The organism is Streptosporangium amethystogenes subsp. fukuiense (assembly GCF_042665875.1).
Lineage (GTDB): Bacteria > Actinomycetota > Actinomycetes > Streptosporangiales > Streptosporangiaceae > Streptosporangium > Streptosporangium fukuiense.
In genome coordinates this window covers 7,359,094-7,416,764 of record NZ_JBHTEE010000001.1, presented here as the reverse complement: position 1 = coordinate 7,416,764, position 57,671 = coordinate 7,359,094, and the positions used below count along the sequence as shown (strand labels likewise).

The 57,671-nt window shown below is 67.0% G+C and carries 44 protein-coding genes and 1 tRNA gene (2 of these 45 only partly in view); 22 read left to right on the top strand and 23 right to left on the bottom strand.

The annotated features are described in order from the left end of the window. On the top strand, nucleotides 1–1,437 hold the 3' portion of the coding sequence (locus ACFQVD_RS32890) for an ATP-binding protein (RefSeq protein ID WP_343966761.1). Its footprint begins 270 nt before the window's first position; 1,437 of the gene's 1,707 nt are visible here — the last part of the coding sequence; its start codon lies off the left edge, out of view; the stop codon is at nucleotides 1,435–1,437. A gap of 599 nt (nucleotides 1,438–2,036) precedes the next feature. On the opposite strand, the gene ACFQVD_RS32885 is transcribed toward ACFQVD_RS32890, so the two are convergent. Then, on the bottom strand, nucleotides 2,037–2,270 hold the full coding sequence (locus ACFQVD_RS32885; RefSeq protein ID WP_343966762.1) for a hypothetical protein: 234 nt from the start codon (nucleotides 2,268–2,270) through the stop codon (nucleotides 2,037–2,039). A gap of 207 nt (nucleotides 2,271–2,477) precedes the next feature. Here ACFQVD_RS32885 and ACFQVD_RS32880 point away from each other — a divergent pair, with 207 nt between their 5' ends. Both ACFQVD_RS32880 and ACFQVD_RS32875 read left to right on the top strand, forming a co-directional pair. Beyond that, the gene (locus tag ACFQVD_RS32880) at nucleotides 2,478–3,620 is read left to right on the top strand and encodes a helix-turn-helix domain-containing protein (RefSeq protein ID WP_343983838.1); all 1,143 of its coding nucleotides are present in this window, start codon (nucleotides 2,478–2,480) and stop codon (nucleotides 3,618–3,620) included. Between the two features lie 14 nt (nucleotides 3,621–3,634). Further along, nucleotides 3,635–4,528 carry a hypothetical protein gene (locus ACFQVD_RS32875; protein WP_343983841.1) on the top strand — a complete coding sequence of 298 codons (894 nt, stop codon included), beginning with the start codon at nucleotides 3,635–3,637 and terminating at the stop codon, nucleotides 4,526–4,528. A gap of 92 nt (nucleotides 4,529–4,620) precedes the next feature. Here ACFQVD_RS32875 and ACFQVD_RS32870 read toward each other — a convergent pair whose 3' ends face one another. Both ACFQVD_RS32870 and ACFQVD_RS32865 read right to left on the bottom strand, forming a co-directional pair. Continuing rightward, a complete protein-coding gene (locus ACFQVD_RS32870; protein ID WP_343983844.1) occupies nucleotides 4,621–4,941 on the bottom strand; it encodes a hypothetical protein in 321 nt (106 codons plus the stop codon). Further along, nucleotides 4,938–6,047 carry a hypothetical protein gene (locus ACFQVD_RS32865; protein WP_343983847.1) on the bottom strand — a complete coding sequence of 370 codons (1,110 nt, stop codon included), beginning with the start codon at nucleotides 6,045–6,047 and terminating at the stop codon, nucleotides 4,938–4,940. The genes ACFQVD_RS32870 and ACFQVD_RS32865 overlap by 4 nt, the downstream gene beginning before the upstream one ends. A 181-nt stretch (nucleotides 6,048–6,228) precedes the next feature. Between ACFQVD_RS32865 and ACFQVD_RS32860 the strand changes: the two genes are divergently transcribed. The 3 genes from ACFQVD_RS32860 to ACFQVD_RS32850 all read left to right on the top strand — a co-directional run bounded on the left by ACFQVD_RS32860 (nucleotide 6,229) and on the right by ACFQVD_RS32850 (nucleotide 7,681). After that, nucleotides 6,229–6,486 (top strand): GntR family transcriptional regulator, encoded by a 258-nt coding sequence (locus ACFQVD_RS32860; protein WP_343983850.1) that lies wholly within the window; start codon nucleotides 6,229–6,231, stop codon nucleotides 6,484–6,486. Nucleotides 6,487–6,645: 159 nt separating this feature from the next. Further along, nucleotides 6,646–7,491 carry a helix-turn-helix domain-containing protein gene (locus ACFQVD_RS32855; RefSeq protein WP_343983853.1) on the top strand — a complete coding sequence of 282 codons (846 nt, stop codon included), beginning with the start codon at nucleotides 6,646–6,648 and terminating at the stop codon, nucleotides 7,489–7,491. Continuing rightward, nucleotides 7,478–7,681 carry a DUF397 domain-containing protein gene (locus ACFQVD_RS32850; protein ID WP_343983857.1) on the top strand — a complete coding sequence of 68 codons (204 nt, stop codon included), beginning with the start codon at nucleotides 7,478–7,480 and terminating at the stop codon, nucleotides 7,679–7,681. Before ACFQVD_RS32855 ends, ACFQVD_RS32850 begins: the two co-directional genes overlap by 14 nt. Nucleotides 7,682–7,775: 94 nt before the next feature. Here ACFQVD_RS32850 and ACFQVD_RS32845 read toward each other — a convergent pair whose 3' ends face one another. Next, on the bottom strand, nucleotides 7,776–10,457 hold the full coding sequence (locus ACFQVD_RS32845; RefSeq protein WP_343983859.1) for a site-specific DNA-methyltransferase: 2,682 nt from the start codon (nucleotides 10,455–10,457) through the stop codon (nucleotides 7,776–7,778). Between the two features lie 2 nt (nucleotides 10,458–10,459). Next, nucleotides 10,460–13,564 (bottom strand): BPTD_3080 family restriction endonuclease, encoded by a 3,105-nt coding sequence (locus ACFQVD_RS32840; protein ID WP_364155418.1) that lies wholly within the window; start codon nucleotides 13,562–13,564, stop codon nucleotides 10,460–10,462. Nucleotides 13,565–14,394: 830 nt separating this feature from the next. Here ACFQVD_RS32840 and ACFQVD_RS32835 point away from each other — a divergent pair. From ACFQVD_RS32835 to ACFQVD_RS32825, 3 genes are read left to right on the top strand one after another with little or no spacing between them, the layout of a single operon-like run. Further along, complete coding sequence (locus tag ACFQVD_RS32835) at nucleotides 14,395–16,347, top strand: hypothetical protein (RefSeq protein ID WP_343979275.1); 1,953 nt, start codon at nucleotides 14,395–14,397, stop codon at nucleotides 16,345–16,347. Beyond that, nucleotides 16,344–16,940, top strand: a complete 597-nt coding sequence (locus ACFQVD_RS32830; protein ID WP_343979278.1) for a hypothetical protein — start codon at nucleotides 16,344–16,346, stop codon at nucleotides 16,938–16,940. Before ACFQVD_RS32835 ends, ACFQVD_RS32830 begins: the two co-directional genes overlap by 4 nt. A gap of 7 nt (nucleotides 16,941–16,947) precedes the next feature. After that, nucleotides 16,948–17,250 carry a hypothetical protein gene (locus ACFQVD_RS32825; protein WP_343979281.1) on the top strand — a complete coding sequence of 101 codons (303 nt, stop codon included), beginning with the start codon at nucleotides 16,948–16,950 and terminating at the stop codon, nucleotides 17,248–17,250. Nucleotides 17,251–17,347: 97 nt separating this feature from the next. Here the strand turns inward: ACFQVD_RS32825 and ACFQVD_RS32820 are convergent, their stop codons facing one another. Both ACFQVD_RS32820 and ACFQVD_RS32815 read right to left on the bottom strand, forming a co-directional pair. After that, on the bottom strand, nucleotides 17,348–17,506 hold the full coding sequence (locus ACFQVD_RS32820) for a DUF6461 domain-containing protein (protein ID WP_343979284.1): 159 nt from the start codon (nucleotides 17,504–17,506) through the stop codon (nucleotides 17,348–17,350). A 104-nt stretch (nucleotides 17,507–17,610) separates the two neighbouring features. Beyond that, a complete protein-coding gene (locus ACFQVD_RS32815) occupies nucleotides 17,611–18,030 on the bottom strand; it encodes a MerR family transcriptional regulator (protein ID WP_343979287.1) in 420 nt (139 codons plus the stop codon). A 47-nt stretch (nucleotides 18,031–18,077) separates the two neighbouring features. Between ACFQVD_RS32815 and ACFQVD_RS32810 the strand changes: the two genes are divergently transcribed. Next, nucleotides 18,078–18,875 (top strand): MBL fold metallo-hydrolase, encoded by a 798-nt coding sequence (locus ACFQVD_RS32810; RefSeq protein ID WP_343979289.1) that lies wholly within the window; start codon nucleotides 18,078–18,080, stop codon nucleotides 18,873–18,875. 635 nt (nucleotides 18,876–19,510) lie between these two features. Here ACFQVD_RS32810 and ACFQVD_RS32805 read toward each other — a convergent pair. Next, nucleotides 19,511–20,716, bottom strand: a complete 1,206-nt coding sequence (locus tag ACFQVD_RS32805) for an FAD-dependent monooxygenase (RefSeq protein ID WP_343979292.1) — start codon at nucleotides 20,714–20,716, stop codon at nucleotides 19,511–19,513. 141 nt (nucleotides 20,717–20,857) lie between these two features. Here ACFQVD_RS32805 and ACFQVD_RS32800 point away from each other — a divergent pair, with 141 nt between their 5' ends. The 3 genes from ACFQVD_RS32800 to ACFQVD_RS32790 all read left to right on the top strand — a co-directional run bounded on the left by ACFQVD_RS32800 (nucleotide 20,858) and on the right by ACFQVD_RS32790 (nucleotide 22,944). After that, nucleotides 20,858–21,787: a TetR/AcrR family transcriptional regulator C-terminal domain-containing protein gene (locus tag ACFQVD_RS32800; protein WP_343979295.1), complete on the top strand. Its 930-nt coding sequence runs from the start codon at nucleotides 20,858–20,860 to the stop codon at nucleotides 21,785–21,787. 126 nt (nucleotides 21,788–21,913) lie between these two features. Further along, the gene (locus ACFQVD_RS32795; protein WP_343979298.1) at nucleotides 21,914–22,657 is read left to right on the top strand and encodes a dienelactone hydrolase family protein; all 744 of its coding nucleotides are present in this window, start codon (nucleotides 21,914–21,916) and stop codon (nucleotides 22,655–22,657) included. 14 nt (nucleotides 22,658–22,671) lie between these two features. Then, nucleotides 22,672–22,944, top strand: a complete 273-nt coding sequence (locus ACFQVD_RS32790) for a DUF6295 family protein (RefSeq protein WP_030905835.1) — start codon at nucleotides 22,672–22,674, stop codon at nucleotides 22,942–22,944. Nucleotides 22,945–23,102: 158 nt separating this feature from the next. On the opposite strand, the gene ACFQVD_RS32785 is transcribed toward ACFQVD_RS32790, so the two are convergent. Continuing rightward, the gene (locus ACFQVD_RS32785; RefSeq protein ID WP_343979301.1) at nucleotides 23,103–23,561 is read right to left on the bottom strand and encodes an Lrp/AsnC family transcriptional regulator; all 459 of its coding nucleotides are present in this window, start codon (nucleotides 23,559–23,561) and stop codon (nucleotides 23,103–23,105) included. Nucleotides 23,562–23,709: 148 nt separating this feature from the next. On the opposite strand from ACFQVD_RS32785, the gene ACFQVD_RS32780 reads away from it, so the two are divergent. After that, on the top strand, nucleotides 23,710–26,058 hold the full coding sequence (locus tag ACFQVD_RS32780) for a transketolase-like TK C-terminal-containing protein (RefSeq protein WP_343979304.1): 2,349 nt from the start codon (nucleotides 23,710–23,712) through the stop codon (nucleotides 26,056–26,058). A 4-nt stretch (nucleotides 26,059–26,062) separates the two neighbouring features. Here the strand turns inward: ACFQVD_RS32780 and ACFQVD_RS32775 are convergent, their stop codons facing one another. Beyond that, nucleotides 26,063–27,019 carry a PLP-dependent cysteine synthase family protein gene (locus tag ACFQVD_RS32775; RefSeq protein WP_343979308.1) on the bottom strand — a complete coding sequence of 319 codons (957 nt, stop codon included), beginning with the start codon at nucleotides 27,017–27,019 and terminating at the stop codon, nucleotides 26,063–26,065. 74 nt (nucleotides 27,020–27,093) lie between these two features. Between ACFQVD_RS32775 and ACFQVD_RS32770 the strand changes: the two genes are divergently transcribed. Next, on the top strand, nucleotides 27,094–27,771 hold the full coding sequence (locus ACFQVD_RS32770; protein ID WP_343979311.1) for a winged helix-turn-helix transcriptional regulator: 678 nt from the start codon (nucleotides 27,094–27,096) through the stop codon (nucleotides 27,769–27,771). Nucleotides 27,772–27,921: 150 nt separating this feature from the next. Here the strand turns inward: ACFQVD_RS32770 and ACFQVD_RS32765 are convergent, their stop codons facing one another. Continuing rightward, the gene (locus ACFQVD_RS32765; RefSeq protein ID WP_343979314.1) at nucleotides 27,922–30,090 is read right to left on the bottom strand and encodes a transglycosylase domain-containing protein; all 2,169 of its coding nucleotides are present in this window, start codon (nucleotides 30,088–30,090) and stop codon (nucleotides 27,922–27,924) included. A gap of 541 nt (nucleotides 30,091–30,631) precedes the next feature. Here ACFQVD_RS32765 and ACFQVD_RS32760 point away from each other — a divergent pair. Continuing rightward, the gene (locus ACFQVD_RS32760; protein ID WP_343979317.1) at nucleotides 30,632–30,979 is read left to right on the top strand and encodes a hypothetical protein; all 348 of its coding nucleotides are present in this window, start codon (nucleotides 30,632–30,634) and stop codon (nucleotides 30,977–30,979) included. A 230-nt stretch (nucleotides 30,980–31,209) separates the two neighbouring features. On the opposite strand, the gene ACFQVD_RS32755 is transcribed toward ACFQVD_RS32760, so the two are convergent. Continuing rightward, complete coding sequence (locus tag ACFQVD_RS32755) at nucleotides 31,210–32,664, bottom strand: RICIN domain-containing protein (protein ID WP_343979320.1); 1,455 nt, start codon at nucleotides 32,662–32,664, stop codon at nucleotides 31,210–31,212. Nucleotides 32,665–33,211: 547 nt separating this feature from the next. Here ACFQVD_RS32755 and ACFQVD_RS32750 point away from each other — a divergent pair. Then, nucleotides 33,212–34,114 (top strand): hypothetical protein, encoded by a 903-nt coding sequence (locus tag ACFQVD_RS32750; RefSeq protein WP_343979323.1) that lies wholly within the window; start codon nucleotides 33,212–33,214, stop codon nucleotides 34,112–34,114. 225 nt (nucleotides 34,115–34,339) lie between these two features. On the opposite strand, the gene ACFQVD_RS32745 is transcribed toward ACFQVD_RS32750, so the two are convergent. Together ACFQVD_RS32745 and ACFQVD_RS32740 are read right to left on the bottom strand one after the other, a co-directional pair. Then, nucleotides 34,340–35,944: a serine/threonine protein kinase gene (locus ACFQVD_RS32745; protein WP_343979325.1), complete on the bottom strand. Its 1,605-nt coding sequence runs from the start codon at nucleotides 35,942–35,944 to the stop codon at nucleotides 34,340–34,342. Between the two features lie 859 nt (nucleotides 35,945–36,803). Then, nucleotides 36,804–37,145 (bottom strand): hypothetical protein, encoded by a 342-nt coding sequence (locus ACFQVD_RS32740; protein WP_343979328.1) that lies wholly within the window; start codon nucleotides 37,143–37,145, stop codon nucleotides 36,804–36,806. 1,397 nt (nucleotides 37,146–38,542) lie between these two features. Between ACFQVD_RS32740 and ACFQVD_RS32735 the strand changes: the two genes are divergently transcribed. The 5 genes from ACFQVD_RS32735 (at nucleotide 38,543) to ACFQVD_RS32715 (ending at nucleotide 45,480) form a co-directional block, all read left to right on the top strand. After that, nucleotides 38,543–39,307: a maleylpyruvate isomerase family mycothiol-dependent enzyme gene (locus ACFQVD_RS32735; protein ID WP_343979332.1), complete on the top strand. Its 765-nt coding sequence runs from the start codon at nucleotides 38,543–38,545 to the stop codon at nucleotides 39,305–39,307. A 405-nt stretch (nucleotides 39,308–39,712) separates the two neighbouring features. Continuing rightward, the gene (gene istA / locus ACFQVD_RS32730; RefSeq protein ID WP_364159272.1) at nucleotides 39,713–41,242 is read left to right on the top strand and encodes an IS21 family transposase; all 1,530 of its coding nucleotides are present in this window, start codon (nucleotides 39,713–39,715) and stop codon (nucleotides 41,240–41,242) included. Continuing rightward, entirely contained in the window at nucleotides 41,239–42,018 is a 780-nt protein-coding gene (gene istB / locus ACFQVD_RS32725; protein ID WP_364159275.1) for an IS21-like element helper ATPase IstB, read from the top strand. The genes istA and istB overlap by 4 nt, the downstream gene beginning before the upstream one ends. 331 nt (nucleotides 42,019–42,349) lie before the next feature. Beyond that, nucleotides 42,350–42,853 carry a hypothetical protein gene (locus ACFQVD_RS32720; protein WP_343971392.1) on the top strand — a complete coding sequence of 168 codons (504 nt, stop codon included), beginning with the start codon at nucleotides 42,350–42,352 and terminating at the stop codon, nucleotides 42,851–42,853. 80 nt (nucleotides 42,854–42,933) lie between these two features. Next, nucleotides 42,934–45,480 (top strand): tetratricopeptide repeat protein, encoded by a 2,547-nt coding sequence (locus ACFQVD_RS32715; RefSeq protein ID WP_386368744.1) that lies wholly within the window; start codon nucleotides 42,934–42,936, stop codon nucleotides 45,478–45,480. Between the two features lie 175 nt (nucleotides 45,481–45,655). On the opposite strand, the gene ACFQVD_RS32710 is transcribed toward ACFQVD_RS32715, so the two are convergent. From ACFQVD_RS32710 to topA, 9 genes are all read right to left on the bottom strand, one after another. Continuing rightward, nucleotides 45,656–45,732 (bottom strand) — tRNA-Thr (locus ACFQVD_RS32710). A gap of 64 nt (nucleotides 45,733–45,796) precedes the next feature. Then, nucleotides 45,797–47,293 carry an alpha/beta hydrolase gene (locus tag ACFQVD_RS32705; RefSeq protein ID WP_343971398.1) on the bottom strand — a complete coding sequence of 499 codons (1,497 nt, stop codon included), beginning with the start codon at nucleotides 47,291–47,293 and terminating at the stop codon, nucleotides 45,797–45,799. Nucleotides 47,294–47,419: 126 nt separating this feature from the next. Next, a complete protein-coding gene (locus ACFQVD_RS32700; RefSeq protein ID WP_386272949.1) occupies nucleotides 47,420–48,277 on the bottom strand; it encodes a PSP1 domain-containing protein in 858 nt (285 codons plus the stop codon). A gap of 212 nt (nucleotides 48,278–48,489) precedes the next feature. Then, nucleotides 48,490–49,644 carry a glycosyltransferase family 4 protein gene (locus tag ACFQVD_RS32695; protein WP_343971402.1) on the bottom strand — a complete coding sequence of 385 codons (1,155 nt, stop codon included), beginning with the start codon at nucleotides 49,642–49,644 and terminating at the stop codon, nucleotides 48,490–48,492. Next, on the bottom strand, nucleotides 49,641–50,393 hold the full coding sequence (locus ACFQVD_RS32690; RefSeq protein WP_343971405.1) for a hypothetical protein: 753 nt from the start codon (nucleotides 50,391–50,393) through the stop codon (nucleotides 49,641–49,643). The genes ACFQVD_RS32695 and ACFQVD_RS32690 overlap by 4 nt, the downstream gene beginning before the upstream one ends. Before the next feature lie 483 nt (nucleotides 50,394–50,876). After that, nucleotides 50,877–52,058, bottom strand: a complete 1,182-nt coding sequence (locus ACFQVD_RS32685; protein WP_343971408.1) for a DNA polymerase III subunit delta' — start codon at nucleotides 52,056–52,058, stop codon at nucleotides 50,877–50,879. An 81-nt stretch (nucleotides 52,059–52,139) separates the two neighbouring features. Continuing rightward, complete coding sequence (gene tmk, locus ACFQVD_RS32680) at nucleotides 52,140–54,203, bottom strand: dTMP kinase (protein ID WP_343971411.1); 2,064 nt, start codon at nucleotides 54,201–54,203, stop codon at nucleotides 52,140–52,142. 179 nt (nucleotides 54,204–54,382) lie between these two features. Further along, on the bottom strand, nucleotides 54,383–55,789 hold the full coding sequence (locus ACFQVD_RS32675; protein ID WP_343971414.1) for a metallophosphoesterase: 1,407 nt from the start codon (nucleotides 55,787–55,789) through the stop codon (nucleotides 54,383–54,385). 132 nt (nucleotides 55,790–55,921) lie between these two features. After that, nucleotides 55,922–57,671: the 3' portion of a type I DNA topoisomerase gene (topA, locus tag ACFQVD_RS32670; RefSeq protein WP_343971417.1), read on the bottom strand. 902 nt of this gene lie beyond the right edge of the window; 1,750 of the gene's 2,652 nt are visible here — the last part of the coding sequence; its start codon lies off the right edge, out of view; it ends in the stop codon at nucleotides 55,922–55,924.

Here is a 57,671-nt window from a genome sequence, read left to right as displayed (position 1 = left end):
GACCGGACAAGGCCCCACATCACGCCTTTCGTTCATGAAAAAATTGTGGACAACGCCCGGTTGATCCTGGTGACCGTTCCTCCGGGGGTACTTCCGCACAGCAACGCGGCGGGTCTCGCCACCCGTCGCCTGGGTAAGGAATGCCTGCCGTTCCCGCCCGATCAGCAGCGCGAGGTCATGATCGCTCGTGGTCAGGTGGACTGGTCCGCGGACATCTCCAGCGCTGACCTGACCGACCTCAGTGCGGTGGAGATCGGCAGGCTCCGTCAGTTGCTGACGTCCAGCGGCAGGGATCACCTCGCCGCCCTCAGCGACCGCGCCCTGCTGGAGGCCCTGCGGTTGGTCACCCCCGATGGAGGTGTCACCAACGCGGCGGTGCTCGTCCTCGCCGAGGAACACGTGCTCCAACAGATCGTGCCGAGTTACGGCTACTCCTACCAGTTCCGGCCGACCCTGGGGTCGGAGGCCACCGGCCGGATGCGTTCCGGCCGGCCGCTGCTCCCTGCGATTCAGTCCCTGGTGGACGCCATCGACGCCCGGCGCGAGATACATCCGCTGAACCTGAACGGCGGAGTTCAACTCCAGCTCACCGACTATCCCGACCAGGCCGTACGAGAACTGATCGTCAACGCCTTCATCCACAGGTCGTACGAGACCGGCGGGACCGTGGATATCGAGCACTCTCCGGAACGGCTGGCGATCATCAGTCCGGGCGGGCTGGTAAGTGGGGTGACCGCGCAGAACATCCTCACCCACCCGTCGACGCCCCGCAATCGCCTGCTCACCGAGACGGTATCCAGCCTGCAACTCGCCGAGCGGACCGGGCAGGGGATCGACCGGGCCTATCGCGAGATGCTGAGGGTGGGCAAGGAACCTCCCCTGTTCGAGGACAGCGGCACCCTGGTCCGGGCAACTCTGACCGGCGGAATCGGCAACGACTCCTTCGCGCGCCTCATCGGCGGTCTCCCCTCGAAGGCCGCGCGGGATGTCAACGTGCTGCTGGCCCTGTCCCACCTTCGGCACAGCGTGACCGTCGACGCACTCCAGCTCGCCGTCATGATCCAACGCTCCCCCATCGAAGCTCAGGGGGTGCTCCACATGATGGCAGAGGAATATCACCTGGTGGAGCCCACCCGTCGGACCGCGGCCAAGGCGTTTCCGGCCTATCGCCTGCGGTCAGAGGCCGTGGCCATGATGGGCCGGGCGATCACCTACCATCGCCGGGGGCTCGACGAGACGAATCAGAAGATCATCGACCACATCCGGGAGTACGGCTTCGTCACCAACCGGACGCTGCAGCGGCTGTTCGACATCCATGTGTTCGCCGCGCGGGACATTCTGGCCGGCCTGCGCGAACGAGAACTCCTCAAAAAGATCGGAGACGCCCAGGGCGGAACCGGAGTCCGCTATGGCCCCGGCCCGAAGTTCCCCAGGTGACTCTGTTTCAGTGCCCTTCCCGAGGTCGTCTCAGCTGGCCAAGGACCACGCGGAATCCGAGCGGTCCTTACAGACAGGACCATGGCTCTCCACTGAGGGTCAACTGAGAACCGTCGCTCAGATACCACTTCTCAGTTGGTCTCAATGACAGACCCGGCGAGACCGCCGTGGCGGCGTTGACCGGCTCAGCCGTGACGTGGCGGTTCCGAGGTCACGAAGTCGCGGATCCGGTCGGCGACGGCAGGGTAGTCGTCGGCGAAGCAGATGAAGTGCTACCTGCCCGGCTCTCGACGAGTTCGGCACCGGGCAGTCGTCCACCAGGGATTCGGCGTGCTCGAACGACACGGTACCGTTGTCCGAGGTCGGGGGCGAGGCGCAGCAGCGTGCGCATGGCACCCCAGGTCGCCTTCTCGGTGCCCGGGGCGAAGGCGATGTTCCCGACCAGCCGGGTACGGCGAAACCCAGCGAGCTCTGCAGGATGAGCCGTTCGACCAGGTCAGAGCGCCGGGCAACCATCTCCACCGCGGTCCGCCCACCGGCCGACACCCCGACCACCGCGGCCACCTGCTCAATGTCCAGGTGTCCGCAGAGGTCACGGATCACATCGGCGAAGGGGGCCCTGCCGACAGCGGCGTCCGGCTGTAACCGGGCCTGGACGGCACGAGCACGCTGTAGCCGCACTCGGCGAAAACCTCCTCCCCGTGCGCGAGCCCGGCACGCATGTGCCCGCCGTGCGCGACCACCACGACGGCCTCGCCTCTCCGCTCCAGGCGATACTCCACCGCTCCCGCATCGAGTCCGGCAACGGTCGTGGGGCGTTCGACGGCGGTCATGAACGCACCGTCTGGGCCGCGCGCCGTACCTGACCCTCATCTCCACGTGGATCGCCCGCTGACCATCGCACCCGACGATCTTGCGACTGCCCAGGCTGCCCAGATCGGACAAAGTTGCCAGAAACAGCGAGTTGCCAAGTTTTGGCAACTCGCTGTTTCTGGCAACTCAGCATGGATTCCCGAAACTTGCCATGTCACCATAGAGTTATGACGCGCACCCCTGAAAATGGATTTCCCAGCACTCCAGAGCAACTTCTGGAGCTAGGGATCGACCGGTTGCGCAAGATGCTGGGGCAGCAATGGGAAGTGGTGCTGGAAGCCGACGCCTGCCGGGCGGAGGACCTCGGACATGACGCATTGATCACCATCACGAGCCCCGACCGGAGCCTCACCAGGCGTGTCCTGGTGGAAACCAAGCCGAGTTGGACTCCGGCTCTCCTGGAGCGAGAGCTGCTGCCCCGGGTTTCGTTGATGCGCCGCCTCAGCCAGGACACCGCTGTGCTGGTCATCGCTCCATGGATCAGCCCACAGACGCGCGCCCTGCTGTCTCGCTGGGACTGCGGCTACATCGACCTAACCGGCAATGTCTCTTTCCGGATGAATCAACCAGCCATAGTGCTTGAAACCCAGGGCGCCGCACGGGATCCACGACCGCGTACGGCCGGTGCTCAACGCGGATTGAGCGGCGCACGCGCCGGGCGCCTGGTCCGTGTCCTGGCCGATGTCCGCCCTACCTACCGGGCGACGGAACTGGCGGAGACGACCGGCCTGAGCGGTGCCTATGTCTCGCGTCTGCTGGACACGTTGGAAGAGGAGGCGATCATCAGGCGTCGAAACAAGGTCGTCGTGAAGGTTGATTGGGAGGCTCTCCTACGCCTGCGCGCGTCGGAGACGTCTCTGCTGAGACCAGGGCGCTTCCTCGGGTTCCTCGCTCCCAACGGTTTGGACTCCTTCATCGGCAAGCTGCTCGAACACCAGGAACTCCACACCTCGATTGCCCTTACCGGGCCGCTCGCGGCTACGAAGGTGGCTCCCCTGGCCATCGGCGGCCAGGGGATGCTCTATGCCACCGAGGAGGCCACCGCTCGTCTGCTAGAAGGACAAGGTCTCTTCCCGGTAAACCAGGGTGCCGACGTCCTGCTGCTTCAACCTCCCGATACGAGCCCATTCTTCGGAGTTCGCCAGGTCGACGGCCTGCCCCACGTGGCGTTGAGCCAACTGGTGCTGGACTCCCTGTCGGGACCTGGCCGACTGCCCGCCGCTGGAGAGGCGGTGCTGAACTACATGCGTGACCATGAGAAAAACTGGCGTCTGGATGACCTTGACGGCATAGAGTTTCCCCCGCCTTGACCTCAGCTACAGGCATGAGCTGGGTTTCGACGATCCGGAGGAACCTTATGGCGCGCATCCCCGACGGTGTTGACCTTAATGAACTCACCGTCGTGGCCCGGCGGGTCCTCCTGGACGCCTTACAGGCACTCTACGAGCACTCCGATGCCATCGTCTTGGTCGGCGCCCAGGCAGTGCACTTGCGAACAACCGGTGTCGTGCTGGCTAGTTCCCCTTACACCAGCGACGCTGATTTGAGCCTCAACCCCAAGCTCATCCGCGACGAGCCTTTGCTCAACGAAGCCATGCGCGGTGCGGGATTCGAACTGACCATCCCCAACAGCCCAGGGCTCTGGACTCGCACGGAAATGATCAATGGCCAGAGCCATCCCGTTGAGGTGGACCTTCTCGTGCCGGAAACGCTCGCCCCCAACCGTGGTAGGCGCAGCGCGCACCTACCACCCCACGACAAGAACGCCACCCGGCATGTCCTCGGGCTTGAGGCCACTCTGTTTGATCACTCCTCGTTGCAGGTGCCAAGCCTCGAACCGGAGAACGACTCACGAGAACTCCCGATTGAGGTAGCCGGTCCGACCTCGCTGCTGATCGCCAAAGCTTTCAAGCTTCGCGACAGAATCAACGACCGCGCCGCCCCACCTCACCGCCTGGCCGACAAGGACGCCGGCGATGTCGTGCGACTGATGATGGCTACTGGCGACAGCCTGCGTTCGACGTTCAAACGGTTGTCCCAGGAGGAGCAGATCCGCGACGTCGTAGCCAAAGGCTGCAAACTCCTGTGGGAGCAGTTCGGCTCTGCACGCGCCACCGGCGTACAGATGGCTGTGCGCGCGCTCGCCGGCGATCTGGAGGAAGAGCGCATCCGACTGCTGGCTCCCGCATTCGTCGAAGCCAACGTGCCAGAGCTATGACGCGCTCACACACCACGTTTCGCTCTCGAACGATACGCCGGTGACGGCACGACGGCCCCGGCCCGGGGAAGGGGGGCCGCCGTGCCCGTTCGTCAGAAGTGGCCGATGGTGGCCGAGGTGGAGGTCAGCGCCCAGCGGTGCAGCGCGGCCGTCTCCGCCTCGCGCATCTGGGTCTTCAGTCCCTCGATCGTACGGTCACAGATGATCAGTGGTTCGGAGGTGGGCCAGGTGGCGATGGCGTGGAAGAGACGGCTGCCGGTGCCGTAGAGCACGGCCCAGCCCGGCCAGGTGATCTCCAGCATCGCCGCCTCGGCACGGGCCTCATGGTCCCAGGTGTACTGCGGGACCGGAGCGGCGGCGGCTTGACCGTCGCGGTGACGGCCCCGGGCACGGGCCAGGCAGCGGCGGATCATGAGATCACCTGCCCGGCCCGCGTCTTCGGCCCCTGCGCCTCCGGAGCGGGAGCCTGCTGTGCCTCCTCTGTCCGTGCCGCCTGTTCCTTCGCTGCCTGCTCCTCTGCCTCGCGGGCGAAGGTCTCCTGGCGATCGGTCTCGGCGCGCAACGCCTCCAGGCTGTCGCCGTCGACCGTGCGTTCGGCTCCGGCGTGGGTGGCGGCCGGGGAGAAAGGCTTCTCCCGGCTGGCCCAGAGCCGTCCGGCGTCGCTGAGGATGAGCCGCCAGCCGGGAATGGTGGTGGGTTCCGGGGTGGTGGACCTACCATCGTTCATTGATTGGACCTCGATCCGATCAAGGGCCCGTCTGTTCGTTGGTCGCGGAGGACGGGCCCGCTTCATGGGTTGGGGAAAGACGCGGAGGGGTGTGCCGTACCAGCCGGACGGCCGGTGCGGAGGCAGGGCGGGCATCGCCCGGGGTGGTACGCAGGTCCTTTGGCCGGTGCCCGGAACGCGGCGGCGCCCTGCGCCGGGCCGGGGCGGTCCGGTACGGGTTCCCCTGGACGAGGGCCGGAGACGGCAGCTCACCCGGCGGAGTGGTGACACCAGTACGGCGGCCGGGGCCTGCTCGGAACGGCGCGGGACGATCATCGGCGGGGCCGTCTCACCCGAGGCCCGCCCGGCGGAGCGCTGACCGGCAGGGCGCTGACCGGCCACCGGCGCGACCCCCTCGGCCGGTACCCGCTCATCGGGCCGCTGTTCGGCCACCGGTGCGGTCGTCTCCACCGGGACCTGCCGGGCGGGCCGCCGGGCAGACTGTTGAGCGGACTGTTGGGCGGGCACCAGCGGGATCATCTCGGCCGGGGCCGCCAGGGCGGGCGGCTCGAAGCAGAGCGGCTCGAAGCAGGGCAGCGAGCGGTCCCCGGTCCGGCGGACCCGCAGGCGGGTGTCCATCAACGCGGCGGACGGCTGGGCGTAATCATGATCGGCGGGTCGATCGGGACAGCCGTGCGCGTACGGGGCATGCCCGCAAACGGCACAGCCCATCGGCATCGGCGGCACCTCGGCGAAACAGCCGCAGTTGCTTACCGTGGCCTGGTCGAGAACGGGAGCACTAGGGTTACTCACGGATCAGGAGTGCCTTCCTGGTCAGGAGCCCGTTCAGTCGTTGCAGCGATGGACGGGCTCATTTTTGATCTTACTTCACTACCCTTAACAACTATGAAGTGTGAACATCTGTTGTCATTAGTTGTCTAGAACTGTTCATGGCAGGTATCCCGGGGCGACAAGAGATGTCTACGGTGATCTTGTGACGATAGCCTGGCGTGCAAACCAGCCAAAATGGGTGCAGATCGCCAATGTGATCAAGGACCGTATTCGCAACGGCACCTACGCGGTTGACGAACCCGTCGCCAGTGAACACCTGATCGTCCAGGAGTTCGGCGTATCCCGGCCGACGGCTCGCAAGGTGCTGGTGCGCCTTCGTGAGGAGGGTGTGGTCTACGCCGTCCGGGGCCTGGGAACGTTCGCGCGATCTCCTGGCGATTGGGAGTCGGCCAAGGATTGAGATCTCCGAGACGTAGGCGCGAGCAGCCTTTTGTTCGATTTTGTCATCAAAGCCTTACTCTCCGTTTCGGGCCGTGGGAGTATCATGCAGTCACACTGTGCATCAAAGCAACTGCTGTGCGTATAGATTTTTTGCCAAATCCCTAGCACACTGAGCGGCATGACGAAGAGCCCCACGGTCCGGCATCGCCGCCTGGGTCGTGAACTGCGACGGCTCCGAGAGCAAGCCAAGCTCACACCGGAGACGGCGGCCCACCAGCTCGGGTGGAGTCGGCCAAAGCTCAACCGGATCGAGAACGCACGAATCGCGGTGACCCCCTCGGCTGTCGCCGATGCCTGTGACCTGTACGGCGTGGACTTCTCAACCAAGGCCGAGCTCGTCCAGCTCTGCAAGGACGCCGCCGTACGCGGCTGGTGGTCTGCCTACTCTGACGTGTTCACCGGCTGCTACATCGCACTCGAAACCGAGGCGACGGCCGTCCGCGCCTGGGAGCCGATCCTGATTCCGGGCCTGCTCCAGAGCGAGGAGTACGCCCGCGAGATCATCCGTGCGACAAGACCAGAGCTGACCAAGACCCAGCTGGACCGGCACGTCAGTGCTCGGATGACCCGGAAGGTCAGCCTGCTCGGATCGGATGCGCCAACGTTGCACGCCCTCGTCGACGAGACCGCGTTGCGCCGCCCGGTGGGGTCGCCCGGTCTCATGGCCCGTCAGCTCAACGACCTCCTCCAGATCTCGGGCTGGTCCAACATCACGCTCCAGGTCCTCCCCCTGGCGGCCGGCGCACACGGCGGCGTAGAAGGCGCCTTCTCTGTACTGAGCTTCGACGAGGAGGATCCAGACGTGGGCTACACCGAATGCCCCAGCGGAGACGTCTACATTGAAGCGGCCGATCAGGTTCTGCGGCTTACCCTGACATTCGAGCGTCTCCGCAGTGCCTGCCTGTCCCCCGAGAAATCCGCGGCACTCATCGCCGCGGTGAGGAGCAGCCATGATCTCCCCTGACCTGTCCGGCGCCGAGTTCCGCAAGTCCACCCTCAGCGGCGGCGGCAACAACTGCGTGGAAGTAGCCACGAACCTGCCCGGCCTCGTCGCCATCCGCGACAGCAAGAACCCATCTGGCCCCACACTGACCTTCTCCCCTACGGCCTGGGACAACTTCCTGACGGGCATCCGCAGTGGAAAACTGATCTGACAACAAAGCCGGACGGCCGGAGCCGCTTTGAGAGCCATCCGGCCGTGTGGCACCACGCACTCTCGCGGGCCTGTGTTCCACGGGGTCAGTTTCCCTACACGTCGTAGACCTGGAGGACCTCGTCGCCGTAGTGGTTGATTACCTTGACGGCGATCTTCCCGGTGGTCGGAGCTCGGAACGGTTGTGAGCGGGTGTTGTAGAGGGTCGCCCAGGCGTCCTCGTTGATGTCGGCTTTGAGGGCCTGCCGGAGCCGCTTGTACGGGTCATGGCCACCAGTGAAGTAGCAGTGCCGGACGAAAAAGGACTCACCGTCGTAGTCGGTGTCGATCATCCAGAGGGCGATCTCGTTCGTACCGTTCGAGCGGATCGTGCCCTGGGTCGGGTCGTAGACGTCGATGCCCCGGATCTCCACTACGGTGCCCTCGGCCGTCTGCTGGATGTCAATGTCCGGCTCGCCGAAGACCATGAACAGGTTGCCGCTGCCGGTCTTCTTCAGTACGTCGGCCATCACCAGATCGGAGTTCATCCGGACCAGCAGGATCGGGAGCCGGCCGAGCTTGCGCTCCTCCTGCACGGAGGCGAAGTCTTCGGCGTCCGGCTTGAACTCCTCGGTGGTCTTCACGGCCTGCGGGTCGAACGCGAACGCACAGATGATCAGCAGGTCGAAGCCCATCCCGGTGATCGCCTCACGGGCGGCCCGGCGGATCCAGTTCGGATCCACGGTGCCGTACTGCGGACCGATGCTCACCCCGATCCGCTTCGGGGTGCCCTCCTCACCGTTCTTGCGGATCCCTTCAGCATGGATCAGTTGCCCTGCGTACGGCGCGAGCGACTCGAACTCTAACCGCTCCTTCTTCCGGCCGTTCTGCACTCCGGCCTTGGCCAGGTTGTCGAGGATCGACCGCTCGAAGCTGGAAGAGTCTTCTTCATTAGCGGCCTGCTCAGTACCGGTCTGCGCGGCAGCCGGAACCGTCTTGTGTGGCGCTAAACTCTCTACTGTAAAAGGTCCGGCTACTCGAACTTTGTCATTGTCCACATATGGCTTGTCGTAGAGCAACTCTTGCTCTGCGTGTCGAGCGATTGCCTCCTCGATCTGCTTACGTGTCATCCCTTCCTTGATGTCAGGATTCTTCGCGATCGAGCTGAGCATAATGTGAGGAACTCGCTGATAGACGAATCCCTTACGCACATCGCCTCTGTACGTGGCGATTTCAACAGGAGACTGCCCCGTGATCTTCGACTCTTGACGCTGCCCTTCCTTGGAATCAGCAAGCAGATAGAAGGGATATTTCGCACCCATGATTCGTTGCCGAGCGAGGGCAAGTGACACGCGCGAGGTGTCGATCGTAATCCAGCGCCGCCCCCACTCTTCGGCGACGTAAGCACTGGTGCCAGACCCGCAGGTAGGGTCAAGAATCAGATCGCCGGGATCGGTTGTCATGAGCATGCAGCGCTCAATGACTTTCGTGTTAGTCTGGACAACGTACATCTTCGGGTCACCGAAACCTGCAACGCTCGTATCGTCCCAAAAATTATTGATTGGAAACGCAGGAAAATCATCTATAAATCGAACATAGGATAAAGTGTTTCCAGCGATACCAAGGCGACCAGCTGCTGACAGTCGAGCCATACCAGACTCGTTTGTCTTCCAGCGCGACTGCATTGTTGGACGAAAGGTCCGCCCTTCAAGCTCTACCGGAAACCAAGAGGCTGCCCCCTCACCTTTTTCTCTGCCAGCGCTTTGGCTCGTAAGATTATCAAGCCGAAATATGCGAGATCCATCCGGCACTAACGAGGGTTCAAGTCGCTCCTCCTTGGTCATACGGCGACGCAGGCCATTACTTTCCTCTACCATGGAATATGCACTTGCCCCTTGGCCACCTAATTCTTTGAGGCGGAAGAGTTGGCGATATTTAACCTGCTCAACGTCCTTGGCGTACCAAAGGATGTAATCCACAGTGCCGGGCAAGAGATTTCCCGTTGCTCCGGTAGTCGTCCGGAACGAGATCTGCGCACAGAAGTTCTCCGAGTCGAAGATCTCGTCAAGCAGTGAGCGAACAAGGTGGAGGTTGGCATCGCCGATCTGAACGAAGATGCTGCCAGATTCGGCCAAGAGATCACGGGCTGCGACCAGGCGATCCCGAAGGTAAGCGAGATACGAACTGATCCCGTACTTCCAGGTGTCGCGGAACGCTTTGATCTGTTCGACCTCACGGGTGAGGTCCTGGAGCTTGCCGTCCTTGACGTCCCTCTTGCCGGTGGAAGCCTGGAAGTTGGAGCCGAACTTGATCCCGTATGGCGGGTCGAGGTAGACCATCTGGACCTTGCCCCGAAGACTCTCCTTCTCCGCGAGGGACCCCATGACCTGGAGTGAGTCGCCGAGGATCATCCGGTTCGACCAGTTGGCCTCGTGCTTGTAGAACTCGATCAGGTCCATCCCATCGAGCCCGTCGAAGGTGTCGAAGAGCGTGAGCTCCGGCTCCTCCTCGGCCCGCTCTGCCGTACGGCGGAGGTTCTCGATGAGGACGCGCGGGTCGATCTTCTCCTGGATGTAGATCGGTGGCGCGTCGACGATCAGCTCCTGGGAGTCCTGCTCGTCCTTGCCCTTCCAGACGAGTTGCGGATCGAGGTCGGCATTGCGCGGGTAGAGCAGCCGCGACGGCTCGGCCGCCTCCTCGTCCAGCAGGTCGTGGGAGTCGGCCGTCGGGATGTTGACCCGCTTGTCCTCGTGCTTAAGCGACCCGATCGGGGTGGCCCCGGACTTCTTCGGCGGCATCCTTACGCCCCCTCTCCCTTGCTGATCAACCAGGGCTCTTCTTCTTCGGCGTCCCACTCCGGGCCGAGCTGGACGCTCGTCCCCGTCCCGCCGTACAGGGCCTGCATCGCGGCCTCCAGTTCGGAGCGGAACGTGGTGGGGTTCTTCAACTCGCAGTAGCTCCACCGGCCGAAACCGCCGTGGTTGTTGACCGCCGGCACCCACTGGTTCCGCGCGGTGCGGGCCTTCTCCCGCGCCTGCTCGCCAGGCTTGTGGCTGCCGGACACCTCCACGATCAGCGTGTGGACAAGGTCACCGGCCGATTCCAGAGGCGCCAGCCGCACCAGGAAGTCCGGGTAGTAATGCCGGGTCCGGCCGCCGATCGTGTACGGGATGGTGAAGCCGAGATGGTCGTTCTTGACGTAGGCGGCCGTCTGGGGCATCGCCTCCAGGGTCCGGGAGACCTTCTCCTCCCAGGTGTTGCCACCCGGCCCGTCGAGCACCACGAAGTTGACGTGGCTCTTCTCCTCAGCGGTCGGGTAGACCGCCTTGGTGGTGAAGAAGTTCACCTCCGCCGTGGAGCCGATGTGATCGAAGGGGCGGAAGATCGGCAGAGATTTGGGGCGCCTGGTGCCCCGCGCGGTGACGATCGAGTCCTTGATCCGGCGGGCCGCCTGGTCGGCCAGTTCCGAGAGGGTGAGCATCCCCAGGAACGCGTCACCCGCGAGAGCCACGCACTCGGTGAGCCAGCGTTTGGTGATGGCGAGCGTCTGCGGGAAAAGCCACGGCTTGCGGTCCTCCGGGTCTGCGAGGTACATCTCGCTGACCTGTTTGGCGAGCTGGAAGGCGATCTCCTGCTCCCGCTTGCTGCGCAGCTCCACCAGCAGGTCGGTCTGGCCGGTGCCGACGATGCCGGAGACCTCGGTGAGCGTGGGGATGATGCCGGTGTCGAGCGTCATCCGGCTGTCCGGGCCGAAGGCAGGGATCAGTTCCTCGTCCGGCAGCTCGATCCGGTAACCGGCCAGCCGAGGAAAGGTGATCTCGGCATGGACCCGGTCGCCCGCCGCGCGTACCCGGCGGTTGGGCTTGATTATCGGGTCGGGCCCCTTGCCGACCGTGGGGATGAACTGGAACGGGACCCCATACACGTCCGCGTACTCGGGGGTGAAGAAGCCGTTCTCGTCCACCGCGTAGGAGCGGCGGCGCAGGCCGCGTCCGACCACCTGCTCGCAGAGCAGCTGGGTGCCGAAGGCGCGGACGCCGAGGATGTGGGTGACGGTGTTGGCGTCCCAGCCCTCGGTGAGCATGGAGACGCTGACCACGCAGCGGACGTGCTCGCCGAGGGTGTCCCGCTTGCCGACGGTGTTCATCACCTCGCGCAGGATCATCGCGTCGTCCACCTTGTCGGCACTGCGGCCGGGGAAGCGGCGGATGTACTCCTGCTTGAACTCCTCGATCTCGGGACCGAGAGTCCTGCGGAACTCCGGGGTCAGCTCGCCGGACTCGAACTGCTTGGAGTCGACCAGGATGGTCGGGGTCCGGTGCAGCCGACGGCCGTGCTCGTCGACATTGGAGAACAGCCTCAGCCGACCCGGGACCGCGACCGTGGTCTCCTCGTCGACCCTGCGATCCCAGCCGCTGATCCAGTCGAAGACCATCTTGGAGACCGTGGTGTTGTTGCAGACCACGATGAAGACCGGCGGCGGGTCGCCGTGCTGGGCCGCCGGGGAGCCCTGCCAGTCCTGGTACGACTTCTGGTAGGAGTCGTACAGGCTGTGCAACGCGCCTTCCAACGCCGGGGGCAGGTGGTCGGCCGAGACCTCGCCGTCCTTGGCCCGTCCCTTCTTCGGCAGGCCGTCGCGGATGTTCCGCCAGAGGTTCAGGTAGGTGACGTCGCTCGTCGTGGCGTTGTCGTTCACCGGCACCCGGGGGATCTTGACGATGCCCGACTCGATGGCGTCGATCAGGGAGAAGTCGCTGACCACCCAGGGGAAGAGCGTGCCCTCGCGGTAGCCGGAGCCCGACAGGAAGAACGGGGTGGCCGACAGGTCGTAGACGGTCTTGACCCCGAGCTTGGCCTTGACCGCCTGAAGACCACGAAACCAGACGCGCGCCTCGTCGTTGCGGTCCTCGGCCTCCTTCCTGTCGTCCCCCTTCAGGGTCGCATCGGCACCGTCCAGCGGGTCGGCGATCCGGTCGCGGTAGCAGTGGTGGGCCTCGTCGTTGAGCACAACGATCTCCGAGGTGCCACCCAGGTCGCCGACGACCCGGTTGACCATCTGGCCGACGGTCTCCAGGAACGGGCTCGGCCCGCCCTTCTTCCCGGTCAGCACCTCCTTGGAGGTCTTGGACACCCCACGGCCGATCTTGGTCTCCCGATGCTGGAAGGCATGGAAGTTGGTGATCGCGATCTTCGCCTGGCGGAGCGCGCCGTAGGACTCGGCCGGGACCAGATCGCGGAGCCGGTAGTAGTTGCCGTCGTCCTCGGGCAGCAGGACCCGGAGCCGGTCGCGGATGGTGATGCCGGGGGCCACGACCAGGAACCGCTTGGCGTACCGCCGGTCGTTGGGACTGGCGACCTTGTTCAGGGTCTGCCAGGTGATGAGCATCGCCATCACGATCGTCTTTCCCGAACCGGTCGCCATCTTGAGCGCCACCCGGCTGAGACCGCCGTTGTACTCCTTGTTGATCTCACCGAGCCGGTTCGGAATCGAGGAATCGCCGTCCTTGTGTACGGCTTCGGCCAGGTAAATCGCGGTCTCGACCGCTTCTCGCTGGCAGAACAGGATGGGGTTGTCCCGTCCGGGATCGCTCCAAAACTCCAGGAGATGGCGAGTGGTCGGGGTGACGTGCGGATAGCCCAGCGTTCGCCAGCGGTCCACCTTCGCCCGTACGGAATTGACGAAGTGGTTGGGCTCGATCTGATCGGCGGTCAGTCCCAACTCGGACAGGTCAAGTTCGGCCTGGACGGCCCGCTTTCTGGCCTTCGGCACCGGGATGAAGTAGGCGCTGGGACGACGCCCCTCGGCGATCTCACCGGTGATCCCGTCGTTGTCGAACGTGAAGTGCCTGGTCGGAGCCCGGTAGGGCGAGTTGATGATCGGATTGTCGATGACACGGTCCGCCACTCGCAGCCTCCACCGCATTCGCCCTACTGAGGAAAAAGCAGGGTATCCGCCTGGGCTGGAAAGTGTAATAAAACGACGACCTTGTTCCCGCTACTGTGACCTTTCCCTCCGGAAATGGCATTGTGGCATACCGAAGGCATCAATCATGATTTTTCGGACAAAACACATTAAGGCAGCCCGGAGCAACAGTTACGGTCTATCCGTTTAGGGCACCCATGCTCCTGAAGCACCACATATAGCGTTTATAGCCATATAGGGACTCTGCCGAGCATCCAGGTACGCGGTGTCTGGGTTTGCAGTCGAGCAACGACGGCTTCCCGGTCGGCGGGATGGTCTACGGATGGCGACACGGCCGGCTGGTGGCAGGGACTGCGATGGCCGGGGTATCCGGGGGATGGCATCGGGAGCAGTGATCGGCGGGGGCGTTCATCTCGGCCTCACTGAAGCGCGGATCGACGCCTTGGCCTCCGTGCGGAAGGAGCAGGGCCGTCTCCCGGCTCCAGCTCGATCGACGCTTTGATTTCGTTTATCAAACCCGGCCGTTTAGCCAAATATCAGGTCGCAGCCAGCATATTTATCAACTATGCCCACTTTAATGGAGATCTTTACGAGGCAGACGGATTGAAATTAATATGTTCGCTGGAGCCGTCACCTTCACGGACCGAGCCGGAGCCAGCGTCCTCATGAGCCATCCGTACCCCACGCCCTCGCCGTCCCCCCAGTCCGCCCCTGACCCGCGGCCCTCCTCCCCGCCGACCGGCACCGCTCAGCCGGTCCCCGCCGTACCCTCCCCCGCTCCGCAGAACTCTCCCGCGACTCCGGCCCGAAGTGTGAACGGCGAGTACTCGGGGATCGATCCCGAGCGGATGGACGACTTCGAGCGAGGGCTCGGCCAGGCGGAGGACGCACTCGGCCGGAACGAACCGCAGATCCACCGCGCCCTGCAGCGGCTCGACCTGGACACCTCGGGGCTGAGCGCGCTCCGCGAGATGCGGAGCTGGATCGGGACCAGCCGCCCCGACCTGCGACGCCGCAACGAGACGATCCGCACCGAGCTCACCGAGTGGGGCGCCGCCGCCAAGACCCCCGGCGGGATCACCGCCTTCGACGAGACGCTGTACGGCAAGGCCGGCCACGACCCGGACGTCTACGCGGCAACCCTCGGCCTCGGTAGGACCGTCGAAGACGGCAAGATCGACGAGAGACTCCTGAAAGGACTGGAGAAGCGGACGGGGGACGCGGCGTTCGCCGCCGCGCTGATGAACACGCTGGGCACGGCGAGGTTCCGCGAGCTGATGATCGAGAACGCGAAACGCAAGGACGACAAGAAGTACGAGCGCCTGCAGGCCGCCCTCGGAAAAACCCTCGGCACGGCGAGCCCCCGGCTGGGCGACGCCTGGCACAAGGAACTCCTGTCCGACCTCGAAGTCGGCCGGACGACCGGCTACATCGGCTGGGAGAAGGGTTACGCCATGGCGGCGGCCCTCAAGCACGGCACCTTCAGCACCGCTTTCCTCCTCGCCACCGCCAGGAAGATCGAGTCCGCCGATCGCGGAAGAGTGCTGTTGGATCCGCGGGTCATGGTGGCCCTGCTGGAAGGGCTCAGCCGCGATCCGGTGGCCGCTCAGGACTTCTTCGCGGGCGACCCGACCATGCTGAAACGCTTCTTGACCGAACGGCGCCTGGGCGACGACGGCGTGGCTCTGGGCAAGGTGCTGGAGGCCGCGACGCTCACCTTCCGCGACCACGACGGCTCACCGCAGAACCCGTCACGCGGCTTCCTGTCGGCCAAACTCGCCTCGGAGATCGTCCACCTGCAAGCCGTACGAATCAAGGACGGCAAGCTCCCCGACTCCTTGGTGAGCCCCACCTCGATGGGACGCGTTTTGGCGGGCTACATCAGCGACATCAACCACGCCGCTCAGCGAGGCCGCGATCCCGTGTCGTTCGGAGTACGAAGCGCCGACAATCCCGCCACACCCGGACCTGACTCCTGGGGTGCCCAGTTCAATACGGGGGAGCTTCGTCAGGTAATGAAGGAGGCGTTCGCGGAATCTGAAGCATTTGCCCCCGTTCTGGCTGCTCAGGCGGTATTCACTGGCTGGCTCCTTAATCACGGTGCCGCCGAGATGGCCGCCGGGCATGGCGGTGAAACCCTCCTGAACAGTGCGAGGCGGGCCGGAGCAGGCTTCGGAATGATCACCGATGCGGCTGGCCTGGCGAAGATCGAGGAAGGCAAGGATCTGGACGAGGCACAGCAGCGAAACATGAAGATGCTCCTGGCAGCAGTCAATACCGGTCTCGCTATCCCGCAGTCGGGAACCTGGTCGATCACCGCCGGTGTTGTCGGAGCATGGAGCGGACTTGCGGAAGAAATAGCCAAGGGCAAGGCGGAAGACAATGCCCGTGTTGACGCCAATGCCGCTGTCGACAAGACCCGAGGGCTTGTGCACGATCTCGCCGCTCAGGCCATGCTCAGAAACGGTCTTTTCGGCTCCGCCGAACCCGCCGGCCGGAACCATCCCTGGGCCACCCTGGAGGGCCTGGAGAAGGGGGACGACCCTCGCGACAACCCCAACAACTTCCTCAAAGACGATGGCCGGACCCTTATGATCATGGACGAGATGATTGACAAAACAGCCACCAACACCACTGACCAGTATCGGCGAGTCGAGGCCTACGACCGCTGGCTCTACAACGGGCTGTCAGGAAAACCTTGGCGGGAGACTGAGAGCCTCCTGGATCTGGGTTTCTCCGAAGGCTTCGCCAAGTACGGATCATGATGAGAAAAGCGTTAGTCGTCATGACGGTGTTGGCCTGTGCTCTGGCCATCTCCTTGGCTTGCCAGAGCGATGAGGTGCCGGTCGATCGTAGTCCGTTACCAACAGTGGCCGCACCTCCGTACATCTGCGATCACATTCCATTGAAGGCGGTGGAGTTGATGACCGGGGTGCACAATCCGCTGGTCCGCGGCTACTTCGACTTCACGATTTCCGAGGGCCTTGGCGCCGGAGGCTGCGCGGTCTACCAGCGAGAGGGTGAGCGGCTGAAGGTGCTGCAGATCAGCCTCACACCGGGAGGGTACCCAGGGGCGGTTGAGGAGCAGATCGAAGATGGCGCCTTGCGGTTGCCGGAGATACTTCCCGGGGTTATCGGCTCTTACTTCAAACCCTCGGACAGCGAAACCAACGACGCATACGCGCTGCTTGTGCGCGGCAAAGCGGAAATAAGCATCCAGATGGAGATCGGCGCCGCAGGACGGGACAACGCCGCCGATGTGCTGGCGCTCATGAAGCTGATCGCGCCGAAGCTGCTCACCGACGCCAGTGCGCCCTCCGCGAAGACGGAGACCTCCCCCACCCCGAAGAAGGACTGATCGGATCATGGCCAAGCTGGTGCCCAATCCGCTCCACGCGGCACTGGGGGATGCCCTGCGGACGGTCGAGCCGCTGGTCCAGGAGATCGAGAACGGTATCGAGGCCCCGTACCGGGACTTCCACGAGGGCAAGGTGTGGACGGGACCGGCCGCCAAGCGGTTCGACGCCCAGCTCGTCCAGCACCGTACCCGGGTCCGGGGCGCGGGCGAGAAGATCATCTCCGACCTGCGACAGACCCTGGCCGTCACCCCCCGCCAGGTCAGCGAGGAGGAGGCCAAAATGATCAAACAACGGTACGGCCTCCCCTGACGGGGCTACTTAGAGAGGGCGGGGCTATTGCGACTTACTTGCAGGCCCGCGGAGAACGGTGCCCCGTGGAGCCCGCAGCGGAGTGATCCACCACCGCTCACCTCGGTCTGGGCACGACTCCGCATGGGTAGGTGGACTCCTCCAGCGGCTGCGGCGTCAGCGTGATTCCGGTGAGGCGCTCGGCCAGACCGCTGGCGCGCCCTCCTGACGTGATGGGAATCGAAGTGCATCCGGTTCTGGCCGATCTGCGGATCATCCCCGGGACCGGCCGGTCCCCTCAGGCCGTTCATGATGATCGGTAGGGCCTGGTCGGGCTTCGGACGCGACGGCGTGCCGGTCCCGTGAAGACCTGATCAGGCCCTACCGATGGCCAGGGGACGGCGTGAGAGTCGCCGAGCTTTCGAATGTGCGCTTGAAGTCGGGGCACTCTACGAGCGGTTCGTGCATGCACGTCGAGGCATGGTGGAGACCGTCGCGCATCCGAGTGAGCCGGGCGATGTCCTCCTCCAACTCCCGCGCCTTCTCCGCCATCCGTGCACGCAGCTTGGTGTCGTCGGGTGTGGCCACCAGGAATCCGGCGATCTCGGCGATCGTGAATCCAGCGCCGCGGGCGCAGGCGATGAGTGCGAGGCGCTCAAGAACGTCGGGCCGGAAGGCGCGGCGCAGGCCGTTGCGACCCGCCGAGGCGATGAGGCCTCTCTTCTCATAGAACCGCAGCGCCGAAGGCGCCAGCCCGGAACGCTCGGCCACTTCGGCGATGTCCAGCAGCGACTCGACCACCACGTCCCCTTGACTTGAACCACGCTTCAAGTCACAGACTAGCCGCCATGAACATCCATCACCTCAACTGCGGGTCCGTACGGCAGATCGAGGCCACCTACGACGGCCCGGCTCCCGCCCACGCCGTCAACCACTGTCTGCTGGTCGAGACCGACTCTGACGGCCTGGTCCTTATCGAGACCGGCCTCGGCCTCGACGACATCCGCAACCCAGGCGACACCCTCGGCTCCGACTGGGTCGAGATGGCCCAGCCTGTACTGGCCGAGGAGGAGACCGCCGTTCGCCAGGTCGCCCGGCTGGGATATTCACCCGACGATGTACGCCACATCATCGTGACCCACCTCGACGTAGACCATTGCGGTGGCCTCCCCGACTTCCCGGACGCCCAGGTCCATGTCCTTGCCGCCGAACTTGAAGCCGCGATCACCGAGGCACCCAGCTTCCGCTACCGCCCGGCACACTGGGCACACGGCCCGAAGTGGGTTTCCTACACCCCCGAGCCGGGCGAGGACTGGTTCGGGTTCAGCTCCGTCCAGCCGAAGGGCCTGCCGCCGGAGATCCGGCTGGTCCCACTCGGCGGTCACACCGCCGGCCACACCGGAGTCGCCGTACGCGAAGGCGATCGCTGGCTCCTGCACTGCGGTGACGCCTACTACTACCACCGGGAACTCGACAGAAATCCACATCCGCACCCCATCCTCGACTTCGTGCAGACCAGCTCGGAAGTCCACCACGACCTCCGACTGGGCACTCAGGCCCGGCTGCGCGAACTCGTCCGCGACCACGGCGATGAGGTCTCGGTCATCAGTGCTCACGATCCGTGGGAACTGGACCGCTACCGTTGACCCTGGGCGACCCCGATCTGGACGCCCCACCGGCACCCGGAACGGTGGCCTCGTAGGTGAGTACCTTCCACCACGAGTTCCCGGACGCCGTCCACGTCGCCCTCGGTGTTGACGGTGTCGCCGACGCCGCCGCGAGCGGGGCGCCACGACCGGCGTCCTGCTGCTCGACACCTACCGGGAGGTGGACGACACTCGGCCCACGGTGGTGCTCGCCTACACGGTCAAGGGGCGCGGCCTGCCGACCGAACTCCCCTGCTTTCTCGATCATGCTCAGGATCAGCGCCTTCGTGATCGCCCCCCCTCGCTGGGAATGACGGTGAGTTCCGCGCCGAACGCCACCATCCGAAGGAGTTCGGCGCCGTGTTTCCGATCGTCCGCAGGACGTCGCCGCCGCTCCTTTCGATGCCTTCGCTCATGATCTCGATCGTCGAGCCGACCGTACCGCCACCACCAGTTCAACTTCTGAACCAGCACCTCCGGCGCCTGGTGCGTACCATGCACCGATGAACGGATACGGGCAGTTCTGCGCGGTGGCGCGCGCTGGAACTCCTGGGCGAGCGGCGGACACTGCTGATCGTGCGGGAGTTGCTGCTGGGCGCTTCGACCTTCACCGACATTCGCTTCGCCGCTCCGGTTCAGAGGATGGGGGGTGGTGACGGCAGGCCGTAGTCGTTGAGGGTGATGGCATCGGGGTCGGTGACCATTTTCTCGATCAGGCCGGACCAGGGCAGGTGGGGTAGCAGCCTGATCGACAGGTTGCGCATCCCGATGGCCACCCGCGAGTTGGGCACGAAGCCGTTGACACCGCCCGGCGGAAGCTTCTGGCGCTGCCGGACAAGACCGCGCATCTCCCGCTCATAGGCGGCGAAGGCGACCTCATGGTCCCCGCCGGCCTCGGCCAGCTCTCCGGCCAGCACATAGGCGCCGACCACCGCCAGCCCGGTGCCGCCGCCGCCCAACGGCGACGGGCTGTATCCGGCATCGCCGAGCAACACGACCCTGCCGCGGGACCAGCCGTCCATGACGACCTGGGTGGCAGCGTCGAAATAGAAGTCGGTGGCCGCCGCCATCTCCCGGAGCATGGCGGGTACCTGCCAGCCCGCTCCGGCGAAGACCTCGGCCACGATCTGCTTCTGCCTCCGCGCATCACCGTGGTCGAGCGGCTTCGAGGCGAACCCGAGCAGGACCTTGACCTCCTCGGCCCGCCGGGACGGGCGTAGCGCCGCCACCCTCCTGCCGGGCAGGTTGTGGAACAGTTCCCAGTCCTGGATGCCGAAGACGTTGGGCGCGGTGAAGTACGCCAGGTGGCAGCCGAGCTCGCGGCTGAAGCGCGACTCCTCGCCGAAGGCCAGGGACCGGGTCACCGAGTGCGCGCCGTCCGCGCCCACCACCAGGTCGAAGACGCGCGCCGCAGACCTCTCGAAGGTGACCCGTACGCCGTCGGGGGCCTGGGCCAGCGAGGTGATCGTGTCGTCGAAGACGTACTCCACCTTGCCCTCGGTCGCCTGGTGGAAGATGTCGACCAGGTCACCGCGGAGGATCTCCACCTCGCCGACCACACCGTTCCCGCCGAGGAAAGAGGCGGGCATGTCGGCGACGCGCCTGCCGGTGGCGTCCACATAGGACATCCCTCGGGAGTCGACGGCCGCGTCCCGGACCTTCTCCAGGAGACCCATCCGCCTGACCACGTCGAAGGAGACCCCGCGCAGGTCGACGGTGTGGCCTTGGGCGCGTGGAGCCGGGGCTCGCTCGACCACGGTCGGGGTGAAGCCGTGGCGGTGCAGCCAGTAGGCCAGGGACTGCCCCGCGATACCGGCACCGGAGATCAGAACGGTCCTCATGAGCGCTCCTCGCTAGGTGGTGTTCACACCGTACGCATAGTGCGCTTACCTTGTAAATTATGTACTAGTGCACCAAAATTACAACAGCATATGACCAGGTAAACAAGGATATGGTGCACTAGAGCACCTGGAGGGTGGAAGATGGACGGGACAGAGCCTCCGTACCTGCGGATCGCCGCCGAGCTGCGACGGCGTATCACGACGGGCCGACTGCGCCCGGGCGATCGGGTGCCCTCGACCCGGCAGATCATCCGGGAGTGGGGCGTGGCAATGGCGACCGCCGGCAAGGTGCTGGCGACCCTGCGCCAGGAAGGGCTTGTGCGGGTCGCCCCCGGCGTCGGGACCATCGTCGCGGACGGCGCCGTCACGGACACCGGCCCTCCCCACAGGCCCGCGCCCGAGCTCACCAGCGAACGGATCGTGCGCGCCGCGATCGGGATCGCCGACGTCGAGGGGCTGGCGACCCTGTCCATGCGCCGGATCGCGACCGACCTGGAGGTCTCGGCGATGTCGCTCTACCGGCACGTGGCGGGCAAGGAGGAACTGCTCATGCTCATGGCCGACACCGTGCTGGCCGAGTGCGCGCTCAGCGAGTCACCGGCGGGCTGGCGCGCCCGGCTGGAGCTGATCGCCAGGGCGCAGTGGGCCCTCTACCACCGTCACCCCTGGCTGGCCCAGGTCACCTCGTTCACCCGCCCGATGCCCACGGCCAACGCGATGGCACTGGGCGAGTGGGCGATGCGCGCGGTGGACGGCCTCGGTCTCGTCCCGGCCACGATGGTCCACGTGTACGTCACCGTGGCCAACTACGTACGCGGAACCGCGATCAACCTGGAGGCCGAGACCGAGGCCGTACAACAGACCGGCATCACCGACCAGGAGTGGCTCGACACGGCGGTGCTCCCGCGCATGGCGGAATTCCCGCTGCTGTCGAGCATTCCGCCCGACTCCCTCGACCTGGACACTCTGTTCGAGTTCGGGCTCCGCTGCCTGCTGGACGGCCTGGGGGTGCTCATCGAGGCCCCCGGTCCTCCCGTCACGTCCCTTCATGGGGATCGTCAAGGGACGTAGGGCGTCGACGATCGCATCTGATGGCCCCGCTGAGGTCTCCCGGTCACACGGCGTGGCGAGGCCGCTGAATAAGATCAGATCCAGGCACCTCGCAGCCGCTCCCGTGGGGGTACAGGAGGCAACGACATGAACGATGCGATGTGGGCCGGGACGGTCACGGTCGCCGGGCACGAGCAGGCCGAGTTGGAGGCGTACCTGGCCCGGCCGCTCGGTGACGGCCCGCGCGGCGGTGTGGTGGTGATCCACCACCTGCCCGGGTACGACGACGCGACCAAGGAGATCGTCCGCAGGTTCGCGGCGCGCGGGTACGCGGCGATCTGCCCGAACCTGTACTCCCGCGAGGGCGCCGGGGTCAGCCCCGACGACCAGGCCGCCGCCGTACGGGCCAAGGGCGGGGTCCCGGACGAGCAGCTCGTCGGCGATGTCGCCGGAGCCGCGGCGTACCTCAACTCCCTCGACCACGCCAACGGCAGGATCGGTGTGATCGGATTCTGCTCGGGCGGGCGGCAGACGTTCCTGGTGGCCTGCTCGCTCCAGATCGACGCGGCGGTGGACTGCTACGGCGCCTTCGTGGTGAACACCCCGCCCGCGGAGTTCCCGCTCCAGCACGAGCCGCTGATCTCCAAGGCCGCCGACCTGTCCTGCCCGCTGCTGGGGTTGTTCGGCGCCGAGGACAAATACCCGGGGCCGGAGGAGGTCGCGACGCTGGACGCCGAGTTGGAGAGGCTGGGCAAGGAGCACGAGTTCCACACCTTCGAGGGCGCCGGGCACGCCTTCTTCGCCACCGACCGGCCTGCCTACCGGCCCGCCGCCGCGGTGGAGGGCTGGAAGAAGATCTTCAATTTCTACGGCCGCCACCTCGGCGCCTGACCGGAGCGATCAGTATGTGCACCTATCTCACCGAGAAGATCGAACTCGACGGCGCGGGCAAGGGCGGCAACGGCTGGTTCACGCTCAGCCAGGGCGCGGTCTACGTCGACCACCCCTACCATGCCTGTCACGAGCACACGGTGAACATCGACTTCACCAACCCGGCCGAGGGCCCCTCGGCGCGGGTCGCGGTCGAGCTCACCGAGGAGTCGGCGCTGGCACTGATCGACGCCATCCAGAAGGCCCTGGCCGCGGCGCCTCCGGGACTCGCCTCCGGCCGCCGCTGAGGCGGGTCTCGCGGGTCCTGCCGCGGCCGGGATCGGTCGGGGTCCGACCCGCCCGACCCGGTACGTCACGTGGGTGGCCTCTCGGGCACCCCAACGCCGTCCGCTACCGCCTCGACGATCCCGACGACAGGGTGGCGACCGGTGTGCTCCCGCGCGGGTCAGGACGGTCGCTCGACCCGGCGCCAGGAGTCCAGCACCATGAGGGTCTTGGTGCCGATGACGTTCTCGTCGCGGCGGATCTGGTCGATCAGCCGGTGCAGGTGCTGGAGGCTGTCGACCCGGAAGTGCACCAGGGCGTCGGGGTCGCCGGCCACCGTGAACACCTCGGTGACCCCGGGGATACGGCTGGCCGAGGCGGTGATCGACTCGACGTCCGTGTTGCCGCTGAAGCGGACCTCCGCGAAGGCCTCGATGGTGTCGCCGAGCAGGCCCTCGTCGACGAGTGTGGTGTAACCGACGATGACGCCGAGTCTTTCCAGCCGTTCGATCCGCCGCTTGACCGGGCTCGGCGAGAGCCGCACCCGGGTGGCGATGTCGCGCACGCTCCGACGCCCGTTCTCGACGAGCAGGTCCAGAATCCGGCGGTCGATCGAGTCCAGTTCGGCGTTCGGAGGCATGGGTGGATGGTAGCGCCGAGGGGGTGGAAGAATGCGCGCTCCAGGCCGCCTGACCGCTTGAACGTGCGCCAAGGGGCGGGTTCCTGCGTCTTTCTTGCCCTGCGGGGCACCTCCGGGTGCAATGAACGTCTCCGCAGGAAAGAGACAGATGATGGCGATCCCCCTGCCCCCGCCCGCCGACGAGCGTGCCGGGGCGTCCGCCCGGACCGAGGTGCTACGGCAGGTCGCGCAGCGGGTGCTCTGGCTCTCCGCGGCCATCGTCGACGCCGCCAACCGCGGACGGCCCAACGACACCGGCGTGAAGGTCGGCGGTCACCAGGCCTCCAGCGCCTCGATGGTCGACATCATGGTCTCGCTGTACCTCTCCGAGCTGACCCACCTCGACCGGGTCTCCGTCAAACCGCACGCCTCGCCGGTGCTGCATGCGATCAACTACCTGCTGGGCGATCTCGATGTCCGCTATCTGCCGAGGTTGCGCGAGCTGGGCGGGCTGCAGAGCTATCCGAGCCGGCTCAAGGACCCCGACACCGTCGACTTCTCGACCGGTTCCGTCGGCATCGGCGCGACCGCGCCGTTGTGGGCCGCCGTCTCCCACCGCTACCTGCGCTCGCGCTTCGCGTCGACTCCGGCGGCGGGACGCTTCGTCAGCCTGCTCGGGGACGCCGAGCTCGACGAGGGTGCGATCTGGGAGGCCGTCGCCGACCCGTCCGTCGCCCGGATGGGCGAGCTGCTCTGGATCGTCGACCTCAACCGCCAGTCGCTCGACCGGGTGGTGCCGGACGTGCAGATCCACCGGTTGCGGGCGATGTTCGAGGCGGCCGGCTGGCAGGTCGTCACCCTGAAGTGGGGGCGCGCGATCACCGCCCTGTTCGAACGGCCGGGCGGCGACGAGCTGCGGCAGCGGCTTGAGCGGATGCCGAACGAGGAGTACCAGCGCCTGCTGCGGGTCGACGCCGCCGAGGTGGGTCCGCGACTTGTCGGGGAACACGGCGGCGCGGCACTGCGCGCCCTGGTCGCGTCCCTGCCGGACGCCGAGCTGGCGCGGGCGATCCGCGACCTCGGCGGCCACGACCTCGACCTGCTGCTCGACACCTACCGGGAGGTGGACGACACCCGGCCCACGGTGGTGTTCGCCTACACGGTCAAGGGGCGCGGCCTGCCGACCGAGGGGCACCCGAACAACCACTCGGCGCTGCTGACCGAGGCGCAGATGCTCGCGCTGGCCACCTCCTGCGGCACCGACCTCGCCGACCCCTGGCGTGCCTTCGAGCCGGGCACCGCCGCGTCCGACCTGTGCGCCGCCCGAGGCGCGGCGTTGCGCCGCCCCCAGGTCACCGGCAGGGCCCTCGGCCCGCTGCCGAGGACGCTCGGCCGCTCGTACCGCTCGCCGATCTCGACCCAGGCCGCCCTCGGCCGCTTCCTCGTCGACTTCCTGCGCGCCGCCCCCGAGGCAGGCGCGCGGGTGGTGACCTGCAGCCCGGACGTCGCCTCCTCGACCAACCTCGGCGGGTGGATCAACAAGACCGGGGTGTGGTCGATCGAGGACCGGCACGACTGGTTCGCCGACGACACCGAACGCCTGCTCCGCTGGTCGGAGGGGACCGGCGGCCAGCACATCGAACTCGGCATCGCCGAGGTCAACCTGGTGGGTCTGCTCGGCGAGCTCGGCGCCACCTGGAGTCGCTGGGCCGAGCGTCTCATCCCGATCGCCACGCTCTACGACCCGTTCATCTCACGTGCGCTCGAACCCTGGTCGTACGGCATCTACGCCGGCGGGCAGTCGATCATCGTCGGCACGCCGTCCGGTGTGACGCTGTCGTCCGAGGGCGGCGCGCACCAGTCGATCACGACCCCGTCCATCGGCCTTGAGCAGCCGGGCTGCATCGCCTGGGAGCCCGCGTTCGCCCGGGACCTGGAGTGGACGATGCTGGCCGCCATGGAACGGGTCGGCGTCGAGGGCGGCACCTCCTCGTACTTCCGGCTGTCGACCCGGCCGCTGGACCCCGCCCTGGCGCGGGTGCCGGAGGACGAGCTGCTCCTCGAACGGCGCCGGCGGCACGCCGTCGCGGGCGGCTACCGCATCACCGACCACGACCCCGCGACCGAGCAGGTCACCCTCGTCGGCGCCGGAGCCGTCATGCCCGAGGTGATCGCCGCCGCCGAACACCTGGCCGAGCGCTCGATCGTCGCCGGCGTGGTCTGCCTGACCAGCGCCGACCTGGTGTACCGCGCCTTCCAGGCCCGGGGCTCCCTCGGCGCGTCCGGCGGCGGCATCGTCGACGTCCTGTTCCCCGCCGACCGCCCCGCGCCCCTCGTCACGGTGCTCGACGGACACCCGCACACGTTGTCCTTCCTGGCCGGCGTGCGCGGCGACCGGATTCGCAACCTCGGGGTCTCCGGTTTCGGCCAGTCCAGCGACCTGCACGACGCCTACCGCGTCCACGGCATCGACACCGCCTCCATCGTCGACGCCGCCCTGACGCTGCTCGGCCGCTGAGTCGTCAAGGCCTGTCACGGCGCCGGTACACCTCGGTGCTGAGGTACTTCAGCCCCGAGTCCACGAGCAGGGTGACGACCCTGGCGGTCGGCCCAAGGCGCTGTCCGACCCGGATCGCGGCGAGGACGTTCGCCCCTGACGACGTTCCGGCGAACAGGCCCTCCTCCCGGGCCAGGCGCCTGGCCATCTCCTCCGCGTCGGCGGTGGGGATCGGCACGATCTCGTCCACCAGGGTGGGGTCCCACATGGGCGGGGGGTAACCGATGCCGATGCCTTCGATGCGGTGGGCACCGGGCCGGCCTCCGGACAGCACGGCGGACTCGGCCGGTTCGACGGCGACGACCCGAAGTCCCGGATGGCGGCGCCGGAGCGGGGCCGCCGCCCCGCGCAGCGAGGCCGCCGTACCGATCGACTGAACGAACGCGTCGATCCGCCCACCCGACTGCTCCCAGATCTCCTCGCCCATCGGGTGGTAGCCGGCGATGCTGTCGGCGTTGTTGAGCTGATCGGTCCAGTAGGCGCCCGGCCGGCGACCGAACTCCCCGGCTTTCTCGATCATGCTCAGGATCAGCGCCTTGGTGATCAGACCCCCCTCACTGGGAATGACGGTGAGTTCCGCGCCGAACGCCGTCATCTGAAGGAGTTTGTCGGCACTGAAGGCATCCGAACTGACGATCCGCAGCCGATATCCCTTCGCCGCGCAGACCAGGGCAAGGGAGGCGCCTGTGCTGCCGCCCGTGTACTCGACAACGGTGTCGCCGGGCCTCAGCCGCCCGTCGCCTTCGGCCCTGGCGATCATCGCCTGCGCCATGCGGTCCTTCATGCTGCCTGTCGGGTTCTGTCCTTCGATCTTGACGAAGATCTCCGCGCACCCGGGCGGCACGACCCTGTGCAGCCTCACCAGCGGCGTGTTTCCGATCGTCCGCAGTACGTCGCCGGTCCTTTTGATGTCCTCGCTCATGACCTCGATCGTCGAGCCGACCGTGCCGCCACCACCAGTTCAACTTCTGAACCAGCGCCTCGTACCATGCACCGGTGAACGGATACGGGCAGTTCTGCGCGGTGGCGCGTGCTCTGGAACTTCTGGGTGAGCGGTGGACGCTGCTGATCGTGCGGGAGTTGCTGCTGGGCGCCTCGACCTTCACCGACATCCGCCGGGGCCTGCCTCGCATCCCGCGAGCGACGCTGTCCGCACGACTACGCGCACTGCGTGCCGCCGGCGTCGTCGACGACGGCTACCGGCTCACCGAGGCGGGCGCCGCGCTGGCTCCGGTGGTGCGGGAACTGGCCCGGTGGGCGGTCGCCACCGACAGCGCCGCCCTGACCGAGGACGATCTCGACACCGCCGCACTGACCTGGGACATGCGGCGCCGGGTGGAGGCCACCGCCCTACCCGAGCGCACGGTCGTGCTCGCGATCGAGTTCACCGACCGCAGGCCGGCCGACAGCAGGTACTGGCTGCATCTGTCCCGGACCGGCGTCGACCTGTGCCGGCAGGACACCGGGGCACCCGTCGACGTCTGGCTCACCGCTCCGACGGCGGCGGCGACCCGGTGGTGGCTCGGTGACCTGTCCTGGGCGCGGCTGCTACGGCAGCGGGGAGTACGCGTACACGGTGACCCGGTCCTGCAGCGCCAGATGCACCGCTGGTTCAAACGCTACGTGTTCACCCCGGAAGCCCTCGGCCTGAATCCAGGCTCTTCCCAGCATTGATCGTTTCGCTCGGCACCATTTTCCCGGGCGGCCGACGACGGTACCGACGCGTCCGGAGTGCCGCCCCGGAAACACGGCTCCCGCCGGTAGACCCGGCCTGCGACAAGGGCCCGCACCGATGATCGGATCGGTGCGGGCCCCCGCGCCGCGTCAGTCGCCGTAGCCGCCGAAGGGAATGTTGATCTGCTCCTGGCCGTCGGGGGCGTCGTCGTTCGACGGGGGCGGCGCCGGCCGGCAGCTCTGGCCGCAGCCGCCGAACCGCGCCGGGTTGATCGGGGTGAACGACGTCGGCTCCACGTTCCGCAGCGCCGCCAGCATCGTGTCCTTCCAGATCGGGCCCGGGATGCTGCCGCCGAAGACCGAGCCGTAGTAGCGTCCGCCGATCGTGACGCCGGTCAGCTTGTACTTCTGCGAGCCGCGCGGGTCGCCGATGCTGACCGCGCCGGCCAGGTCCGGGGTGAACCCGGCGAACCAGGCGGTGGCGTAGCCGTCGGTGGTGCCGGTCTTGCCCGCCGCGTCGCGGCCGATGCCGCCGACGCTCCGCATCGTGCCCTTGGTGAACACCCCGGACAGCACGTCGGCCGCCGCGTCGGCCACCTCGGGGTCGAGCGCCTGACGGCACTTGGGCTGATAGTCGGTGACCTTGCCGTCCCGGTCGGTGATCCGGCTGATCGCCATCGGCGCGCAGTACTTGCCGCGCGCGCCGATCGCGGCGTACGCGTTCGCCACGGTCACCGGGTCCATCTCGTTGATGCCGAGCGTGAACGTCTCGTACTCCTGGAGCTTCAGCCCGTCGGAGCGGTGGATGCCCAGCGACTTGGCGACCTTGACCGTGTCACAGAGCCCGACGTGCTGCTCCAGCGTCATGAAGAAGGTGTTCACCGAGCCCCAGGTGCCGGTCTGCAGGGTCCGCCAGCCGGGGCTGCCCTCGTCGTTGGTCACGGTGTGGGTCGGGTCACCGATGTTCTCGCCCTTGCAGTTCTTGAACGCCGAGTAGCCCGGGGCGAGGTAACCGGCGCCGACGTTGAAGCCGTCGTCGACCTTCATGCCCTTGTTCAGCGCGTTGAGCAGCGTGAACGTCTTGAAGGTCGAACCGGCCTGGAAGCCGACGCCACCGCCGTGCGCGGCGTCCGCGACGAGGTTGTAGGAGATCTCGTTCCTGGCCTTGTTCTGGCCGTACGTCCGGCTGGCCGCCATGGCCTTGATCGCCCCAGTGCCCGGCTGGACCAGGGCCTCGGCCGCCACCGGGTTGTCGGTGGGGTTGACCCACTTCCTGATCGCCCGGTCCGCCGCCGCCTGCATGGTCGGGTCGATGGTGGTCCTGATCGTCAGACCGCCGCGGTTGAGGAACGCCAGGCGCTCCTTGTCCGTCTTCCCGAAGTCCGGATTTTTCAGGATCTCGTTGCGGACATAGACGCAGAAGTACGGGTAGTCGCTGACCTCGCAGCCGCCCGGCAGCTTCGTACCCTTGTAGCCGAGCCTGGCGGCCTTCGCCTTGGCCGCCTCAGCCGGAGTGATCTTGCCCAGCTCGGCCATCCGGTTCAGCACCACGTTGCGCCGGTTCAGCAGCCGCTCGCGCTGCTTCTTGCCCAGGTTGGGATCGGTGGCGTTGGGGTCCTGCACCGCGCCGGCCAGCGTCGCCGCCTGCGGCAGGGTGAGCTTGTCCGCCGACACCCCGAAGAACCGCTTGGCCGCCGCCTCGACGCCGTAGGCACCCGCGCCGAAGTAGGCGATGTTCAGGTATTTCTCCAGGATCTCGTCCTTGGAGTACTTCTGCTCCACCGCCATAGCGTGGCGCAGCTCGTTGAGCTTGCGCGCGTAGCTGGCCTCCAGCGCCTTGTTCTTCTCCGCGTCGGTCTCGGCGGAGTTGAGCAGCACCTGCTTGACGTACTGCTGGGTGATGCTGGAGCCGCCCTGGCTCACCCCGTCCGCCTGAAGGTTCTTGGCGAACGCGCGAATCGTGCCCTCGATGTCGATCGCGCCGTGCTCGTAGAACCGGTAGTCCTCGATCGAGACGATCGCGGTCTTCATGATCTCGGCCACCCTGTCGAGCTTGACGACCTCGCGGTACTCCTCGTAGAACCGTGCGATCTCCTTGCCCCTGGCGTCCTGCACGACGGTGACCTCCGCCGGCGGAGGCTCGACGAGATCCTCGGGGTTGAGGTTCAGCCCGTTGGTCGCCGACACGATGCCGAGCCCCGCACCCCCCACGGCCGGTAGTGCGATCCCCGCGACCAGCACACCCGCCGCCGCCCCCACCGCGGCAAGACGCATGATCTTCGACGCGGCCCCTGACTGCTCGTTACCCCGTTCCGACATAAGCGTAGATTCTAGACTTTAACCCTGTTCTATGCACATAAAGCGCTTTCTGCCACGTAGGGCACAGCGCCGGTCATCCGCCAGGGGCAGGTCAGATCATCCGGCGGGAAGAGGGTTCTAGATCATCTGCGGACACACAGCCTAGGGGAACTTCCGACGTTGTGGGCGAGGATGACGGCGGCGCCCCGGAAGCGCCGACCGCCCGGCGGAAGCCTTGGCGATCCCGCCCGAAGACCCCTGGGCATCGTGGCGGAACTGCGCTCCAAGCGAGACCCAAGATACATCCAAGATGCCGGAAGCAGACTCCTCCACGAGATCTCTTGGGGGAGGAATTGCAAAAAGTCGTCTTTCAGCCCGGATATCACATTCGCCATTCGGCCGGTGAGAAAAAGTCCGGAGGCCCTCTGGGCGCCGCGGCGAGAACGTGGTGGTCCGCACCGCCTCATCGTGCGTCCGCATGACAGGCCGCTTGCCGCGCCCGTTCCCGCCATTCCGGTACGAATTTCCGCACCCCAGGAAACACAGCACAAGGAGAAATGTCATGAGAGTACGCAGAATCGCCGGTGTGGCGGCCGCCGCCGCCCTGGCCGGGGGGCTCCTCACCACCGCGCTCCCGGCCTCGGCCGCCACCGAACCCGACACGGTCACCATCACGAACAGCAAGCTCCTGGCACCGTGGGAGGGCGCCTCCCTGTGGCTCAAGTGCCCCGACTCCCACCCGTACTTCAAGAGGATCTGGTGGGAGGGTCCCTACGTGCGCTCGGTGTCGCCGCCCGCCGGGTTCCCGGGATACAGGCAGCAGGCGACGTTCTTCTTCAACAACTCCGGGACCACGCAGTCCAAAATGGCCTCGATATGGATGGAGTGCACTCCGGTGATGCCGTCCTAGTCTCGGTGTGGGACGGCACCGGCGCAGCCACCGTGAGTGGTGACCCGGTGCCCGCTTCGCACTGACCGGATGTGCCGTCTTGTCGGGAGCGCCTTCTGGGGGGGAAGGCGCTCCCGCGGGTCACGGCGGACCGGGCCGACCTCCGTGCCCGCACACGGCCATACGTCGCCTCGAAGATGGACGGCGGCAAAACCCTGACCGTCGGCTCATGCCTCCGGTCACCGAGGCTTCTAGAGGCCGATGTCGGCCTGCGGGCCGGCGTAGGCGCGCAGCAGCGCCGGGACGTTCGCCGCCGGGTCGAGCGTGTAGGAGTAGAACGAGCTCGGCGTGAAGGCGGATCCACCGCTCTCCTGCCTGCCGGTGGAGTTGACGACGATGCTGCCCGACTGCCGCAGCTGGGCGGCGGCGTCCCGGTAGTACGGGTCCTTGACGTTCTCGAAGTAGCTGTTCTCCAGCACCATCTTGGTGGCGCCTCTGGCGTAGTTGCCGTAGGAGGCGATGTTCTGCAGGTAGTTGTTGTACAGGTGCGCGTAGGCGACGTTGTCGGTGCTGGGGTTGCGCTGCTTGTTGTCGTGGATCCAGTTGTGGTGGATGGTCATCCTTGAGGTGACGTTCTCGGTCCAGCCGATGCCGAAGGACTTGTTGTTCTCCGACAGGACGTTCCACGACACGGTCAGATAGCTGGTGTCCAGGCGGCTGTCGATCAGGCCGTCGTTCATCCGGGTGATCGTGTTGTGGTCTATCCACACGTGGTGGGCGTTGTCCATCTGGATGCCGTCGTAGTCGAAGTCCTTGTCGTCCGGGTCGTCGGAGGCCATTCGGGTGTCGCGGATCGTCAGGTTGCGGATGATCACGTTGTGCACGCCGTTGCCGAGGAAGAACCCGCCGTTGACGATGTGGCCGCTGGTCCCGACGCCGATGATGGTCTTGTTCGAGGCGACCTTGATCTCCGTACCGTACGGCGTGACCGTGATCGCGCCATTGACCCTGATGACGTGGGGGGCGCTCGCCGTGGCGTACCTCACCAGGTCCGCGTACGTCGAGACGGTCACCGTGGTTCCGGCCGCACCGCCCGTCGTGGTGGCGTCGCCCATCCCGCTGGTCGAGGCGAATCCGTCGGCCGCGTTGGACCAGTCGCGTCCGCCGCCCACCGGGGTGAAGAGCCACTGCTTGTTGGTGTTGGCGGTGCAGGTCTCCTGGATGATCGCCGCCCCCGAGTCGGTGGAGGCACCCTGATCACTCATGCACAACCCGCTGACCACGCTGACGACCTGGTACGTGCCGCTGCCGGACGCCACCAGACGCCACTGCTGGTTGAGCTTGGTACCGTCACCGCACCCCCACTGCTGCAACCGCACCCCGGAGACCGTCGAACCACTCGGCACGTCCACACAGCGCCCACTGTTGACATTGGCGATGGTGTAGACCCCCGAACCGGCCGACCGCAGCGTGAACCGCTGCCAGACATCGGCGGTGCAGCCCCACTGCTGCAGCAACGCACCGTCCACCTTCGAACCGGCCACCACGTCCAGGCACTTACCGCTCTTGGTGACACTGATCTGGTAGGTCCCACCGACCACGGGCACCGCCGCCCGCGCCGGGACCACGAGAACGACCGAGACCACGAGGACAGTGGTGATCAGCAGGACCATGCCCCTGGTGACACGCCGGACCGTTCCGACCATCCGTGCTCCCGGCGACGGGCGTTGTTCGGGGGTGGATCTGCCCTGTTGGGGCGACATCGGCATGACGGCCGTTCTCCCTTCTGCACGCGGACGCGCGGTGGTCAGGGTCAGCGCCAACCGCCGTCACGGCGACAGCTTTGTTAGCGCTAACACCTCTCGTTTCACGTACCGGCCGATGGTGTACGGATGTCGATCAGTGGCCGTACCGCGGAGCTAACACGAGTTAATTGGGGTAGTCAACAAATAAACCTGTGGCCCTCCCGGGCGGATCGGGCTCCGGGGCGGCTCATCTGCGGTTTCATGCGAGGAGCAGGCGCCCCATCCGTGACGGCCTGGGAAACGTTCACGCCCGAGGCCGCTGTCGAAACGCCTCGGCGCCGCGCGAAGTCCGGCATGCCCACGTTCACCCTCGGGTCGCGACGCGCATCCCAACGGTTCGGCGACCGGCTGTGGCAGGACGAATCGGCGCGAGTGGTCGACCTGGTCTCGAAGACCGGCCATCCACGACGGCAAGCCGACTGCAAGCGAACTTCACACAATGACTGGCATGAGAGCCTCCCTCACCGGACACCCCAGCGCGCCCCTCCGGCTTGCCGCCGGCGCGGCCCTCGTACTCCTGACCGTCGCCGGATGCGGTGCCGGCGTTGACACCCGCCGGAACGATCGGCCCGCTCCGGAACGTGTGACCAGCACGGCGACCGCTGAGACCACCGAGACCACCGAGACCGCCGAAACCGCCCCGACCACCGAGCCCACGGAGCCCACCGAGACCGGCGAACCGGCCCAGGCCCAGACGGCCGTGCAGCCGGGTGGGACTCTCGTCGACGGCGGCACCGTCTCGGCCGAACTCACCCGCGCCGGGCAGCGGGACAAGTTCACCCTGGACCTGGGCGGCGCCAGGGAGTTCTATGTCACCGACATGTCCGGCGACGACATCCAGCTCCAGGTGTTCTCCGAGGTCGACGGTAAGCCGGTCGGCCCGTCCGACATCGCTCTCAGCTGGGGCACATCGGTCATCAAATTGACCAAGGCGGGCAAGTACCGGCTTGAGGTCTTCGGGAGCACGAACGTCATCGGCCCGTACAGTCTCAGGATCGCGACGGTGAAGGTCCGCACGTTCCCGGCGACGCTCGGCCTGCAGATCGGCGAGGGCAGCCCGGACGGCGCGGGGCGGCTGGACGTCCCGGGACGCATCGACCGCTTCGAGTTCGACGCGGACGGCGCGTCGGCCATCAAGGTCCTCGGCGGGACCGGGGCGTGCACGGCCATCGAGCTGGAGCTCACCGACGCCGCCGAGAAGAACATCGCCGCCCCACGGCAGCCCGTCCCACTCTGCGGATACGAGTCCGACATCCCGCTCTCCAACGGCGACGGCAGGTACGCGCTCGTGGTCAGATCGGGTACGGCGAAGACCGGAGCCTACTCGTTCCAGATCGCGCGGGCGGGCTGAACGTCGGCCGGGCGTCCGGGGATGCCCCGGCCTTCAGGACGCCGTCCCCGATTCGTTTTCGATCTCCGCGACCCGCATGTCCGGCGCCGGATGACGACGCCGGTGAGGCGTCTCCGAACCTTGACCGGGCTTTCCCAACGTTCGGTGCGGGACCGCCAAAGGTCGACCAGAGATAAGAGTCCTTCAGGCCGGGGAGGGATGTCACGTGCCTGTGCCGGTCCCGGGTCAGGACCGGCTCAGGCTCCCGCGATACTCCAGCCCGCCGATGCCCTCCTGACCCACGAAGTCCAGCGTCGCCGGGCCCTTCAGCGTGAGGGTCATGTCTCCCCCCACGCACTGGTTCCGCTGCCCGCGGGTCAGGTCGAGCACGTTCCCGGCCCTGACCCGGGTCAGCATGACCTGCTGCTCGCACCCGTCGGCCCGCCATATCCCGTCCGACCGGTCACTCATCAGGATGAGCGTGACCGCGACGGTCTCCTTCCGAGCGTCCTGCGAGACGACCTGGCCCGTCCACGTTCCGGCGAAAGCCTCCGGGACTCCGCCTCCCGGCTGGGCCGAGGGCGGTGCCGCCGGCGCCTCAGAAGACGGCGCCGTGGAAGCCGGTGCCTCAGAAGGCGGCGCTTCGGAAGACGATCGTCCGCCTGCGACAGAGCGTGATCCGGAGTCCCCACCGGTGCCGGTGACCACCTCCGGCCTCGCCGAGCCGTCACCGGGTGAGCCGCCGAGCGTTCCTGTGGCGTACAGGACCGCTGCCGTCACGAGCACCGCGACGACGCCGGTGATCGTGATCAGTACGGCGGCGGGCCCCCGCCGCCGTCGGGTCACCGGCTCACCATGCCGCGGCACCGTTTCCCGCACCGCCGTGTCGGAAGGGCCGAGATGACGGGTGGGAGTCGGGCCGTACGCGGATCCGGCCGGCCCCTGTGCCCCAGCCGAACCGGCCGTGATCGGAACCTGATCCGCCCGGTCGCTCCAGTCGGCGGGAAGGTAGGCGGTGGGCACCGGGCCGACGTCGGGAACCGTGACGGTGGGGGCTCCGGAGTCGACCAGGCGGATCATGAGCGCCCGGGCGGAGGGGCGTACCCCGGGGTCCTTGGCCAGACAGACGGCCAGCGTCTCCCGCAGCGGCGATGAGATGTCCGTGAGGTCGGGCTCGGCGTTGAGTATCCGGCCGAAGACCGCGGCAACGGTGTCGCTGCCGAACGGCGGCCGGCCGGTAGCGGCGTAGACCATGGTCGCGGCCCAGGAGAACACGTCGGCCGCGGGCGATCCGTGCACACCGCTGAGCTGCTCGGGAGCCATGTACGGCGGGGTGCCGGACATGGCCGAGGGCATCGTGCTCGCGTCGAGCAACTGGGCGATGCCGAAGTCGACCACCCGTGGGCCGTCCGGGCCGAGCAGCACGTTGGCCGGTTTGAAATCCCGATGGATGACTCCCGCACTGTGGATGGCGGCGAGCGCGGTAGCCGTGGCGACCGCCAGACGATCGAGGTCGCCGCCACGGAGGGGACCCTCGTCACGCACCCGATCCTGCAGTGCGGGACCCGCGATGAACTCGCTCACGACGTAGGGGTCCGGCCGGTCGGTCTCCGCCGCCAACACCCGGGCCGTGCAGAAGGGTGCCACTCGCAGTGCCGACTGCAGCTCCCTGGCCAACCGGCGGCGCGTGGCGGGATCCGAGCCGCTGCGAAGTACTTTGATCGCCACCCGCTCGCCGGACCGGCTCCACCCTTCGTAGACGATCCCCTGCCCGCCCTCGCCCAGACGCCCGACGACCTCGAACTCCCCCAGCAGGCGCGGGTCTCCCGGCTGCAACGGGCCAGCGGGCATCGGCTCCTCCAAGCGGTGATCTCCTCACAGTAGCGATGTGAGACCCGACCCACCATGGTCCTCCATCAGGGCGATGGCCAAGGAAGCCGAATGGTGGAGGCTCGGGCTACTGAAGCTTCACCGAGGCGACCGCGAGACACGGGAGCCACCGTGTTGGCAAGCGATCGAGGCATTGATCTGATCACCCACCGGGCCGCCCATGAACGCTGGACCAAGGTCTGCGACTGAGGATGATCGAGGAAGCCCGCGCGTGGGCATGCGGACCGAAGGTCACGCTTGTATTACCGCAACGAGGTCCCGGATCCCGTAGGAACGGGATCCGGGACCTCGTCGGCGATCAACGACCACCCCTATCGCCTATAAACATGTCCGGCGTAAGCATAACCACGGGGTCCTGTCGTCCAGGTACACGATGTGTAATCCCAGTCGTTTAAGGCTGCGTATCTTGCCGTTTCGGACTGACAGCTCCTTGCCGCCTCGGCCTTAGCCTGTTCCCAGGTGCCTCCGCCGGGCGGGTAGAAGTAGCCAATGAACCGGATCGATGCGGCGTTGGCCGGAGTCGCACCGATTGCGACAGGTCCCAGCAAGGCAGCGCTCAACACTGCTACCAGGCCAATCTTTCTTGCCGTTTTCACTTTTCCGACTCCTGACTTCCTAATCGCTCTTGTGTTGCCTGAACAGCCGGGGAAATTATCTCGAACGGTGGCGATACACTGGGCACACCGAAGCCTTTATCGATGTTACCCATTCCTGTTGCGGCCTCGGGGCGCCGACCTTCGCCTCCTAATCGCCGACCTGGTTGGAGCCGAATAAGTGGCGTCCAGTGAGTGTCTTGCCGAACCTCGCACAGTAGGCGATTTCAGCAAAGATTTACCCCGTCGAAGCGGCGTGGCTCTATGGCCACCCGGCTTCCTATGGTCCCTTGATGCTCCACCCAGGAACATGTTCCGTCCGCGCCGTACGCCCAGATGATTTTCAGGCGCATTCCGTGTCCGCATTGATTCTGTGCGTATGCGGTTTGGGTGATTGTGCCTCTGTTCACCCACCCAGCGACACAGTCCGGCGCGCGCGCCAGGATCTCAACCTGTTCGCTGTCCGGAGCGGGAGGGGGTGTGTCCTGGGCAGCGAAGGCGGGGCCGCCGTGCAGGAGGGTTGCACTTAATCCTGCGCCGATGGACGCCAGGATCACCTTCTTCATCATTGAAACTCCTTCCTATCGTATTGAATTTATAGTGCTCGCGAAAATGCTTCCATAATTAAATATGGCACAACCTTCGAGGGGCCGGGCGAACGGAAATCAAAGGAATCCGAAGATCTCATTCACCTGCGACCTACCGGGCCAGGACTCAGCTACGGAGTGGACGTAGCGCCCACCCGCCCGCAAGCCTTCCACGTACGGCGGCATCTCAGCACGGACGTCCGGTCAGCAGCCCCGATTTCCGAGAAGAACGGGAATATTCATTTCGCCGCACACGCTTCGATTACAGCGATTCGTATAATACGGCTTACAGCCAGTGGGAGCAGGGATCGACCAGGCGCCGACGAATGGTGCGAACACTGCGGAACGAGCCGAAGGCGCCTGGACCATTAATGCAACCACAGTGACCATCGACGCCCCCACCTCCTCTTTGCAGTTTTACGGAAAATCCGCTTGGTCGATGAGTTGCATTCTTAATATATCGACACGGGCAGCGGATCGACATACTGCGCGAAGCTGATTCTCTCTGCACCCATAGCGGTAGGCCGCCTACAACTTCCGCGGTACATGAGCCGGGAGAGACGCGGCATTGTCGATGAGTGTTGAAGGGGGGCAGACCAGGTAGGCCGGAAAGGGTCCTGCCGCGGCTTAGAGGTTCTTTCCTCGAGTGCGAGGTGACGGTTCGGGTTCCTGCGTGGGCGGCAGGTTCGCCGGGACGGATTTCGGCGTCTCAGACTCCGATGTCGTCTCAAGGCCGGCCCGAACGGGCCGGCCTGTCCCGGTGTTGACGCCGACGACCCGGCATGCCTCCTTGTTACTTCAGCCTTGTCGCACGAGTGCAGGTATGCCGCCCGCGAGCGGGCGGCATACCTGCACTCGTGAGCGCGTTCCCGGTCCTTCCGAATCTCGAAGTCCATCGCATCCCCTCAACCGGGGTGTTGCGACGGCCACTGGAACGGAAGCAGGCTCTTCGTCGTCTGGCCGGGTCGTTCGGCTTTTCGGCCTCCTGGGCGGAGGGGGCCACGCTGTCCCACACGTCGCCGGTACCCTGCCCATCAGCGGTACAGGTGACAGAGAACGGGATCTTGTTGGAAGTCTTCTTCACCGGGCCGGCCAGGCGAACCGCGCCCCAGCCACGGGCGTCGCCGGTGGCCTTGATCGACGTGGACAGCCGAACGGTCTTGAGGCCCTTGCCGCCGACCTTGTAGACCTTGGCTCTACTCTTGTCCCCGTCGCTGAAAAATGACAGCGGGTGGACAGGCCGCGCCCTTTTCATGCCAACGTGGACTTTGCCGGGTGCGGCCGGCTCGTAACGGAGGTTGTCGACGCAGGCTGATGATGGTCGGCGATGGCTGCCGGGCTGACTGAACGAGCCGTGAGCGTGTGCTGAACTGTTCGGCATGGAATATCCCCGACTCCTTGAGTGTCTCGCGGCCGACTTCGGCCACCTGCGGGCCGTCGTGCCGACCGACCCCGGCGCGATGGTGCCGAGCTGCCCCGACTGGACCGTCGCCGACCTGACCCGTCACATCGGCGAGGTGTACCTGCATAAGTCTCTGATCATGCGCGCGGGCGCCGAACCCGATCCGTGGCCGCCGAAGGAGCTCGCGGACGAGGAGCCGATCGCGCTGCTCGACCGTGCGTACGCCGGGCTGCTCGACGAGTTCGGCGCCCGCGAGCCGGAGGATCCGGCCATCTCCTGGTACGCCCCGGATCAGACCGTCGGTTTCTGGATCCGGCGGATGGCGCAGGAGACGGTCATCCACCGCATCGACGCCGAGCTCGGCACCGGCCAGCCGGTCACGCCGGTCCCGGCGGACCTCGCCATCGACGGCATCGACGAGCTGCTCAAGGTCTTCGCGGCATACAGCGTCGCCGAGTGGGGCGACTACTTCACCGACATCCTGGCGGGCTCGCCGGGCCGGACATACACGGTGCGGACCGACGGCGCGGCATGGCGGGTGCGGACCGGTCCGGGGCTGTTCGCCGTCGAAGACGGCGCCGGCGACGACGCGGCCGACGTGACCGTGAGCGGTCCGCCGACGGCCGTGCTGCGCTGGATGTGGAACCGGGAGAGTGCCGGCGAGCCGAGCGGCGTGACGGTCGAGGGCGCCCCTGAGGCGGTCGAGGAGCTACGGCGCTGCATCGTCATGGCGACGCAGTGAGGCCGGTCGGTCGGCACGGCGTACTGAGCGACCTGGCCACCTGACTCGGCGGTCCGATCCGCACCCGGCTCAAGCCGATGCGGTACCGCCCAGGCCTCCTGACGCCCTCGTAGCTCACACCAGCCTGATCACCCATCCGGCACACATTTCGTGGAGGGCTCTGCCCGTCCTGCGGGCGAACTGAGAGCGGTCACGTGGAACTCTTGATCGGCGGACAGAAAAGTCGCGGCTGACGGACACCGGTTCCTGGTGGGCGGCCACCAAAAGTCTTGGTCAATGGCCAGGCCGATCTCCTGATCTTGTCCGTGTGTCACAGCTTGGGTTCCCCTCCGCGGGGGCTTGGGTTGCGGGTTGTCGAGACCTTGCACCCCAGACCCGCGGAGGGGGCCCGTGACGAAGTCTGGCATGGAGCTGATGGAGATTTACGAGGCTTACGACCTGACCGGGTGCGCCTGGTCGGCGGCGCAACTGGCGGGGTGTGACCCCAAGACGGTGCGCCGGTATATCGCGATCCGCGCGGCGGGCGGCAACCCGCACCAGCCGACGCCGCGCCCTAAGGCGATCGACGCGTTCCTAGCGAAGATCGAGGAGAAGGTCGACCGGTCGAAAGGGAAGATCCGCGCGGACGTGGTGCACAAAGACCTGGTCGCGATGGGATTCGCCGGGTCCGAGCGGACCACGCGGCGGGCGGTCGCCGAGATCAAGGCGGCCTGGAAGGCCGGACGGCGGCGCGTCTACCGGCCCTGGGTGCCTGAGCCGGGGATGTGGCTGCAGTGGGACTGGGGCGAGGGCCCACGGATCGGTGAGCGCCGCACGCAGCTGTTTTGTGCCTGGCTGGCCTGGTCGCGGTTTCGGGTGGTGATCCCCGCCTGGGATCAGACGCTGGCCACGTTGACATCATGCCTGGACGCGGCGCTGCGGCGGCTGGGCGGGGCGCCGACGTATCTGCTGACCGACAACCCCAAGACGGTCACGATCGAGCACATCGCCCGCATCGCGGTGCGCCACCCCCAGATGGTCGAGCTGGGGCGGCATTACGGGTGCGTGGTGACTACCTGCGAGCCGTTCGATCCTGAGTCCAAGGGCGGGGTGGAGGCAACGGTGAAGATCGCCAAGGCGGACCTGGTGCCCACTCATGCCAACCTTCGCGCCGCCTATGGGAGTTTCACCGAGTTGGAGACCGCGTGCGCTGCCTGGAGTGAGCACATCAACGGCCGCCGCCATCGCGAGACACACCGGCCGCCGATCGAGATGCTGGCCGAGGAACGCGCTCGCCTGCACGTGCTGCCCGCCGATCCCTACGTGCTCGCGCTCGGCGCCGAGCGCCTGGTCTGCGACGACCGGACCGTCCGCTGGGGCGATGTGCGCTACTCGGTGCCGCCCGGCCACGAGGGACAGACGGTCTGGTGCCGCGTCCACGGCGACGAGTTGGTCATCGTCGGCCGCTCCGGCACCGATGAGCAGCACGGTCAGCACGGTCTGAGGGAACTGTGGCGGCATCGGCTGTCGGTTCCGGGCCGGCCGCGGATCGTCGATGCCCACTATCCCGAGCACGAGGGCGGCAACGGCCCCAAAGCGCCCCGGCCTCGCCCGCGGACCAAGGCCGAAGAAGCGTTCCTGGCGATCGGGCCGGGTGCGCAGGCGTGGCTGATCGAGGCCGCCGCCACCGGAGTGGTGCGGATCCGCACCAAAATGGCCCGCGCGGTCGAGCTGGCCAGTCTGCTGGGCGCGGCCCGGGTGGATGAGGCGCTCGGACTGGCCGCGATCAACGGCCGGTTCGCCGAAGCTGACCTGGCCTCCATCTGCGACCACCTCGCGTTGCATGAGCACGCCGGTGAAAACACCCGTGTCGACGAGGCTCACTCGGTCCAGCCCGGCACCGCTTCCTGGGCTGCCTTCAGTAACACCAACAGCGTCAAAGGAGATCACTCGTGAGTGTCACCCTTCCTGCGGCCCCACCGGTCCCGGCCGAGTTGGAGGCCCTGTTTCGCCGGATGCGTTTTCCTTACGCCCGCAAAGCGGCGCCCGAGGTGCTGGCGACCGCCCGCGCGCAACGCTGGGACCCAGCCGAAGTCGTGCGCGTCCTGCTCAATGAGGAGGTCGTCGGCCGCGACCAGGCGACCCGCCGCAACCGGCGCAAGAGCGCGGGCTTTCCCTCCGGCAAGACCTTCTCCTCCTGGCGGCGCGAGGGCTCCACGATCAACGAGGCCACCCAGAACGCGCTGATGACGCTGGAATGGGTCAGCCGCGCGGAGAACCTGGTGATCGCCGGACCGTCCGGCACCGGCAAGTCCCACTTCGCTGAGGCACTGTCGCATCTGGCGATCGAAAAAGACCTGCGGGTGGCCTGGTTCACCCTGGAGTCCCTCAGTGCCACGGTCGGCCGGGCCAAGATCGACGGATCGGTCTCGCGCGCCATCGGCCGCATCTGCCGCAGCGACGTCATCGTTATCGACGATATCGGGTTGCTGCCGGTCGGCCACGAGACCTCCGAGGCGTTCTACCGCGTTATCGATGCCGCCTACGAGCGCCGCTCGGTCGTGGTCACCAGCAACATCCACCCGTCGGGTTTCGACACCATCATGCCCAAGACGCTCGCCACCGCGACCGTCGACCGGCTGATGCACCACGCCCACCTGGTGGAGACCAGCGGCGACTCCCATCGCCTGGCCGAGGCTCTGTCCGGGCGTGGAGTGATCCCGCTGACCTGACCGCCCACCCGGAGATCGACCTGGCCACCCACCGGGATTCCCAGTGGCCACGCCAGGAATTTTGATGGCCATCAGCCAGGAGAAATCTGGCCGCTCAACTGGAGAACGGCGTGTCCGCTAGCAGCGAACCGCCCTGATCCGCGTCGGCAGCCCCGCCGATTTCACGGAATGTGTGCCTGAACCACGGTTCGAACGACGTCGACAACGACTAGGTGAATATAGCGGCTGCTCCGTGGTGATGTCCCAATCAGAAAGCGACTCCCTGGTGACGATTGGTTGCTGTTTGGCCTCATCGACCCCGTCGAGCGGCATGTGGTCCGAAGATGGAGGGATGGCGGCTGAGCGGATGTTGTGGCGCAGGGGCCTGTTGATCACTGCCTCGGTCGTCTTGTCTGTAGCGGTGTCCGTGGCTGGCAACCAGGTTCTCAACGACGGGGTATGGAACGGGTGGTGGGCGCTGATTGCCCTCGCTCTGGGTGCGGCCGCCACTGCGGTGGCCTACCGGCTGACTGATGCCTCATCCAGTCAGGACAGGACGGCGGGACCAAGCGGGGCCGCTTCATCGTCGATTCAGTCGGTGATGCGCTCCTCGGCTAGCGGTGACATCGTGCAGGCACACGACCTTGCAGACGGCATCCGCATCGCTCCTGGCGCCTCCACATCCGCCGCACCGATACCGGCACCTGCATCGCCTGCCATGCCGGTGCAAGAGGTGCCAGACGAGGAGCCGACCGGCTCACCGGGGATCGGTCAGTCGGTGACCGGCTCCATCATCGGCGGGTCGATCATCCAGATCAGCGGCGCCGGCGGTGATGTGACCATCGAGCGTTCGTGAGTACAGCAATGCCTGAGCCGTACCCCTCCCAGCCGTGTCCTCAGGTAACGCGGCCGGTTCAGTGGGTCAGCAGCTCCACCGTGCACCATGACCTAATCCAGATCGCTCATGTGCGCGGAAATGTCACCGTCACCCAAACCACGTCCGATTCTGGGGCGTCGGCGCGAGAGCAGGTCGTCGAGGGTGACATCCCAGCTCAGCCGGTGGCGTTTCAAGTGCGTACAGATCTGCTGGCACGGTTACACACGCAAGTCGCGGTTGGGGGGGCAGCAGTGGTGTGCACGCTGACCGGCACGCCAGGAGTGGGCAAGACGCTGCTGGCAGCCTCCTACGCCTGGGCGTGCCAGGCAGCGGGTTGGCCGGTGGTGGCCTGGATTCCCGCCGAGACCGAGAACCAAATTCTCGCCGGGCTGGACGGCCTGGCTGTCCGGCTGGGAATGCACAGCGTCGACGACGACGCCGAGACCACAGCCCGCCGAGTCAAGGCATGGATGTCAGGGACGCATCAGCCATGCCTAGTGGTGTTCGACAACGCCACCGACATTCCGACTGTGCGGCGGTGGTGTCCGACCACCGGGGCGGCTCGGGTGGTAATCACCTCCCGAAATCGGGCTTTCAGCCGCCACTACGCGCCGGTAGAGGTGCAGGTGTTCACCCCCGCCCAGGCGGCAGCATTCCTGACCGAGCGCACCGGCCTGACCGACGAAGATGCTGCCTCTGAGCTGGCTGCGGAGCTGGGACATCTGCCGCTGGCGCTGGCCCAGGCGGCCGCGATGATCGCCTGGCAAAAGATCAGCTACCGCGCCTACTTACGATCGTTGCGCGACCTGCCGCTGGAGCGGCATCTAACCGCATTAGAAGGCGATGCCTATCCTGCTGGGGCGGCGCAGGCAATCCTACTATCGCTCGCCCTGGCCGAGCAGGCTACTCTCGGCGCCCGCCGGTTGCTGGAGGTGCTGGCGGTGCTGTCTCCAGCTGGCGTCGCACGGTTGCTGCTGCACAGCGCTCCCATCCTGGAACCTGGAGATCAGTCGGAAATCGATGAGCTATTGGCCCGGTTGGCTGACACCTCATTGATCACCTTCACTGACGACGGTCAGGCGGTGCTGATGCACCGTCTCATCCAACGGGTACTGCGCGAACGCGCCTACCACGAGGCCCGCTTGCAGCAGGCCGTGGACACGGCAACCGGTCTGCTGGCTACGTTCAACGCCCCGATCCCCACTGGAGCCGCGACCTGGGGCGCCCGCCCCTCGGTGGAAGCCCTACTTGAGCACACCGGCACCCTTTACGCCATCGCTCACCTGGCCGACCTCTTGACACCCGAGCTGCTGGATCTGCGTGGCTGGTGCGGTCGACGCCTGACAGATCTGGCTGACCTGCCCCGCGGCATTGCCTTGCTGCAGCAGACACTGGTCGATAGTGAACGGCTGTTGGGTGTCGACCACCCTGCTACCCTCACCAGCCGCCATGATCTCGCCTACGCCTATGGCACGGCAACACGAGCGACAGAGGCGATCACCCTGTTGGAGCAGGTGCTGAGCCTCAGGGAGCGAGTACTAGGCACCGACCACCCCGACACCCTGACCAGCCGCAACAACCTCGCCAGCGCTTACCAATCGGCAGGGCGGATTGCAGAGGCGATCACCCTGTTTGAGCAGATGCTGGCTGACAGCGAGCGAGTACTAGGCACCGACCACCCCGACACCCTGACCAGCCGCAACAACCTCGCCAGCGCTTACCAATCGGCAGGGCGGATTGCAGAGGCGATCACCCTGTTTGAGCAGATGCTGGCTGACAGCGAGCGAGTACTAGGCACCGACCACCCCCGCACCCTGACCAGCCGCAATAATCTTGCTTATACCCATGGGTCGGCAGGGCGGACGACAAAAGCGATCATCTTGCTTGAGCAGGTACTGGCCGACAACGAGCGAGTACTAGGCACCGACCACCCCAACACCCTGGCCAACCGGCACAACCTCGCCAACGCTTACCTATCAGCAGAGCAGGTAGAAAAAGCGGTCATCTTGCTTGAGCAGGTACTGGCCGACAACGAGCGAGTACTAGGCACCGACCATCCCAACACCCTGGCCAACCGGCACAGCCTCGCCAGCGCTTACCAATCGGCAGGACGGATTGCAGAAGCGATCACCCTGTATGAGCAGGTACTGGCCGACAACGAGCGAGTACTAGGCACCGACCACCCCAACACCCTGGCCAACCGGCACAGCCTCGCCAGCGCTTACCAATCGGCGAAGCAGATAAGAGAAGCGATCACCTTGTATCAGCAAGTGGTGACTGATCGTGAGCGGGTGTTGGGCGCTAACCACCCTGGCACTTTGAGCAGCCGCCACAACCTGGCTTACACATACCGGTCAGCAGGGCGGATTGCAGAAGCGATCACCCTGTATGAGCAGGTACTGGCCGACAGCGAGCGAGTACTGGGCGCCGACCACCCCAATACCCTGACCAACCGGCACAACCTCGCCGGAGCCTATGGGCTGGCAGGGCGGGTAACAGAAGGGCTCGCCCTGTATAAGCAGGTACTGGCCGACAGCGAGCGGGCGCTTGGGGCAGATCACCCGCTCACACGAATGATGCGAAAAAATCTTGGCGGCACTCGGTAAGCTAGGCGCTCGAAATGATCATGGTAGCGGCGTCTGATATGCCGACTTAGGGGTGCTTGTTAAGCAGCCGTTTTCCGACACTAGCTCCGTCACGGGAGAAACGCCGGGTCCACAGTGCTGTTAGCAAGGGTGTTAGCAAAAGGCCCCCACCGGAACCCGGTGGGGGCCTCTGAGCTGGAGCCGCCTTGGGGAATCGAACCCCAGACCCCTTCATTACGAGTGAAGTGCTCTGGCCGACTGAGCTAAGGCGGCGTGCCGTGTTTCACCACGACTTACGGCAGTCTACAGGCTCCCAGGGCCTTCCCGCGCACCGGAATCAGCCGATCTTCGGACACTGGGTTCCGTCGGCGGGGACGGTCAGATCGATCAGGTAGTCGTCCACCAGGCGATCCACACACGCCGAGCCGGTCAGATAGGCGGTGTGGCCGTCTCCGTCGAAACCGACGAGGACACCGGAGGAGAGCTGGGAGGCGAGGGCCTCTGACCACTGGTAGGGCGTGGCGGGGTCGCGTCTGGTACCGACGACCATGATGGGCGGAGCTCCGGGGGCGTCGATCTTCTCCCGGGCACCTGCCTTGACCGGCCAGTACGCGCAGGGCAGTGAGCTCCACATGACGTACGCGCCGAACAGGGGGGCGACCCTGGCCGCCTGTTCGGCCGCCTCGGCGTAGGCGGCGGGGTCTTGGGGGTAGACGCTGTCGACGCAGTTGACCGCCAGGTTGGACTCGGTCTGGTTGGTGTACTCGCCGTCCTCCCCACGGTCGACCAGCAGGTCGGCCATGCGGAGCAGGACGGTGCCGTCACCCTTCAGCGCCTGGGCCAGCGCCTGGCGGAGGACCGGCCATGCCTGCCGGTCGTAGAGCGGGGTGATCACACCGAGCATGGCCCAGGCCTCGGTCACCGTACGGTCGTCGCCGGTCCTGTTGGTCAGGGAGGCGGTGTCCGCCCTGCGGAGCAGCTCGGTGATCTCCGCACGGGCGGAGGCGACGGAGCCCTGGAAGGGGCAGTCGGTGGCCGCGAGGCAGTTTTCCAGGAACGCGTCGAGGGCGACCTCGAAACCGCGTGCCTGCGCGGTGTTCAGCTCCAGCGGGCCGAGCGAGGGGTCCACGGCGCCGTCCAGGACGAGGGCGCGGACCCGGTCGGGAAAGAGATCGGCGTAGACGGCACCCAGCTGTGTGCCGTACGACTTGCCGAGGTAGGTGAGGTGGGAGTCACCGACGGCGGCACGCAGCAGGTCCATGTCCCTGGCGGCGTCGGCGGTGCCGACGTACGGCAGGAGCCTGCCCGATCGGGTCTCGCATCCGGCGGCGAACCGTTGCGCCCCCTCCTTGAGCACGGTGACCTCTCCCGGTGAGTCGGGCGAGTTGTCGAGGCCGACGAAGACGTCCAGCTCGCTCGGCGACAGACACCGGACGGGCGCGGACTCGCCGACCCCGCGCGGGTCGAAGCCCACGACGTCGAAGCGCTCGCGAACCGCCTCGCTCACCGCGGTGCGGGCACTTCGCGCGTACTGCACTCCGGAGGCACCCGGCCCGCCGGGATTGAGGAGGATCGAGCCGATCCGCTTCCCCGAGGCCGGGAGCCGGATCACACTGAGCTCGATCTTCTCACCGTCCGGCTTGCTGTGATCGAGCGGTACGGCGAGCTTGGCGCACTCGAAACCGTCCTCGCACTCGTTCCAGCCGAGAGCCGCTCCCGCCACACCGCGGCCGGCTCCGGTGCCGCCACTGGCGTCGGCGGGGACGTCGGTGCCGGTGCACGCGCTCGCGAGCAGGGCCACCGCCGCCAGTACGGCGGTCACACGGGATCTCACGCCTTGTCCGTTCCGTAGTCCGTAGGTCGGGTCACACGCGGATCCGGCAAGGGGGCCGACACGCGGAGAGGCTGAACGGTCGAATCCTACGCCCGCGCCGAAACCCCGTGACGGGAAGCCGGTCGGTCACCCTTCCGGCCCGCTCTCGGCGACCCGCACCGCGCCGCCGTACGCCTCGTCGTGCTGCTTGCGCGGGGAGCAGACCGAGGCCGACGGGCAGGCGCAGCGGCGGCCGCCGTCCTCCAGGCGGACCACGACGGAGTCCGAGGGCACGTTGCGGCCCACGACGGTCCCGGCGCCCTCGGGGGTGTCGACCTTCAGCCCGATCCGGGGCATCCTGCTCTGGGCGTCGAGGTAGAGGGGGTGCTCGTACTTCAGGCAGCACATCAGCCGCCCACATGCCCCCGCGATGCGCAGCGGGTTGACCGGCAGGTCCTGGTCCTTGGCCATCCGGACGGAGACCGGCTCGAAGTCCTTGAGGAAGGTGGCGCAGCACAGGTCGCGGCCGCAGGGTCCGATGCCGCCCTGGAGGCGGGCCTCGTCGCGCGGGCCTATCTGGCGCAGTTCCACCCTGGCGCGCAGGTTGCGGGCCAGGTCGCGGACGAGGGCGCGGAAGTCGACCCGTTGCGGGGCGGAGAAGTAGACCGTGTAGACGTTCTCCGCGTCCAGGTAGTCGACGCCGACGACCTTCATCGGCAGCGTGTGCCGCTTGATCAGGCGCTTGGATACGCTCCGGGCCTCCGCGCGGCGCCGTTTGTTGCCCTCGTCGCGGGTCAGGTGTTCCTCGGTCGCGATGCCCGCGCACAGCGGCAGCCCGCCGATCTCCTCGCTCGTCCACTGCGGCGCCCAGACACACTCGGCCACCTCGGGTCCGGCCTCGGTGGGCACCAGCACCTTGTCGCCGACCTTGGGGCTGTGCTCGCCGGGGTCGAGGTAGTACAGCCTGCCGTAGCGGGTGAAACTCACCGCCATGATCATGCCCATATGGCTCCAAACCTGGGGGTACGGCTCGTGCTCACCCTACGCTCCGCACCCTGCAGAGCGCGGGGCCGCCAAGAGGTGAACACGGGCCGCCCCATCGAGAACCCGGTGGCTGGAGCTCCGGGGACGAGCACTGCTCCCTTTCGAACAGCCCACGGGGAGAGAGTCGTCTGTCGGCGCGGGGCCCGTCAACGGCCGGGGCCCCGGGCAGCCGCTCAGCGGCCGAGTTGGGCGAAGGACTTCTCCCAGCGTTCGGCGATCGTCGAGATGTCGTAGCTCCGGGCCGTCTGGAGGGCGTTCTTGGCCATCCTGTGGCGGCCCTCCTCGTCGTCGATCATCTGGATCAACCCGTCGGCCAAGGCGTCCACGTCGTCGGCGGGGACCAGCAGTCCGTCGATCCCGGGTGTGATGATCTCGCGAGGTCCACGGGGGCAGTCGAAGCTGACCACCGGCACCCCGGAGGCGAACGCCTCGATGATGGTCATGCCGAAGCCCTCGAAGCGGGAACTGACCGCGTGGATCGACGCCTTGGCGAGCTCGCCCTCGATGTCACCGGTGGGACCCATGAACGTGACGTTGTTGTGCAGCCGCAGCTTGACCGCCTGCTTGATGAGCTTGTCGCCGACCCGGCCCTCGCCGTAGATCCGCAGCTTCCAGTCGGGACGTTCCCTGGCCACCCGGACGAACGCCTTCAGCAGCCGGTCGTACCCCTTGACCGGCACCAGCCTGCCCGCGGCCAGCACGATCCGGTTCTCCTGCCTGGAGCGTGGACGCGGTCCTCCGGGCAGCCCGTTGCCGATGGTGAACACCCGGGTGGGCGACCCGTTGAGCATGTTCCGATAGTCGTGCTCGTCGGCCTCGGTGAGGGTGACGACCGCGTCCAGCTTCGGGTACCAGGTCCGGATCTCCTCGAAGATCCCAGGCTGATGCGCCTCGAAGTGCAGGTGCTCCTGGGCGATCGTGACGACCTTCCTGCGGGCGTACCTCGCGGCCATGATGTTGAGACCCGCGCGGGTGGTGATCAGGACATCGCTGCGGAGCCTGCGCAGCTCGCGGACGAGGACCTCGTCGCTCCAGGCGCTGAAGGACGCGTAGGCGCGCTCCTCGGGGTGGATCAGCGCGCTCTCCCGCGCTCCCAGCCGCTCGGCCCTCTTCGTGTACGGCCAGCGGACCCTGGCCCCCTCCCGCAGGTCCACCAGCGAACGGAGCCTGACCCGGGAGCTCAGCGGTAGGAAGGGGGTGTCGGTGTGCTGGAAGACACTGACGACCTCGACCTCGTGCCGCTCGGACATGGCGGTGGCGAGGTCGAAGGTGGCGCGGATGGTGCCGCCCATGCCGTAGGCGTTGAGAATGAGAAAGGAGATCTTCATGGTTTCTCCCCTTCGATGCTGAGCGCGACGGCGAGACTGTCGGTCTCGGTGTAGTACGGGCGGACCCTCACCTGCCCGACACGCTGGGCAGGAAAACGAACTTTGACCTTCTTGTCCGTTATGTCATCAAGACGGGTCGCCAGCGGCAGTCGGATCCCGGAGATCTCCGCGTACAGGTCCCAGAAGACCCGGCGCCGCACCTGCGCCTCGGCCATCGGCGCGATCTCGATCGCTCCCTCGAACCACCGTCCCTGGAACGTCGCCGGCCCGCTCACCGGCTCCGGCCCCCGGCGGGCCACCGCCACAAGCCGGGCCTCCCCCCGGATCGGGTCACCGTACGCGACGGAGCCCTCGACGGCGATCACTCCCTCGTCGGCGGTCACCCGGATCACCTCGATGTACGGTTCGACCTCGCGGACCCGCAGGCCCAGCGTGCCGAGGGAGGTGCGGAACGCCCTGATCTCCCGGTTGCGGCGGGTCTCGGCGTAGGACCAGAGCCCGTCGAGTGAGAACCCCGGGTCGTCGGTGGCGACGGGCTCGCCCCGGCACGAGGCCATCCAGAGTCCCGGGGCCAGCACCGTCAGGTCCGCCGCCCCGCACTCCTCACCGGTCTCCATATGCCGCAGGACGATCTCCACGTCCGTCGGCGCCGACCATTCGATCCTCAGCGTGTCGTCATCGCCTACCCGGCTCGTGACGGCCCGCCCGCCCACGGACGGGACCACCCGGTGGCGTGCCTCGGTGCTCACTGAAATTCCCCCGGCCTTCGCTGCTCATCCCCGTAGAGCAGGACACTTCCTGTTGTTTTATAACAAAAGCATTGATTTTTGCCCGTGAATCCTAACGACCCACACTCATGCTTTGAGGTGATTTAGCGAGCAATGGTTCCATCTAATCGGAAAAAGGTGGGCAGGAGATGCACAGTCGCGACGATCGCGGTCCTTCACCAGCCGATATCCGTCACGCCGGGTTACCGGAAACTCCAAAGTGTCCGATATCGGCCAAAGTTGATCAGCCCGAACTCCGGTCCCCAGCGGACCACGATGTGCGCCTCCGAACCATCCATGCCCGCCGGCCGGAAACCTCCCGGCCATCGCGGTGGCACACGTCCGCCTGCCTGCCGCCCCCGGCATAGGGCCCGCCGATCGCCTCACAGGTTCCGGTCTGCCCAATTCCTATATTTCAGCCTATAACGTAAAAACCGCCTCCGGGTCGCCTCCCGTCAAGGCGGATCAGAGCCGGGGCTGACGCAACGAGAGAGTCATCGACTCCACGGCCATCTGCGGGCTGACATTGGCCGCCAGCCGCCTCCGGCAGCGCATGACGGCGTCGATCCTGCGCAGGGTGTCCTCCGGGGTGGAGGCCCCGGCCAGGTCTTCCAGATCGGCGCGGCGGTCCTCGCTGGCCAGTTCCACGTGTGCGCCGAACTGCACGGCCAGCACGTCGCGGTAGAACGCCACCAGGTCGAGCAGTGCCGCGTCGATGACATCGCGCTTGGTGCGGGTCGCCCGGGACTTCTGCCGGTCCTCAAGATCCTTGAGCGCTCCGGCACCGCCGCGGATCAGCCCCCTGTTGAGCCCCTTTCCGGTGGAGCCCTCGCCGTAGACCTGACGCAACTCGGTGATCTCCGCCTCGTTCAGCACCGCCGTGACCGCGGCGGCCTCGTCCTCGGCGGTCTTCACCAGGCGCTCGGCGGCCATCACGCACTCCCCGACGCCGGTGAGCGACCGGGGGATGGACAGCACCGCCTCGCGACGCGAGCGCGCCTCCTCGTCCAGGGCCAGCCTGCGGGCGCGGTCGATGTGCCCCTGGGCGGCCCTGGCCGCGAACTCCGCCATCGTCGGCGGCACGTTCTCGCGCGTGGCCAGCACGTGGGCGACCGCCGAGGTGGGCGGGGTGACGAGCGTGACGATCCGGCAACGGGACCTGATGGTGATCATCATGTCGTCCGGAGCAGGCGCGCAGAGCAGCCAGACGGTCTTCGGCGGCGGCTCCTCGATGGCCTTGAGCAGCGCGTTGGACGCCCCCTCGGTCGCCCGGTCGGCGTCCTCGAACAGCACGACCCGCCAGCGGCCCAGCGTCGGCGCCCCGGCCGCGCGCAGGATGAGCCTGCGGGTGTCCTTGATGCCGTACGAGAGTCCCTGCGGGCGGACGATCTCCAGGTCCGGGTGGGAGCCGACCGACACCTGGTGGCACATGTCGCAGTGGCCGCACCCCTGCTCGGGGCAGAACAGCGCGGCGGCGAACGCCCGCGCGGCCTCCTCACGCCCGGACCCGGGCGGCCCGGTGAACAGCCACGCGTGAGTCATCCCGGCACCGCGCCCCCCGGCCAGCAGGTCGGCACCGGCCGCCGCGGCCCGGCGGAGCGTTACGGCGGCCCGCTCCTGCCCCACAAGATCATCAAAGACTCCCACGGACCCAACCTACCGCCGGTGCCGGTCGCGTCGCCGGGGCAGAGCCTCACAGATCCGCTCACGGCTCACGGAGGCACCGGGTCAGTCGCGAATCGCCGGGATGGTCCCGGTGACGTCCTCCGACTCCTGTGGCACCGGGTCGGGCATGATCTCGCGGACCCGGTCGTAGATGAGCGAGGAGATCCGTTCCTGGGTCAGGGTCCCGTCGACGACCAGGTAGCGATCCGGCTCCGCGGCGGCCAGCGCCCGGAACTCGCGGCGGACGCGCTCATGGAACTCCAGCGGCTCCGACTCGATGCGGTCGGCGGCCCCGCCCAGCCGGGCCAGCCCCACCGACGGCGGGGTGTCGATGAGCACGGTGAGATCGGGAACGAGCCCGCCGGTGGCCCAGCCGTTGATCCTCTTGACGTCCTCGATGTCCAGCGCCCGGCCCGCGCCCTGGTAGGCCAGCGACGAGTCGACGTACCGGTCGGAGATCACCATGGAGCCCCGCTGGAGGGCCGGGCGGATGACCTTCTCCACATGCTCGGCCCGGTCGGCCGCGTACAGCAGGGCCTCCGACCTCGCGGACAGCCCCTGGTGCACCGCGTCGAGCAGGATCGCGCGCAGCCGCATGCCCACCTTGGTCGAGCCCGGCTCGCGGGTCTGTACGACGTCGAAGCCCTGGTCGCGCAGCCAGATCGCGAGCAGCCTGGACTGGGTGGTCTTGCCCGACCCCTCACCACCCTCGAAGGCGATGAACATCCCGCGTGCCTGCTCGGCGCTCTCGGGTGCGAACCGCTCCCCACGTGCCGCGGCGATCAGGTCGGCGACGATCGAGACGCCCCTGCGGTCGTCCATCTGCCGTAGCGCGACGGTCCCGACGGCCACCGCGAGCAACCCGCCGACCAGCAGCACCAGGTTGGAGCCGTCGAACTGGTAGACCGGCTCCTGCCCGACCCTGATCTCCCGCTCACCGAACAGGCCCGCCAGGGTCGGCGCGACCGCGACCACCAGCAGCAGGGTCACCCGGGCGAGCGACTGCAGGAAGGAGAACGTGCGGCCCCGCAGGTTGTCGTCCACCTCCAGCCCGATCATCGTGTAACCGATGATCCAGGCGATTCCCGCGCACGCGCCGAGCAACACGGTCAGCAGGACGACGATCACCAGGTTGTGGACGAGCGCGATCGCGACGAGGACCACCCCGGCCACCACGATCGACAGGCCGAACAACCGTCGCCGCGACAGCTCCCTCAGCAGCCTCGGCCCGAAGAACATGCCGGACGCCATGCCGACGAAGACCGCCCCGAAGACCACGCCGTACGCCGCGTCGCCGCCGCCCAGCGCGCCCACGTAGATCTTGGCCACCCCGACCACCGCACCGCCGGCGGCGAACGCACCCAGCATGCCGATGATCAGGCCGCGGATCAGCCGGTTACCGCCGACGAACCGCCAGCCCTCGAAGATCTGCCGCAGCACCGACGGCGTGGAGGTCGCGGCCCGCGCGCCGGCCTTCGGGATGTCCTTGAGCGAAAGGATGATGAAGGCCGAGACCAGGTAGGCGAGCGCGTTGATGAACAGCGCCAGGTAGGTCTCTCGCTGGGCGAAGAACGGCACCAGGTTGCCCAGGGCGTCGTCGGCGACCGACAGCACCGCGAACAGCAGCGCGGCGACCGGCGCGGTCCCGTAGGTGACCAGGAGGTTGAGCTGGTTGGCCTCCTCCAGCCGCTCCTTGGGCACCAGGTTGGGCACCGTGGCGTCCTTGGCCGGAACCCAGAAGAGGTTGACGCACTCGACCAGGAAGGTGGCGATGATCACCCATTGGTAGTTGCCGATCAGCGGGATCGACAGCACCAGCGCGAAGCGCAGGAAGTCGCAGAAGAACATCGTCATCCGCCGGTCGAACCGGTCGGCGAACGCGCCGGCGAGCGGACCCAGCAGGATGGCGGGGAGCATCTTCGCCACGAAGACGCCTCCGATGGCCAGGCTCTGGACCTTGTAGCCGGACCCCACCGTGAGGTTGCCCGCCAGGGCGGTCAGTGCCAGCAGGTTGAGCCAGTCTCCGAGGCTGCACACCGACATCGCCGTCCACAGTTTGCGGAACGGGGTGTTGGCCAGCACGTGGGGGGGCTTGCGTCGCGTGGTGCTCCGGCCAAGGGTGGTCATAGTGTCAGCGTATCCAGGTGCTCGCTGGGCTGGGGAGAACATGAGCCAGGCGAGAACGCCCGGCTGCCCGTCGCACGAGGGTAATGCCTCCGCCCTGTGCCCCGCAGGTGTCACACCCGAAAAGAAGCGTCAGATGCTCGTGTTCCCAGTGATGCGTCCCCTTCCCGATCGGTGCCGGACTACCGAGGCTTCTCGTTCCGGACTTCCAGCAGGGTTATCTCGGGTGGGGCGCCCACCCGGACCGGCGGCCCCCAGAAACCCGCGCCCCGCGTCACGTAGACCTGGGTGCCGTCCACCTCGCCGAGACCGGAGACGACCGGCTGCTGCATCGGAATGATCAGGTTGAAGGGGACCATCTGCCCTCCGTGCGTGTGGCCGGACAGCTGGAGGTCCACCCCGTAGGTGGCCGCCTGGACCGCCTGGACCGGCTGGTGGGCGAGCAGGACCGTGGACCGGGAGCGGTCACGGCCCCCCAGCGCCCGCTCGAAGTCCGGACCGTCACCCGACGCGACACCGCCGACGTCGTTGACCCCGGCGAGATCGAGCACGGCTCCCCCGTGGGCGATCTCCACACGCTCGTTGCCCAGCGGGCGGACGCCGAGTTCGCGGAGTTCCTCGATCCACTCCTGCGGGCCGTTTGCGGTGTAGTACTCGTGGTTGCCGGTGACGAAGTAGGCGCCGTAGCGGGATTCGAGATCCTTCAACGGCCTGGCCAGCGGGCCGAGCTCGGCCACCGTACCGTCGACCAGGTCGCCGACCACGGCGACCACGTCGGCCTCCAGTGAGTTGATCATGCGGACGATGCGCCGGGTGTGCTCCGTACCGGTGAGCGGGCCCAGGTGGATGTCGCTGACAACCGCGAACCGCAGGCCGTTCAGGCGCGGATCCAGCCTGGGCAGCACCACCCCGACCGACTCGATCACCGGGTCGCCGAGAGCGGTCCTGATCCCGAACCCGATCGTGCCGAGCGCTCCCGCCCCGGCGGCGACCGCCGCCGTACGGGCGATGAACAGCCTCCTGCTCAGCCCGCCCGCCGTGTCCTTCGCCCCTCCGTCGCGCGGCGTGCCTCCGGGGCCCGGTACGACCACCACCCCACCGATCGCGGACTCCCCACGGTCGGTCCGGGCCACCGAGACGGACCGGAGGGAGTGCTCGGGACGAACGGCGGCCACGGACGCCGGTGTGACGGCGGTTTCGGATCGAACGGCGAGCTCCGGCTGCGCGTCTCGTTTCGCACGGCGGGCGGCCACCCCCGGCGGCACCCCGCGCCGCTCGGCCCGGTGCTCCACCCCGCGCACCACCAGCAGGGCCACGGCCCTGGGGATCTCCAGGACCACCAGGAACACGAGGAGGTAGAACATCGTCGCGATCCAGAAGAATCCCGGCCACGCCAGGAAGTGCCCCCACTCACTGCGGGAGGCGACCAGCGTCACGGGGGCGAGCACCGCCAGGCCGACGATGACCCAGGTCAGCACCCGGCGGGTCCGCCCCGGCCGAGTGGTCGAGCGGACCAGACGACGCCACAGGTAGTAGTGGACCACCGTGATCGCACAGATGACCAGCGATACGAAGCCCACGATCGTCACTTGCCTTCCCTCTCGCGCCCACCGGCCATCCCGGCGCGTTCCGAAGAACGCCCGAAACGGCGAATGCGTTCCCCGCGGGCGCGGTGACCCCATGGGCCAGGGCCCCGTACGAGGTGCCCTGGCTCGGCGGCGTCAGGCCTTGGCCTTGGCCCGGGTGGTGCGGGGGCGCTTGGGCGCCGGGCCACGGGCGCGGCGGTCAGCGAGAAGCTCGGCGGCGCGTTCGGTGGTGATCTGCTCGACCTCGTCCCCCTTGCGCAGCGAGGCGTTGGTCTCCCCGTCGGTGACGTAGGGCCCGAACCGCCCCTCCTTCACCACGATCGGCTTCTTGGAGACCGAGTCCTCGCCCAGCTCGCGCAGCGGCGGCGCGGCCGCGGCCCGCCTGCCCCTGGTCTTGGGCTGGGCGAACAGCTCCTTGGCCTGGTCGAGGGTGACCGTGAACAGCTCCTCCTCCGACTTCAGGGAACGAGAGTCGGTGCCCTTCTTGATGTACGGCCCGAACTTGCCGTTCTGCGCCGTGACCTCCTGGTCGTCGATCACCCCGAGCACCCTCGGCAGCGAGAGCAGAAGCAGGGCGTCCTCAAGGGTGACGGTGTCCAGGGACATCGACTTGAGCAGCGACCCGGTGCGCGGCTTGGGGGCGTCGGCCTTCTTGGTCTTCTTCTTGCCCTCGGCCGGAGGCGCCTCCACCGGCAGGATCTCGGTGACGTACGGGCCGAAGCGACCGTCCTTGGCCACGATCACGTGCCCGGTCACCGGGTCCTTGCCCAGCTCCCGGTCACCCGTCGGGCGGGAGAACAGCTCCTCGGCCATCGACGCGGTGAGCTCGTCGGGGGCCAGGTCCTCCGGCACGTTCACCCGGACACCTTCGCGGTCCAGGTACGGGCCGTAGCGGCCCACCCGGATCATGATGTCGGTGCCCCTGATCGAGAACGAGCTGATCTCCTTGGCGTCGATCTCGCCGAGATCGGTGACCAGTTCCTTCAGCCCCTCGCCGCCGTCCACGCCGAAGTAGAACCGGCGCAGCTCGGGCACCCGCTCCGCCCGGTCGTTGGCGATGTCGTCGAGGACCTTCTCCATGTCGGCGGTGAAGTCGTAGTCGACGAGGTGGCCGAAGTGCCGCTCCAGCAGGTTGACCACCGCGAACGCCAGGAAGGACGGCACCAGGGCGGTGCCCTTCTTGAAGACGTAGCCGCGGTCCAGAATCGTTCCGATGATCGACGCGTACGTCGAGGGGCGGCCGATCTCCCGGTCTTCCAGCTCCTTGATCAGCGACGCCTCCGTGTACCGGGCCGGCGGCTTGGTGGCGTGCGACAGCACGTTCAGCGCGGACGCGGTGAGCGGGTCGTTCTCGCTCAGGTTCGGCAGGCGCTTCTCGGAGTCGTCGCGGTCGGTGGACGGGTCGTCCGCGCCCTCGACATAGGCCTTCAGGAAGCCGTGGAAGGTGATGGTCCGCCCGGAGGCACTGAACTCGACCCGCTCCCCCGAACTGGACGTGCCGTCCACCTTGACGGTGACCGACTCACCGACCGCGTCCTTCATCTGGGAGGCCACGGTCCGCTGCCAGATCAGCTCGTACAGGCGGAACATGTCACCGGTCAGCCCGGTCTCGCCCGGCGTGCGGAACTCCTCACCCGAGGGGCGGATCGCCTCGTGCGCCTCCTGCGCGTTCTTCACCTTGCTGGCGTAGACGCGCGGCTTGTCGGGCACATAGGCCGAGCCGTAGAGCTTGATGGCCTGGCTGCGGGCGGCGGCGACGGCGGTCTCCGACAGCGTGATGCTGTCGGTCCGCATGTAGGTGATGAAGCCGTTCTCGTAGAGGCGCTGGGCGACCTGCATCGTCGACTTCGCGGAGAAGCCCAGCTTGCGGCTGGCCTCCTGCTGC

What these genes read in the sequence shown, in the direction of transcription:
- ACFQVD_RS32885 (WP_343966762.1), bottom strand. Translation starts at nt 2,270, where the DNA reads ATGACCGCCGTCGAACGCCCCACGACCGTTGCCGGACTCGATGCGGGA.
- ACFQVD_RS32880 (WP_343983838.1), top strand. Translation starts at nt 2,478, where the DNA reads ATGACGCGCACCCCTGAAAATGGATTTCCCAGCACTCCAGAGCAACTT.
- ACFQVD_RS32875 (WP_343983841.1), top strand. Translation starts at nt 3,635, where the DNA reads ATGAGCTGGGTTTCGACGATCCGGAGGAACCTTATGGCGCGCATCCCC.
- ACFQVD_RS32870 (WP_343983844.1), bottom strand. Translation starts at nt 4,941, where the DNA reads ATGATCCGCCGCTGCCTGGCCCGTGCCCGGGGCCGTCACCGCGACGGT.
- ACFQVD_RS32855 (WP_343983853.1), top strand. Translation starts at nt 6,646, where the DNA reads ATGACGAAGAGCCCCACGGTCCGGCATCGCCGCCTGGGTCGTGAACTG.
- ACFQVD_RS32850 (WP_343983857.1), top strand. Translation starts at nt 7,478, where the DNA reads ATGATCTCCCCTGACCTGTCCGGCGCCGAGTTCCGCAAGTCCACCCTC.
- ACFQVD_RS32845 (WP_343983859.1), bottom strand. Translation starts at nt 10,457, where the DNA reads ATGCCGCCGAAGAAGTCCGGGGCCACCCCGATCGGGTCGCTTAAGCAC.
- ACFQVD_RS32830 (WP_343979278.1), top strand. Translation starts at nt 16,344, where the DNA reads ATGATGAGAAAAGCGTTAGTCGTCATGACGGTGTTGGCCTGTGCTCTG.
- ACFQVD_RS32825 (WP_343979281.1), top strand. Translation starts at nt 16,948, where the DNA reads ATGGCCAAGCTGGTGCCCAATCCGCTCCACGCGGCACTGGGGGATGCC.
- ACFQVD_RS32820 (WP_343979284.1), bottom strand. Translation starts at nt 17,506, where the DNA reads ATGATCCGCAGATCGGCCAGAACCGGATGCACTTCGATTCCCATCACG.
- ACFQVD_RS32810 (WP_343979289.1), top strand. Translation starts at nt 18,078, where the DNA reads ATGAACATCCATCACCTCAACTGCGGGTCCGTACGGCAGATCGAGGCC.
- ACFQVD_RS32805 (WP_343979292.1), bottom strand. Translation starts at nt 20,716, where the DNA reads ATGAGGACCGTTCTGATCTCCGGTGCCGGTATCGCGGGGCAGTCCCTG.
- ACFQVD_RS32800 (WP_343979295.1), top strand. Translation starts at nt 20,858, where the DNA reads ATGGACGGGACAGAGCCTCCGTACCTGCGGATCGCCGCCGAGCTGCGA.
- ACFQVD_RS32795 (WP_343979298.1), top strand. Translation starts at nt 21,914, where the DNA reads ATGAACGATGCGATGTGGGCCGGGACGGTCACGGTCGCCGGGCACGAG.
- ACFQVD_RS32790 (WP_030905835.1), top strand. Translation starts at nt 22,672, where the DNA reads ATGTGCACCTATCTCACCGAGAAGATCGAACTCGACGGCGCGGGCAAG.
- ACFQVD_RS32785 (WP_343979301.1), bottom strand. Translation starts at nt 23,561, where the DNA reads ATGCCTCCGAACGCCGAACTGGACTCGATCGACCGCCGGATTCTGGAC.
- ACFQVD_RS32780 (WP_343979304.1), top strand. Translation starts at nt 23,710, where the DNA reads ATGATGGCGATCCCCCTGCCCCCGCCCGCCGACGAGCGTGCCGGGGCG.
- ACFQVD_RS32775 (WP_343979308.1), bottom strand. Translation starts at nt 27,019, where the DNA reads ATGAGCGAGGACATCAAAAGGACCGGCGACGTACTGCGGACGATCGGA.
- ACFQVD_RS32765 (WP_343979314.1), bottom strand. Translation starts at nt 30,090, where the DNA reads ATGTCGGAACGGGGTAACGAGCAGTCAGGGGCCGCGTCGAAGATCATG.
- ACFQVD_RS32760 (WP_343979317.1), top strand. Translation starts at nt 30,632, where the DNA reads ATGAGAGTACGCAGAATCGCCGGTGTGGCGGCCGCCGCCGCCCTGGCC.
- ACFQVD_RS32755 (WP_343979320.1), bottom strand. Translation starts at nt 32,664, where the DNA reads ATGGTCGGAACGGTCCGGCGTGTCACCAGGGGCATGGTCCTGCTGATC.
- ACFQVD_RS32750 (WP_343979323.1), top strand. Translation starts at nt 33,212, where the DNA reads ATGAGAGCCTCCCTCACCGGACACCCCAGCGCGCCCCTCCGGCTTGCC.
- ACFQVD_RS32745 (WP_343979325.1), bottom strand. Translation starts at nt 35,944, where the DNA reads ATGCCCGCTGGCCCGTTGCAGCCGGGAGACCCGCGCCTGCTGGGGGAG.
- ACFQVD_RS32740 (WP_343979328.1), bottom strand. Translation starts at nt 37,145, where the DNA reads ATGATGAAGAAGGTGATCCTGGCGTCCATCGGCGCAGGATTAAGTGCA.
- ACFQVD_RS32735 (WP_343979332.1), top strand. Translation starts at nt 38,543, where the DNA reads ATGGAATATCCCCGACTCCTTGAGTGTCTCGCGGCCGACTTCGGCCAC.
- istA (WP_364159272.1), top strand. Translation starts at nt 39,713, where the DNA reads ATGGAGCTGATGGAGATTTACGAGGCTTACGACCTGACCGGGTGCGCC.
- ACFQVD_RS32720 (WP_343971392.1), top strand. Translation starts at nt 42,350, where the DNA reads ATGGCGGCTGAGCGGATGTTGTGGCGCAGGGGCCTGTTGATCACTGCC.
- ACFQVD_RS32700 (WP_386272949.1), bottom strand. Translation starts at nt 48,277, where the DNA reads ATGGGCATGATCATGGCGGTGAGTTTCACCCGCTACGGCAGGCTGTAC.
- ACFQVD_RS32695 (WP_343971402.1), bottom strand. Translation starts at nt 49,644, where the DNA reads ATGAAGATCTCCTTTCTCATTCTCAACGCCTACGGCATGGGCGGCACC.
- tmk (WP_343971411.1), bottom strand. Translation starts at nt 54,203, where the DNA reads ATGACCACCCTTGGCCGGAGCACCACGCGACGCAAGCCCCCCCACGTG.